Consider the following 57,671-nt stretch of genomic DNA (forward strand, 5'->3'; position numbering starts at 1 on the left):
ATTTCCTAATAGGTATTGTGGCTCAAAACCTGATTCCAAAATATATCCAATATTCATAATTAATAAGACAACAATAACGGACTTCATTCCAGGAATAGTAATATGACGAATTCTTTGCAAACGAGAGGCACCGTCTATTTTGGCAGCTTCATATTGTTCTTGATCTATCATCGAAATTGCTGCCAAGTAAATAATCGCATTCCACCCTACATTCTTCCATGTTTCAGCAGCACCTAAGATTCCCCAAAAGTATTCCCCTACTCCCAGCCATAAAATGTCTTCCTTTATAAGTCCTAAACTAGTTAACAGGTCATTAAAGATTCCATCTATGGATAATACGGAAGATACTAATGCAGCCGCTACAACCCAAGACAAAAAGTGTGGTAAATAACTAATCGTCTGGACCACTCGTTTAAATTTAATATTTGATAATTCGTTTAATAGAATCGCTAAACCAATGGCTGTTACAAACCCGAGTACTAAATTAATAATACTTTGAGCCAATGTGTTACGAAGTACCCCTAGAAATCTATCGTCAGTGAACAAAAACAGAAAATGCTTGAAAGCGACCCATTCCTGTTCGGAAAAACGAAGAGCTGGCTTAAAGTCTTGAAAGGCCATAGTCCAGCCCCAAATCGGTAAATATTTAAATATAATGACCCATATGACAAATGGTATGGTCATTAATAAAAGGGTTTGCTGTTGTTTACATTTACGTAAAAAAGCCTTTAAACCTTTTTCTTTCTTTGGAGTAAGTAGTACATCGGACGTTGTTTCTGATTGCAAGATTAATCCCCCTTTGCATAGCTAATATGTTGGATATGGAAAAAGGAGAAGGCTGCAATAAGTCAGCCCTCCGCTTTCGAAATTATTCGACACTCTCTACAAGCTCTACTTTTCTTTTTACCGAATCAGTAATTACTTTTTCATACTCTTCAGCAGGCAATTGAGAAAATTCTTTCTTATATGTTTCCCACATCGCATCAAAATCACCTGGCTCTGCGAAAATCATTTCAGGGAAAGCTTTCAACATTAAATCATTTGCCTGTTGTTCATAGAGAGCTGCCTGGGAACCAGTTTCTATCGGTGTATCCCATGCTGGGAACCAAGGTCTTGAATCAGGCTCAGAGAAATGCTCTGTGAATGTTTCAATTCCATATGCATTCAAGAATTCTTTGTCTCCTTCATCATAGCTTAAAGTAGCTACTTCCGGCTGACGGCCTGGCTCAACCGCATTTCCATCATCAAATTCACCACTCATTCTTGGCCATCCCCATTCAAAATAAGTAAAGCCAAATTCCTCTCTATAATCTGTTTTTGATGTTTGTTCAATTTGCTCCTCTGTTCGGTAATAGCGCCCATTCTCATCAATCTCATAATGCTCTCCTTCTATTCCCCACATAATCAATTTTTGGGTTTCGATTTTCGCAATATGATCTAAATATTTAATGATTCTTATTTGATCTTCTTCAGGTGTACCGGTAGTAATACCCATTCCAGGGGACGCAACATATGCTACTGGATCCAAATATTGATCTTTTACGCCTTCATCAAATACGATAGGGAATCCCATATAATCATTGTAATAATCTTCATCCTCGCCTAACGCGTTAGTGGATTGACTTACTTGCCAGCCATAATCGAAAAATCCAAGCACTCTTCCAGAGGTTATTTTTGCTAAATATTCATCATAGTTTTGCGTAAAAGCTTCTTGGTCGAACAATCCTTTATTGTTAATTTCATTTAATTTCTTTAGCCATTCCTTTGTCATATCTTTATCGTTATAAACGGTTGCCTCGAGAGAATCCATATCAACCGTTACCCCTCCGTCATTTGGGAAACCAGCTAAATGCATTGGTTGATTCGTTAATGCAAAAAATCGCCAATCATGAGTTAATGCTGTAAATCCGATAGTATCGGCACCATCTATCTTCGGGTGCTTTGCAGCATATTCTTCGATAATACCGAAATAATCCTCTAACGTTTTAGGCTGTGGATAGTCTAATTCCTTTAATACAGAACGTTTAATCCACCAAGCTCCTTGATTCAGATTAGCAGGTTTAGCATAACCGTGAGGAGCACCTGAAGAAATCAAGTAAATATTCCCATCCTCACGCTTCATTAATTCCCAGTATGGCTTATACATTTCATAGAGGTTTGGGGCATGTTCTTTAATAAGATCATTTAATGGCACAAAGCCTCCTGCATCTATAACAGCATCTGTTGACTGCTCTGCATTTAACAATTCTGGATACTCACCACTTGCAATCATTGTTCCTATCTTTTGATTAACGTCACCAACGATGTGCTCGATATCAAAATTGACACTTGTTTCTTCCTCGAACATTTTCCCTAAGGTTGTTTCCGATGTATTAATATCTGTTCCTGGTCCAGAAGCATCAAAAAAGTCATACGTAAATACTTCGCCATCTGAATTTTCATCACCATCATCATTCGTATTACTTGATGGATTATCATTATTACATCCTGCAAGCATAAGCATAGTGACTAATAAAAAAACTATAAAATAAACCCACCTCTTTAACATAACTAATTACCCCTTTCACTTTTTATTTTTCTGTAAGCACTTTCATTTTAGCGTTTTATCAGTTCTTTTATCACCCATAAAAGTTTAGAAAATACTTTGAAAATTATAGATGTCCATCATTGACCTTCCAAAATATGCGTATCCCTTGATTAAAATCAAAGAATACGCATGATGGATTAGAATTACTCTCGATCGGCTTGTCGAAATAAAGGAATCGATAATTTAATTTTGGTTCCATGTTGATAGCTACTTTCCAAGGAGAAATCAAATCGTTCACCATAGTAAAATTTTAAGCGCTGGTAAACATTTTTGATCCCAATGCTGTCACCAGTAATCTCTTCTTCTGTTAATGATTGAATAATTGCTCTGTATTTCCCTTCTTTTATCCCAATTCCAGTATCACTGACCATACACGTTAACAAATCCTTATCAAGGTGAAAAGAAATATCAATCTTCCCTTTTTCCTTTACAGGTTCTATCCCATGAATACTAGCATTTTCCACGAACGGGATGATTATCATATGAGGAATCATCATATTCTCTACTTCCTCCGGTAGATATATCGAATAACTCATCTTATCTCCGAAACGGTATTGTTGAATGTTAAGAAAGGATTCAATTAATTGCACCTCTTCCTTCACTAGCACCCAATCTCTTCCCCAAGTAAACGAATTCCGAAGTAGCTGCGCCAGATTTTGGATGATGGACGCTGTCTCGTTTTCTTCTTTTAGAACACTCCGCATCCGAATTGTTTCCAAAACATTAAACAAAAAGTGGGGATTGATTTGGCTTTGAAGTGCCTTTAATTGTGCTTCTTTTTTTTGTAACTCTACATCCTTCTTTTGAATCGTGACAAGATAGACATCTTGGATTAAGTCCTTGATCTTCAATGCCATTCGATTATATTCCGTTGTCAGGACTCCAATCTCATCTTTATATTCTTCTCCTTTGATAATTTCAAAGTTTTGGTTTTTCATCTGGCGCATTTTTTTCAAGATTTTATTTAGACGAAGATGAATATTTCCCGTCATATATATGATAAACATCGAAGGAATGATGAAATTCCAAATAGCAAGGTAAAGAATAAAGAATCGAGATTCTCGAACCTGGTCGATCAGGTTATTTTCTGATAAGACTCCTACTAATGTCCAGTTATTTAAATATTGAGTGTGGTATTGATTGCGTATGATCGTTGCCCTGTCAGATATCGCTACATCTTCAAAAAGCAAAGATTGATCCTCCCATTCAATGCCCGAATCATTAGAGTATTCAATAATACCATTGTCATTGATTAGATAAAGATTTCCTTCAAATGTCGCATTGTTTAAAATAAGTTCAATAAAGCTCTGATTGAGATGTACCATTATAATATTTTCGTACTGGGAATCCTTTGTGTTTTGATCACGAACGACAGCAAAATGATCTCTTTTTCCTTCTTTCATAATCGTTGTGACAGCAGGATAGTGCTTTCGTTTCTCATTAGTAAAGGTATACCAATAGGATTTTTCCACTGAGGGGTCAATCGCAAATATCCCTCCAGCAGTAATAACAGAGGAATTATCTGTATATAGATGAATAGATCGAATAGTAGAATATACTGGAGAATATTTATTAATATCTCGAAAGTATTTATTATAGGCATGGATAAAACCTATCGGACTCTCATAATCCTGGCTTAACAATTCCGATACGTATGGATCAGAATACAAGATGGATGCAACTCCTGCTGCATCCTCCACTCCTTGTTTAAAGCTATTAAAAATTTGAGTTAATGCTAACTCGTTATCTTGTCTTTTCTGCTCTTTTACGTTCTCTGAAGTAACATAGTAAAAGATAATATTCGTCAGTACAATTGGTAGAAATACAGAAATAAAATAGATCATAAGTAATTTATTGCGTATCTTAATATTATTAAAGTGTAAATCCTTCATTTCATTCCTCTTGTAATAATGAATTTTCTGTATTGTGAAGGTGTTTTTCCGGCCATTTTTTCGAATTGGGTAACAAAATAATCCGAATTATTAAATCCCACTTTTTCTGCAATTTCATACACTCTCATATCTGTCTGTCGCAATAATTTTTTGGCTTCGTCTATTCGAAGCTTTAAAAGAAAGTCTTTAAAATAAACTCCATACGTTTTTTTAAATAATTGCCCCATATACACAGGATTCATATAAAATTTATTAGCAATACTCTTTAATGTGAGCTCCTGATCAAAATGGGTAGAAATATATTTTTTTATTTCATGAATGGTTGCATGAACATTGTTTTGATAACATGAACAGAGGGTTTTCGAGCTCTCTACTAGAAAGTCGGTTACTAAGGATTGTAATTGAATAGCAGTAAGTGGCACACGTTCCCATTCTATTATTTGTTTAACATTAGAAATTCGTTGCTCTTCTCCTAATGAACCGCGAAGTAAGTCAAGTACATCGTGAATGACTCGGTTAATGACATGATGAATCGCATCTGCAGTCATTCGTTTTTTATTAAATAACGCCATCATTTCTTTCACCGCTTCTTTGATTCCATCCATATGATGTTCTTCGATTAATTCACGTAATTTAGTATAGAATGCTGCCTCTAAGTCTTCATTATAGATGGGTAAATGCTGAAGCTTTTGATATAGGAAGATATTGGTATGTAGGTCGATATATTTGTATTGGATCGTCTGATTGACAGATTGAAAGGATTTTTTTATCTCAGATAATTGCTTGATGGTTATGCCTACATAGATAAAAATCCCATCCATATCTAAGAAATGATAAAGATTATCTATAAATGTTTGAAGTTCTATATCATTTCTCGTTAGAAATAGATCTGTTATACAAAGAAAATATTTTCCTGGGCTTAACTCAAACAATGCGGTACTTTCACTATAGGTGTATTGTTCTAAAAATCCATCGGTTTTTGTATAAATGTGATAGGCATCCTTATTTATACCATTCACTTCTATAATAATTGCCGTGAATTGATTAGCATGACAAAACATTAAATGTTGTGAATCAGATGTTAACAAATTATCCTGCTCTTGAAGTAGCCCTTTCACTAATGTAACCGTTAACATTTTTTCTTTATATTTTTTAGTCCTTTTTTCCGTTTCCAGCTTTGTTACGACTTTCTTTAGTGTTTGCTGGATTTCTTCATGATCTATTGGCTTTAGAATAAAATCCTGAACTCCGTAGCGTAATGCTTTTTGTGCATATTTAAAGTCATTGTAACCACTGATCACAATGAAATATGGTGTTGTTGAAAGCTTCTCATTTAAACTTTCTATTAAATCTAATCCATCTATTACAGGCATCCGGATATCTGTTATTACGAGATCTGGTGGTTCGATCATTATTTGCTCTAAAGCATCCTCCCCATTCGCTGCATCCCCACAAATGGAAAATCCATAATATTGCCAATCAACTAATTTCATCATTCCTTTTCGAACGTAATGATCATCATCGACTAAAAATACTTTATACATCTATTTCTCCCCTTTCTTTCATTAAACAAACATTCCAATTAATTGTGAGGAAAGTAAATCTTTCCAACCGTTTAATCGACATGGAAGGCTACCATTCGTAGGAATGAATGACCAAACAAAGGAAAGTATCCTTGATACCATATGTTCTTGCTATAAGAGGAGGTATCATCAACTATTATCGTTCCCTCAAAATATGAACTCCACCTCCCGTAAAAGATTTTTAATTAAATTTCACTTTGTTCATTCATTGAACGTACTTATTATAGTATACTATGAGAAATAGGAAAATAACAAATTAATTTTAGCTTAATAGACCAAATAGAAAAGGAGTTTTCATATGACGAAAAAAGCAGCATTTATCACAGGAAATTATCGCAATCTACTACATGAATATGGGTATTCTCAAAAAGAAATAGACGAAAAATTAAAAAATACGTGGAAGCAATTATTCTCAGCAGATCATCCTGAAACTCAAATCTACTATCCAGTAGGAGAGGATCTTGGTTACATGCTAGATACCGGCAATAATGATGTCCGAACAGAAGGAATGTCTTATGGAATGATGATGGCTGTTCAAATGGATGATAAGGAAATATTTGATCGCTTATGGAAATGGTCCAAAACCTATATGTATATGGATGAAGGAGAAAATACGGGATACTTCGCTTGGTCCTGTGCACCTGATGGTACTAAAAATGCCCTAGGGCCAGCTCCAGATGGGGAAGAATATTTTGCCATGGCGTTATTTTTTGCTTCTAATCGCTGGGGAGATGGCGACTATCCATTTAATTATAATCAACAAGCAAGGGATATCTTACATTCCTGCTTACATAAAGGGGAGAACAATGATGGCTATCCAATGTGGAATCCTGATAATAAATTGATAAAGTTTGTTCCGAGTGTAGAATTTTCAGATCCTTCTTATCATTTACCACACTTTTATGAGTTATTTGCTTTATGGAGTAATGAAGAGGATCGTCCCTTTTGGAAGGGGGCAGCAATAGAAAGCCGCAAGTATATCGCCAAATCTGCTCATCCTATTACAGGTCTGGCTCCTGAATATGCATTTTATGATGGTCAACCCAATCATGTGAGAGGCTTTGGACACTTTTTTAGTGATTCCTATCGAGTTGCTTGTAATATTGCTATTGATTATGAATGGTTTCATGATAACGCATGTCCGATAGTTGTAAATGATAAAATTCAAAGTTTTTTTGCAAATGTAGATCCTGATAATTTCCGGAGGTATAAAGTTGATGGAGAGCCTTTTGAGGAGAAGGCTTTACACCCTATAGGTCTCCTTGCTACAAATGCCATGGCATCCCTTGCAACACACGGGGAAAACGCTAAGAAGTGTGTAGAATTATTCTGGAACACACCAGTTAGAACCGGGAATAGACGATATTATGATAATTGTTTATATTTCTTTAGCTTATTAGCTTTAAGCGGAAATTATAGAATTTGGAAATAAATAGGGAAGGAAGTGAGCAAGACTCCTCACTTCCTTTGATTATTTCCTAAATTCCATTAAATTTTGATTTAATTCTGTAGTCTGTTTGTACACATCACGATATAGCTTAAACAACGATTGATATTTGTCTACATTTTCAGGAATTGGTTGATACGTTTCTGCATCCTCTAAGAACTGATCTGCACACTCCTTTAAAGAAGCGAACCATCCAGAACCATATGCGGCCAGCATTGCAGCACCCATCCCTGGTCCTTGCTCACTCTTTAATTTTACGATTTGGGCATTAAAAATATCTGCCTGCATTTGTAACCAATCTTTATTCTTAGCTCCACCACCAATGGAATAAATCGTATCAATCTGCTTACCATTTTCTCTAAAAATAGCTATAGATTCATTTAAGGAAAAAGTAATCCCCTCTAAGACTGCACGTGTAAAGTCCTTTATCGTATGTGAGCTATCCATTCCAATAAAGCTTGCACGAATTTGGGAATCCGCGTGAGGGGTTCGCTCTCCAACTAGGTAGGGTGTAAACAACAAGCCATTGGATCCAACTGGGACATTGCCGATCCCATCAAGTAATTCATTAAAATCCTGTTCTTTGGCAAAGGTATTTTTAAACCATGTTAAACTATGTCCGGCAGATAGGGTTACCCCCATCGCATAGAAGGCATTTTCCTCTCCATGATTAAAATAATGAACCTTACCTTTATAGTCTTTATCACCTGTAGGTTCATAGGATAGCACGACACCTGATGTACCGATACTAGCAAACGTTTTTCCTTCTGATAAGATACCTGATCCTATTGCGCCACAGGCATTGTCAGCTCCACCTGCAAATACATCGGTAGTATCAGAAAGCCCTGTTTGTTCTGCTATTTCTTTTGTGATTTTTCCAACATTCTCATGTGAGTCGACAAGAGCTGGACAAATCGAAACATTAAGACCTAACAGCTCACAGATTTCTTTACTCCATTCCTTCTGTTCAATGTCTAGGAGGCTAGTTCCTGCAGCATCGGAGTAATCCATATGTAAGGCACCTGTTAAACGATAACGAACATAGTCTTTTGGAAGCACAAAGGTCGAGACATTAGCAAATACTTCTGGTTCATGCTCTTTTACCCATAAAATTTTTGGTAAAGTAAAACCTTCTAAGGCTAGGTTTTTCGTAATCTCGATAAATCTTTCTTTTCCTACCTTTTCGTAAATTTCCTGACATTGCGCTGTTGTTCTAGTATCATTCCAGAGAATTGCGTTACGTAATACTTCCTTTCTATCATTAAGTAAAACAAGTCCATGCATTTGTCCTGAAAAACTAAGTCCTTCAATCGAAGAGGCATCACCATTCCATTCCGTAACAAGCTGCTTTAATCCAGCAACGGTCTGTCTTACCCAGTCTTCTGGATTTTGCTCGGAATAGCCTGTCTTCTCTTGAATCAATGGATAGTCCTTTGACACTTCCTTCACTACTTCACCAGATTTGTTTACTAATAACAGTTTTACAGCACTTGTTCCCAAATCCACACCAATGACATAGCTCATTTTCTCACCTCTTTTTCCATGTATATAGAAGACTTAGCGATCGCCAAGTCTTCTAATTCTTCATCCTTATTTACTTGCAAACTCTGTTAATAAGTATTGATTTATAGTTGCTTTGATCACTTCTAAGCGACCAGATTTATTTTTAATTTCCTTAAGGTTTAATGCATGTTCCTCTAGGGATTTGAAGTCAGCTTTTCCTTCAACAATATCTTTACCGATTCCTTCTTTATAGCTAGCATAACGGTCATCAATAATATTCTCAAAGACTTTATCTTCTACAAGCTTGTTTGCCACTTTATAACCAACAGCAAAATGATCCATACCAGCAATGTGTGCATGGAATAGGTCCTCTTGCTCGAAAGAACCTCGACGTGCTTTGGCATCAAAATTTAAGCCACCTGAGCCTAAACCACCATTTTTAATAATTTCATACATAGCTAGTGTAGTAGAATAAATGTCTGCAGGGAACTCATCCGTGTCCCAACCTAATAGCGGATCCCCTTGGTTAGCATCTACAGATCCTAGTATTCCATTCACTCGTGCGTAGCGAAGCTCATGCTCAAATGTATGCCCTGCTAAAGTGGCATGATTTGCTTCAATGTTTAGTTTAAAGTGGTTTTCTAAGCCATAGTTTAATAGAAATGCATGGGTTGATTGTGAATCGAAATCATATTGATGTGTTGTTGGTTCCTTTGGCTTTGGCTCAATAAGGAATTGTGCATCAAATCCAATTTCTTTGGCATAATCCACTGCCATTTGGAAAAAGCGTGCTAGGTTATCTTGCTCTAATTTGAGATCAGTATTAAGTAGTGTCTCATAACCTTCACGACCACCCCAAAATACATAGTTTTCTCCACCAAGTTCTTTCCCAATTTCTAATTGTTTTTTCACTTTAGCAGCAGCATATGCAAACACATCTGCATTATTAGAAGATGCGGCACCATGTACAAAGCGTGGGTTGGTAAAATTATTAGCAGTATTCCATAAAAGCTTTACATCACTGTCTTTCATATGATCCTTTATTAAAGCTACAATTGTATCGAGATTTTGGTACGTCTCTCGTAAACTATTCCCTTCAGGAGCAATATCGACATCGTGGAAACAGAAATATTTCACACCGAGTTTTTCAAAAAATTCAAAGGCTGCTTCCACTCTTGCTTTTGCACGATCCATTCCATCATATTTGTCCCAGTTACGGATTGCTGATCCTGCACCAAATGGATCTGATAAATCAGCAGTAAACGTATGCCAATAAGCTACACCAAAGCGTAGAAATTCTTCCATTGATTGACCATTTAATTCCTCTTTTGGATTATAAAATTTAAATGCTAAAGGATTCTTAGAATTCGGTCCTTCATATTGGATCTTGTTAACGTTTTCAAACCATACCATTTATTCTACCTCCAAATACTTATTAAGATTGATTGTTTCGATCACATTATATCAATATCCACTAAGTTTGTCTAGCGAATAAACAAAGATTATAGAATTATTTTTTCTAGTATGCTAAAATAGTGTTAAACGTAATCGCTAAGAGAGTGAGTGAATGTATTGAGTCAAACGTGGAATCAACATGTAGTCAAAAAAGAGAATAAATCATTAGTTCTTGAAACAATTAAAGAAAAGGCACCTATCTCTAGGGCTTCGATTGCACAAATAACTGGCCTTAATAAAGGAACCGTCTCCTCTCTCGTCGGGGAGTTAATAGACGAGAAGTTAATAAATGAATCTGGTACTGGTGAGTCTAGTGGTGGAAGAAGACCTGTTATGCTTTTATTAAATGAAACAGCTGGTTTTACCATCGCGGTAGATTTAGGGGTCAAGAGTATGCTTGGGGTACTAACTGACCTACGGGGGCATATTGTAGCAGAGAAGCGTGTCAAGTTCTCCGATAATAAATATGAGGAAGTACTTCCATTATTATATGAATTAATTGATCATCTTAACAATGCCGCCCCACCATCAGAATATGGAGTTGTCGGGATTGGAGTTGGCGTTCCAGGTGTTGTGACAAATGAAGGAGAAATATTACTTGCTCCTAATTTAGGGTGGAAGAAGGTTCCTTTACAACAATTATTACATAATAAATATCAAATACCCATTACCGTAGAAAACGAAGCTAATGCTGGTGCTTATGGTGAAAAAGTTTATGGAATTGGTCAAAAATCTCAAGAAATTGTTTATACCAGTATTAGTATTGGGATTGGAGTCGGCCTCATATTAGACGGTAAACTTTATAAAGGGCTGCGAGGCTTTTCCGGTGAGTTAGGTCATATGACAATCAAAATGGACGAAGATCCATGTAGATGTGGAAATAAAGGCTGCTGGGAATTATATGCCTCTGAACAAGCACTATTAGATCAGGCAGAAGCATTAGGATATAAGAATGTAACTCTCGATCAATTAATGGAAGCTGCCCATAATGGCGAAGAAAAGGCTTTACAGTTATTTGAAGATTTGGGCGACTATTTAGGTGTTGGTATTACTAATATCATACATATCTTTAACCCAGAACAGGTGGTGATTGGAAACACCGTTAGTATAGCAGAACGCTATATTCTTCCAGCAATAGAAAAAAGAATCGAAAGAAATGCGATCGGTTTTAATAAGAATGATGTACAAATCAATGTAGCTAAATTAAAAAAACACTCTACTGTACTTGGAATGGTAGCATTTATCGTGGAAGAATTCTTCCATACAAATGTTCATGAGTTAATCAGTGAGTAAGAAATGGGAGTCGGCTTACCCTACACTTAACTGTTTGGATAAGTTCGTCTCCTTTTGCGTTTATTTTTCGTTACGGTAAAACACCTGTTAGGCTCTTTTTGCATATGTTACATGGGGTGATAACATGGAATTAGAATACAAGCAGTATCTTGAAAGCTTGATAGCATGGGGAAATGATGTAAAGCAGGCCTTAGAGCAAACAAGTATATCAGAAGAAGATCGAACTAAATGGATGGAGCAACTGGACAACTGGCAAAGTAAAATTTATGAACAATTACAATCAGAAAAAGTAGAGCATGATAGGGAGATCACAGCATTAAGAGAGGAAGGACAACAAATTTTACTTGGAATTGAGCAACGAGATGCCTATCGCTATACACAAAATAGTGTTCCTTATGGGCAGCATCAATTACCTCCTCTACCCTATGCATATAACGCCTTAGAGCCTTACATTAGTGAAAGGATCATGCGATTGCATCATACGAAGCATCACCAAGCATATGTTGATGGCTTAAACAAAGCAGAAAAAGCATTATATACTGGCAAAAAAGGAGAGAAACCATTAAAGCATTGGTTAAGGGAGCAAGCATTTCATGGCTCAGGACATTTCTTGCATACCATTTTTTGGTTTAACATGACACCTAATTCAACGAAAAGACCATCAGGGGAAATATTAAACCAAATAGAAAAAGACTTTGGATCATGGCAAGCATTTAAAAAGCTTTTTACCGAAACAGCAAACTCAGTCGAAGGAGATGGCTGGGCTGTTTTACTATGGGAGCCAAGAAGTGGAAGACTTGCTGTCCAATCCTTTGAAAAACATCAATGGTTCCAGTTACCAGACACGATCCCATTATTAGTACTTGATGTTTGGGAGCATGCTTACTATTTACAGTATGAAACAGATAAAGCAGGCTATATTGACAATTGGTGGAATGTCGTTAACTGGGATAATGTGAACGATCGTTTTCAAGAAGCTAGGAAGATAAAATGGGAGCTATTTTAAGACCAGCTCACCTAATGGAGCTGGAATAAAAGTAGTTTTATCGATGCATAACCAGAACCTTATCAGTATCATTTAGATAAGGTTCTGGTTAATGTTTTATCATATTGCGTATCCAAATGCCTCTAATTATTACACACCACTATATGCCATAAAGCCACCATCAACTGGAATGCAAGTGCCTGTTACAAAGCCACTTGCTTCATCATCGACTAACCATAATAATGTACCTAATAAGTCTTCAGGAGCACCTAATCGTTTCATTGGCGTATGATCCACAATCTTCTCCATCCGCGGTGTAGGAGAGCCATCTTCATTTGTTAACAATGGTCGATTTTGATCTGTTAAGAAAAAGCCTGGTGCTATAGCATTAACACGTACATTTGCTTCAGCCATATGTACGGCTAACCATTGTGTAAAATTATTGATCGCTGCCTTTGCTGCACTGTAAGCAGGTACTTTTGTCATTGGACTTGGAGCACTCATCGAGGAAATATTAATAACAGTAGTTTTTCTGTTAACCATTCGTTTCGCAAAGATTTGCGTAGGGATAAGTGAGCCAATAAAATTCAGATTAAATACAGAGGAGAATCCTTCTGTTGTCATATCAAAAAATGTTCGGATTGTTTCATCATCTAAATCTACTGCTTTAAAATTCTCCTTTTCGGTTGTTCCATTCGGATGATTACCGCCCGCTCCATTTATTAAAACATCACAAGCCCCATATGTCTGAAAAATCTTTTCTTCGCAAGCGACAACCGCATCTCTATCTAGTACATCACAAGCAACCGCAAGTGCTTCGCCACCTGCCTGTCTTATCTCAGCTGCAACTTTCTCTGCTTTCTCAGCCGTACGATTTAATATTGCCACCTTCATTCCTTGACGAGCGAGCTCTATAGCCATAGCACCACAAAGTACTCCCCCACCACCTGTTACTACTGCTACCTTACCTTTTAAATTGGAGTGAATTGGTAACATCAACCTCATCCTTTCCTCGTATTTGCTGATATGCATCCCATAATCCCCACAAATACATAATACCTAATGCACGATCATAGAGACCATATCCTGGGCGACAATCCTCATTCCATATATGTCTACCATGATCTGGTCGGACATATCCTGTATAACCAATTTCATGATAAGCCTGAACGATTTGATCAATAGGTAAAGAGCCATCCATTGTTCGATGAGATGTTTCGATAAAATCCCCATTATCAAATAGCTGGACATTCCTTATATGAGCAAAATGAATTCGGTCTCGTAAGTCGTAGATCATTGTTACGATATTATTTTCCTTTAAAACACCTAATGCTCCACTACACAACGTTATCCCATTATAAGGACTATCTACTAGCTGAGTAATCTCTTTCAATTGATGTTGAGTTGTTACAATCCTTGGTAAAGTAAAGATCTCCCAAGGTGGATCATCTGGATGAATGGCTAATTTAATATCATATTCCTCGCAAACAGGAATTACTTTCTCTAAAAAATATTTTAAGTGATGCATTAAGTCCTGATTCGTTACATTTTGATATGCAGTAAATAGTCCCTTCAATGTTTCTAACCGTTCTGGCTCCCAGCCTGGCATCGTATAATCTGGATTAGCGGCAATTTTTTGGACAAGCTCAAGCGGATCCATATCGCGAACCTTATCACTTTCATAAAACAATGCCGTTGATTGATCAGGTAATAATCCAAATAAATCGGTTCTTATCCAATCAAATACAGGCATAAAATTATAACAAATCACCTTAACACCAACTGTAGCAAGGTGTTGAATAGTTTTTATATAATTTTCAATATAATAATCTCTGTCATCGCTACCAAGCTTAATAGATTCATGTATATTGACACTTTCTACTACATCTATATGAAAGCCAAATTGATCCGCCTGACGTTTTATTGCTTGCACACGCTCCAAAGGCCATACCTCACCTGCTGGTAGATCATGTAATGCCCATACTAGTCCTTCCACACCAGGTATTTGTTTAATTTGAGAGAGCTTTACACTATCATTTCCTTCACCAAACCAACGAAACACCATCCTCATGTCTAAATCCCCCTATTATTAGTAAATCGTTCGTTGATGCTGATCCTGGATTCCCGATTTACGGTAAAAGTAAGTGTTAATCTGATCACACCATTCACGGGCATTATCCTCTTGTAAAGCTAGTCTTTCTCGTACATTTTCAAATCTCGCATCATCTATTTCACTTTCTAATGAGTTCCATTTCTTTCTTAACTCTTTCACTTGTTCTAGCCCTTTGAAATGAGTATCATATATATGCTGAATGACTGTTTTACCATTTTTTAACGTATACTTGTATGGTACGTGGTGAAAAAATAAAAGCAAATCATCAGGACATGTAGTAGGTGAATTATAAACCGATTTGTTTGGTTCTGCGTATTGCTCTGTATAACCGGTTCCCGTTTCCTTTGTTCGATCCACACCAATCCCATCACGATCAGCAAAATGATAGGTTCCCCATCTAGAATACTCATAGCCATCAATATTAGGGCCATAATGAATGCCTGGAGTTACCATCCAGCCTACCCCGAGAGGCGCCGTATAATTTTCATAAATTTCCCACGATTCTAACAGCATCTCTAAAATCACGGATTCCAAGTTAGCGTTCTTTCCAAATGTTTGAATAATCCATTCTTTTGCTATTTCTTCAGAGCCTAAAGAGGGATTCCAAGTTAGCCTTCCATAACCATACAGATTTGCCTGAGCTAATGTGTGCCCTGTCCAATTCTGATCATTTCCAATATTAGAAACTGCAGCAATACCACTGTAGCGATATGGATGAATATTCCCAGCAACAATCTTCTCTATCGTTGTTCCTACTCCTTTTATATGTGTATCAAATTCAAGAACTTCCTTCCATTGTGGAATTAAATAACATAGATCTTTTTGTTGGCCTGTATATTCTTGGGCAACTTGAAATTCAATCATTTGATTCGTTTTTTCCATTGCCCCGATTAATGGAGAGACAGGTTCACGAACTTGAAAATCCATAGGTCCATTTTTGATTTGTAATATAACATTCGGATGAAACCTTCCATCTAATGGTTTAAAATGATCATAAGCGGCTCGCGCTCGATCCGTATTACGATCGCGCCAATCCTGGACACAATTATATACGAAACAACGCCAGATTACTTTTCCATCATAAGGTGCAAGTGCCTCTGCAAGCATGTTGGCACCATCGGCATGGTCCCTGTCATAAGTAAATGGCCCAGGTCGGTGCTCCGAATCTGCCTTTACGACAAATCCACCAAAAGTTGGAATATAGTCATAGATCTCCTTTACCTTATTGCTCCACCACTGCATTACTTCTGGCTGTAGCGGATCGGCTGTTTCTAAATGATCAATCGCTATAGGGCTGGCAAAATTAATACTTAAGAAAAGCTGGACCCCATAGGAATGGAATATATCCGAAATTTCCTTTATCTCTGGTAAATATTTTTCGGTGATAAAAAACGTTTCTTCTTCCCATACATTTACATTATTTATAGAAATGGCATTAATACCAATAGACGCCAAAAATCTAGCATAATCCTTCAATCGTGATTTATCTCGTACTATTTTACCAGCTTCATAGAAAATCGAATTCCCTGAATACCCTCTTTCAATACTTCCGTCTAAATTATCCCACTGGTTTAACATTCGAAGCTGATTTGTAGGTTGTTCAGAAATATTAAGTGTGTTTAATGTTCGCCTTAGCTGTATTAATCTAAGTAAATGGAATGTCCCATATAATACAGCTTGATCAGTTTTTCCAACGACATATAGCTGTTCTTCAAAAAAATAAAGGAGATAACCCTCATTGCTCATTGACTCTATCTCTTGCTTCTTTTTATTCTCCAATAACTCGTTTAATTGATTTATGTTACCGATTACAATTTTAGCCTTTTGATTTGTTGTAATCTTTGGTGAGATATGTAACATATTTTTTATCGCAATATTTAATTCCTCTTTTATTACTTCCATAATGGAGGAAGATCCCATTAAGGCTACTTCCTCAAATAATTTTTGATATGCTTGAAGATCTGGACCATCGATAGAGTTATATTGGAGCCACATGTGATACATTTTTTCCTTCATCAATACGCACCTCTTCCTCTATATTTAAGCAAAAAAACTTGGATTTTCTTTCTTTAAAGCATCTTTCTCAATATCAACTAATTGTAAATGAACAGCTGTTGCTTTTTCGGCTAAGTCAGGATTTTGATTGGAGACTGCTTCAAATATTTCTCGATGTTGGGAGACAATGATGTCCCATTCATGATTAACAGCAAGTCTCAATAATCGCAATCGATCAAATTGAATATTCATGCGCTTGACCATTTCCCAGGTTCGATGCTTACCACACCCTTTGTAAAGCAAACGGTGAAATTCATCATCTAACTCAAACAGACGCTGAAACGAGCCTTTCTCTAATGAGAATTCCTGAAGGGTTAAGTTTGTTTCTAATTGTAGTAAGTCCTCCTTCTCTATTTTTAAAGCTGCTTCACGTACAATCGCTTTTTCAATATGCTCTCGAACAAACCTTCCTTCTTCTACTAATTGAAGGTCAATTTTTGTCACAATTGTGCCTATTTGTGGAAATACACCTAGTAGTTCCTCTTGGTTCAACTGCAAAAATGCTTCTCTAACTGGAGTTCGACTGACATTTAATTTATCTGATATTTCTTTTTCAGATAATTTCGTGCCCGGTGCAATCTCTCCATTCATGATTTGTTCTTTGATTACCTGGTACACATAATCACGTGAAGAGCCTCTCGTTCTTTGATTTTGGATTGGCATAACGACACCTCTTTATACTAGTATGGTAGTTATATATTATACTTGTCTTTATAACTGAATTCAACTATGTTGTTTATATTTTCCTTTAGAAATATAATTTTATGCTTAAGTTTACTAATTATAATCCCATAGAATAACCCAATTTTCCTTTTCCTCTGTTATATAGACAGGCTGTTGTATCTCTAAATAACCGTATTTACTTTCATATCCCAGAATAACAGTAAATTGATATACATTGGAAAGACTAGGAGATTGATCACTCATTTTCCATGTATCCAATTTTACCGGTTCTGTATACTCAAATTCAAAGGTATCCACACCAAAATGATTAATGAATACATGAGCACGGTCTTGGATGTATTCACTTTTGTCCCATTTATTTTGCATCTCGGAATGAAATAATTCCCATGAGCTAGCAAACTGTCCATTCTGTTCATACTCATAAAAGCTTTTTAACACATTTTCTGCTTTCCTTTCAGGTGAAAACCACGAACTTATCCATAAATATAGAAAAACAATGCATGCAATCGCGAATATAAGTGCAATAATGGCTTTTATGAGTAATCTGTTACGACGCATGTAATCACTCCTTGATGATAAGAATGAACGCTTTGTATAACATATTCCTTTCACCCCCATTTTATTATTTACATAAATTTCTTTAAAAATAATCCAAAAGACCTATTGTAATCGCTTTCTAAATTTTATATACTGGAAACGGTTACAATAATAGTTGTTGTGTACATATACTGTTTATCCAATCACTTTTGTGTTGGATAACTACATGTACAGTATTTTGATTCAAAATAGATTGTCCCCCTTTGCACCCTTGCTGGTTTAGTAAGGGTGTCTTTTTTTGTGCAAAAAAAAACCTGCATGAAGGTACTGCACCCCTAAAATTAGATTTTTTCACTCTAACTTTAGGGGTGCAGTACCGAACAGAGTTTTTTTTTACTTTAATGTGCTTCTATTACTTCACCTGCTGTTTCTTTTTTATGAAAAAGCTGTTTTTTCATAAATGGGATTACATAGCGATCTAAGCCAAATTTACCTGCATTATAGCCAGCTACTAAAATAAATACGGTTAACAAAACCATTTGAGCATTTGTGCTAACTGTTCCACTAAATAAGAAAGCAAAGTTCATACATATTCCCATTAATGCTGCAAAATTTGTAAATACACCTAGAATTAATGCAATTCCTACTAGAATCTCTCCCCACATAACGAGAAATGTGAATATATCTGCTCCTGGTAATGCAACATGCTCTAGAAAGCTTGCCCACCAGCCTTGAACAGCAGGATGATCACCACTTGACTTTTCAATAGCTCCTTGAATGAATCCTCCAGCATCAAATCCACCTGTTAATTTTCCCCATCCAGCGGTGAGCCATTGGTAACCTAAATAAATACGAATAATAGCTAGTAGACCTGCAACAACTCCATTTTTTCTTAACCATTCTACAAACATATAAATCACTCCTTCAATTTGTTCAACATTTCACATGTTGGTTTTTATTGATTTGATTTATTACACTTATATAATAACATGTATTGGCTATTTTTTGATTATATTGTGAAGTTATTCACAATAATGCCATAAAGTTTTGTCTAACTTGTGACATCAGGCTCAGAAATGTTTCAACTATCATGAAATATAGTGCTAGGATTATACTACTTAAAATGATATATTTAATAATGCTTGTTTAATTTGAAAGTTCGGTTGTTTTTTAGAAACCTTCTATATGGGTCAGCTCTTTTATGGACTGTTTTATATAGCTTAATTAAAGGAAGTGATGTAGAGATGCGTGGATTTTATTATCATTGCTTAAAAAGGATCGGGAAATCTAAAGGAGATGAATGGAAAATGATAACAATAGATGGTGTTGTCGGTGTTGGCAAAAGTACTTTAATGAACATTATGGTAGAAGAAATGGGATATACCCCTTTTCAAGAGCCAGTAGTTAACAATCCAATTTTAGATCGATTTTATTATGATAGAGAACGATACAGTTTTCCTTTACAAGTATTTTTCTTAAATGAACGGTTTAAGCATATTAAAAATGCAAGTAAAATCGAGAAGGCTGTATTAGATCGATCTATTTATGGTGATGTGATCTTTGCCAAAATGCTAAACGATGCTGGAGAAATGTCTAATGAAGAGTTTGGCATTTATAAGGACTTATTTGCTAATATGATTGAACATTGTCAAGCCCCCGCTTTAATGATCTATCTAGAGGCCTCTACAGAGGAAGCCGTTCGCCGCATTACAAACCGTGGCAGAAGCTATGAACTAGACACGGAAATTGCCTATTGGGAAAGATTAAACAAAGAATACCGCCAATATTTCGAGGAATACGAGGCATCCCCTGTCTTAAAAATCAATGTAGATAATCTAGATTTTGAAAATAATCCTGAGGATAAGGAATATGTTTTATCATTGATTAGGGAGGAAATTGCTCGGTTGAAGTTGGATGATGAGAACAAGTGATAATCCTTAAGACGGTAGAAACCCAACTGGTTTCTATCGTCTTCTTATTGATCTGAGCCATTTGATTTTTTATGGTTAGTTTGTTTATTATTTTTAGGTTCTTTTTTAGGATCTTGATCTTCGGGAATTTGAGGGTCTTCGGTTCCTTGGTTTGGATCTTCTGGATTTTCTTGATTTTCTGGATTATCTGGGTTTTCGTTAGGTGATTCTTCGGGCTCTTGCTCGGTGGGATTAGTTGAATCATCTAAATCTTCTGTAGGAATATCTTCTTCCTCTTTATCAGTGCTATCACTCGACGAATTTTCTGGAGATGATTGTACAGTCTTTTCATCAAAGCTATCTGTTGAATTAGATTCCGGATCATTGTCTTTTTCTGATGGGTAGCTATTGTATGATGCTTCTGGTGTTGGTTGATAATTCCATGTTGACTCTTGCTCATTGGTTGGATAGTAATATTGCTCTTCTTCCTCATTTCCAATTTTCTCTTCGAACACTGCAGTTTCATTTTCTAGTTCATCATCTGGTGTTTTCGTTTCTACTTTTTCCTCACTAAATAAGTCATCATTAATTCCCATAGGACTAAGAAAACTACTGCTTGCTATATTGTATGTATGAGAGTTTGATATTTTCTCTTTGATTGTCGAATTATTAAATACCGTTTTCCCATCAAGATAGCTTTTTCCGATCCATCCAACTCCAATTAATAACGTCATACCAACTGCAATGGTTACATACAGTGCAAGGGAATCTTGATTAAATTTCAGCTTTCTCTCCTCCATTTGGTACTTTTTTCTTGTATTTAACCTATCATTATTTTGTCGAAATGTAAACGCATCTAGTTGATATATCACATTTTTGGGCTATATTATTCTAAAAATAACTTCAACACCATCGAGACATAATTATAAATTCTATTTCACGTACCAGCTCCTGCCAAATCGAACTATATCCACCTTATAAACACCATTTCACGACTAAGCTCCTACAATTTGTACTTTATCCTGCTTATAAACACCATTTCACGACTAAGCTCCTACAATTTGTACTTTATCCTCCTTATAAACGCCATTTCACGACTAAGCTCCTACAATTTGTACTTTATCCTCCTTATAAACGCCATTTCACTACCATGCTCCTTCCAATTTGTACTTTATCCTCCCTATAAATCCAACCTGAACAAAAAATTAGAGTGTATCTCTTTTTAGAAATACACTCTGCTAACTCCCATCCTGATCTGCTAAACGTGCTTAGCAAAGCTTTGTTTGACTTCTTGTAATACATCATTTCCATCACGATCCCAAAGCGATTGGTTAATAATTTCCACTTCAATTGGTCCATGATATCCTGCTTCCTCTACTGCTTTTCTCATACGATTGATTTCTATTACACCTTCTCCCATCATGGCACGGCCTTTGAACATATCTGCCATTGGTACCTTCCAATCGGATACATGAAAACCTAGGATTCTACCTTTTGCACGATTGATTTCCTGATACAAATTTGGATCCCACCACACATGGTAAACATCAACAATTACTCCAACTTCATCCGGGTGATACTTCTCTGCTATCGTGGAGGCTTGATCCATTGTGTTAATGACAGAACGATCTGCTGCAAACATTGGATGTAAAGGCTCAATCGCAAGCTTCACCCCATAATCCTTTGCATATGGTACTAATTGGTCAATTCCTTCTTCCACTTGTTTACGTGCTGTGTCAATATCTCGGTCTGCACTTGGTCCACAGACAAGCACTAATGTATCTGTGCCAAGCTCAGCCGCTTCTTCGATGGCTCGTTTATTATCATCTATCCGTTCGGCCCGATCCTTTGCTGTAGCAGCAGGAAACATGCCGCCACGACAAACACTAGAAACATCTAAACCGGCATCTGTGATCAATCTTTTACTTTGCTTCAGGCCGATTTCTTTTATTTTATGGCGCCATACTGATATCCAAGGTACTTCATGACTGAGGCAGCCTTCCACTGCTTCCTGCAGGCTCCATTGGTCTATTGTGATTTGGTTTAAACTAAGACGACTCATTAATTTATCCTCTGCCATTAGCGACCCTCCTGTTCAATACCTGCTAACTCAAGTGTCCATTTCATTCTTATTGTCGCTAAGTCCGGGTCACGTAATAGGCCTGCTTCATCTGCCATGACGAATAAATCAGATAAATGGACAATGGAACGAGCACCTTCCTTACCACCAATCATGCGAAAATGGTCTTGATGTCCATTTAGATAAGCCATAAATACAACACCTGTTTTATAGGAAAATGTCGGTGCCTCGAAAATATGTCTAGATAGCGGAACTGTTTTTTCGAGTAATGCATCATATGTTTTCCAATTATCAGCGTCTATTGCGTGCATGGCTGCCGCTGCAGCTGGTGCGATCGCATCAAATATCCCTAAAAGGGCATGACTATAACCTTGATCATCACCTTTAATTAATTCAGGATAATTAAAGTCATCTCCTGTGTACATCCGTACACTATTCGGTAGTAAACGGCGCATATCGATCTCTTTTTGAGCATCAAGTAATGAAATTTTAATCCCATCCACTTTTGATTCATTATCCTTGATGATCTGCAAGCACACTTCCATTGCTTGGTCGATATCTGTGTGCCCCCAATAGCCTTTTAATGCTGGATCAAACATATCACCAAGCCAGTGTAGGATAACGGGTTCTTTAACATTTTGCAAAATCTTATTATACACTCTCTGATAATCTTCAGGACCCGTGGCACATGCTGCTAATGCGCGACTCGCCATCAATATTATTTTCCCGCCTTCACCTTCTACAAATGACACCTGCTCTTCATAAGCTTTTTCTACATCGTCTAATGTCACGCTAGGTGTTGGTTCTAAATGATCTGTACCAACACCACTAGCAATATTGCCACCTACTGTCTTTGCTTCTTTAATCGAACGTGAAATTAATTCCTTCGCACCGTCCCAGCTTAACCCCATTCCACGCTGAGCTGTATCCATTGCTTCAGCAACAGATAGTCCGAGCGACCATAAGTAATGGCGATATTCCATCGTTTTATCCCAATCTATTTGAGCATTCAAAGTTGGATCGGCAGGCGATAATGGATCTGCTACGACGTGTGCTGCTGAGAAAGCCGTTCTACTTTCAAAAGGTTTATCTTGTGGAATATCAAAAGGTGTATAATTTTTCGCCTCATAGCTGTAAAGCGTTCGATCTGATTTTGGTAAAATTAGCTTTGCCATCCTAGATACCTCCTTAGAGTTTGATTTCTGGCACTTCAATCCAACGACGTTCTTCCCATGATTTCAAACCAAGATCAGATAGTTGAGTACCTTTTGCTCCTTCTAATAAATCCCAAGGAAATGCTTCATCTGCAAATACATGCTTTAAAAATAGCTCCCACTGTACCTTAAAACCGTTATCAAATACATCATTTGTTGGTACTTCCTGCCACTGTGCTTGGAAGTCAAATGGATTTTCAATATCTGGATTCCATGTTGGTTTTGGGGTATTTACACGATGCTGCACTTTACAATCTCTTAATCCAGCTACTGCACTTCCTTCTGTTCCGTCTACTTGTATTGTTAATAAATCATCTCGGTTCACACGAACAGCCCAAGAAGAATTTGCTTGAACGATCACCCCATTATCAAGTTCAAATGTACCGTATGCTGCATCATCTGCAGTTGCTTTGTACGTATTTCCATTTTCATCAACACGTTCAGGAATGTGAGTTGCACCTAGACAAGAAACTGCCTTGATATTTCCAAATAAATTGTCAATCACATAACGCCAGTGTGCAAACATATCGACAATGATTCCACCACCATCTTCTTTACGATAGTTCCATGAAGGTCGCTGTGCCTCCTGCCAGTCGCCTTCAAACACCCAGTACCCAAATTCCATTCTTACAGATAAAATTTTCCCGAAAAAGCCAGAGTCAATGAGACGTTTTAGCTTTAATAAGCCTGGTAAGAACAGTTTATCTTGAACAACACCGTTTTTAACACCGGCATCATTCGCAAGCTTTGCAAGCTCAATAGATCCTTCCAAATTTGTAGCTGTTGGCTTCTCACAATAGATGTGCTTCCCTTTTGCTATCGCCTTTTTAATACTATCTGCTCTTCTGACCGTCGTTTGGGAGTCAAAGTAAATCTCATTGTATTCATCTGCAAGTGCTGCATCTAAATCTGTGGAATATCGATCGATTCCATATGTTTCTGCTAACGCTTTCAATTTCTTTTCATTACGACCTACTAGAATTGGATCAGGCATGAGCGTGTCCTCGTTCTTTAGTTTCACGCCACCTTGTTTTCTTATCGCAACGATGGAACGGATTAAATGCTGATTCGTACCCATTCGCCCTGTTACGCCATTCATAATAATACCAATTTTATGTTGTGCCATTTTCATCCCTACCTTTTTCTTTGATACACCTAGTGTAACGCAATAAAAAAAATTCGTCTTATTAATCTAAGAACGAATTTCTTAAAATCGGAAGTCATCTTTTACAAATGATAATTTTTTTGATTAGTTCGGTATTTATTTGGTGTGATTGAGGTTATATTTTTAAATGTACGATAAAAGGTTGAGATGGATTCGAAGCCCACCTCAAAGCAGATCGAGGCGATATCCTTATCTGTTTCAGCGAGCATTTTTTTTGCTAGTCCTGTTCTCACTTCTGTTAAATACTGTATCGGGGTCATTTGATAGCTTTCTTTAAAAATAGTATTCATATGCCGAGTACTCATCCCTAAGCGTGCTGCCAAGTCCTCTGCGTGAATCCACTCGTAATAATGAGAATCTATGTAATCCTTTAATCTTTCTGCTCTTAATGCATTCGCATCTGACACCTCTGATTTCTTTTCCCCTCTTGCTAATAATAAAAGCAAGTGAGATAAATAGATTTTTAATGCCAATTCCTGTTCCTTCGTTTTATTTGCTTGTTCATACAGCATCGTTCTTAAAATTTGACGAATTTCACTACTTTCAAATGGGTTTAAACCGATAAATTTCGTTTCATTTAACGATTCTTGAAAAAGTTTAGCATTTGCCTGAGCATCATTAATTCGCTGATCAAAGGCAAGAACAAGTACCGTTAATTTTTTGTCCGAAATAATAGCATGACTTGTAAATGGTGTAATAAAGGTAAGGTGGTCCTGTTCAAAGCGATGACGCTTTCCGTTTAATATAATATCTCCCGTTCCTTCTAATGAATAGAGAAGCTGATAGATTTCATGGTGATGGTTTTCAATTCTATCACCTTTATTATGTTTACTTTCATATAATCGAATGCCGAAAGGTTCAAGATTAATTTTTTGTAGCATGAGCTTCCCCCATTTATCAGACATTTCTGTTTAATTTTTTGATTCAATACTGCGAACCAAATGAGTTTATGATATATTGCTATTATACTTCAGAAATTTTTAAAAAAGCAAAAGTGAGGAGAACTCTGTTATGACAAAACAAGTATCTGTTGTTCTCGTAGGTATAGGTGGCTATGGGAACATGTATTTACGGGCCTTATTAGATCCACAAAATGTAAACGCATACGTAAAAGGCGTGGTTGATGTAGTTCCAGAAAATTCGAATTACTATCAAGAAATAATAGAACAAAACATCCCTGTTTTTGAATCATTAGAAGCCTTTTATCAGGAGCATAATGCAGATCTAGCTATTATCTCTACACCTATCCATTTACACAAGCACCAATCATGTATTGCTATGGAAAATGGTAGTCATGTACTTTGCGAAAAACCGGCAACTGCTAATCGAAAACATCTTCAAGAAATGATCGAAACAAGAGATCGTACCGGAAAAAAACTAGCCATTGGATTTAATTGGTCTTTCACGAATACCATCCAGGCATTGAAAGAAGATATTTTAACTGGGGAATTTGGGAAACCAATAAGAATGAAAAGTCTCGTTTTATGGCCTAGAAATGCTGATTATTTCAACCGATCTAGCTGGGCTGGTAAAAAATTCAGTCCTAATGGGGAAATGATTTTTGATAGTGTGGCGAATAATGCTACCGCACATTTTCTTCATCATTTATTTTATTTAACAGGAGATGCAATAGATCGGAGTGCAGAGATTGATCAGCTTTCTGCTGAATTATACAGAGCAAATTCGATCGAAACATTTGATACATGTGCTGTCCATCTATTAACTAAGAACAATGTAGAGGTCATTTATCTTGCTTCCCATGCTATTTCTAATAACCACCGGCCAAAATATTCGATAGAGTTCGAAAATGCCATTATTACTTACCATCCAGAGGGAGAAAGCTCAGACATTGTGGCAACGTTTAAAGATGGTACGAAAAAGACTTATCAAGATCCAGAAAACAATCATCTTGCAAAACTTGGCGTTATGATTGAAGCAATACTAACTAATGATGATAATATACTATGTGGACCAGAAGCAGCGAGTAGTCATGTTCATGCCATTTATGGTATGCATCAATCAGTAAAAGATATACCGACATTTCCGAGTAATTGGATTTCCGTTGATGAAGAGCAAAAGTTGACGATAGTAGACGGTTTAGAGGAAGTATTGACAGAATGTTATGATCAGTTTTGCTTACCGAATGATCTAGGGATCGAATGGAGCAAGCCCGGAAGTATCGTTAAATTGTAAGGAAATGAAGAGAGGCCATAATGAGTTACGCATTATGGCTTCTACTTTATCTCGTATGAAGTAAAGAAGGATGGAAGCTTAACACTGCATCGACCGTTTCCTTTCTCATCATTTCTTTATAGTCATGATAAAATGGAATTTCAGGGTAATGATAGTTTACGACCCTTTTCATCGATTTGTCTTTATCATAGATAGCGATTACCTCTACATTTTCAATAAGTCCATCCTTCAAAAATGAAATATAGGCATTTACCTCTTGATTCCAACCTACTATAGCTACCTTTTGAAAAACCACTTTTGTCATCCTCCATTCATATTCGAAATCGTCGTTTTTTCCTAAATAAAAACAATGCAAATAGCAACCAACTATTTCAATATGGAACTAGAGAAATGATTCGTACTATGATAAATTCTTAAACGTTTTTTTCGGTATTCTTTTGGCGTTATCCCTAGTTTTTCTTTGAAATATCGACTAAAGTGCGACACATTCTCAAAACCGCTCTCATAGGCAATTTGTTGAACTTGCTTCGTTTCCTCTGCTTCTAGTAAATATTTTGCTTGCTGTATGCGACAGGCCATTACGTATTCCATGATGGTGTAGCCTGTCATTTCTTTGAAAACATGCGAAACATATGACTTATTCAAATTCAAGGCTACTGCAATCTCTGAAATAATAACTTTATTTGTAAAATGCTCTTGAATATAAGAAGCAATTTTCTCTGCATGCTCTGTTTTATTACTAGGCTCCTTTTTTGCTTGTAAACAAGTATTTCGATACAAAGAATTAATCTGAACGAGCAACTCCCCAAGCAAAAATTTCATTTCCCACTCTTTCTCTGAATCAATCAATCTCGAAGAATATTCGACTTTGTACATTTTCTCAAAAATAGCTTCTATATCTCGAAGGACCTCTTTATTCGATGTTCGAATTAAATAATGGTGATCAAAGCGAAAAACATCTAATAATTCCTTAGCCTTCATTAATTCTAAAACTGGTTCAATCCAGTCTGGAATAAAGTGAAGATTACTTCTAACATAATCACAATTATCCGGAACATTTGGCCTATGCAATGCTAAACCATCCATCAATAAAATATCACCAGGCTGTAAATCATAGATTTGATTGTTTATCAGGTATCTGCAAATCCCTTTGTGAAACATAAAAATCTCAAAATCCTCATGTGAATGAAATTTAGGTAAATCAGGATTACCTGTAATTCGATAATTGATAGAGAACATTTTTTCCACTTGGATTCTCACCCCACATGAATGTATAGTTATATTTTATTGTATAATGCACCACCTGAAAATAACTAGTAGTGTTAGATTTTATTTTAAAATTTGCTGTGCGTGTTTTCTTATCATAAGACTATTGATTTTTATTCCGTTAACTGCTATTAATGGAGTCAACTTCTGCCATACTAGGTATACAAGAATAATAAAAGGAGGATATACGCTAATTAATTGGAAGCGCTAACTATAAATTATCAATGATGAAGGATGTGTAAATCTATGAAAAGGAAACCAATTCTTTTTTTAATATTATTTTTATTCACGATTACCATTTTTCTTAACCGAACATTAGTTGAGCCTGTAAAAGCAAAAACAGCTACAAGTGTAATTAAGTGGGATAAACATCGTCAATATGTGGACGGATTTGGTGGATCTGGTGCCTTTCAGAAGCCTTCTTATATTATGCAATTACCAGAACCAGAAAAAACGAAAATATTAGATATGATCTTCTCACAGGAAAAGGGAATAGGTTTATCCATTGTTCGAAACCTTGTCGGAGACGGAGTTGCGGCTTCTACTATAGAACCAGAACCTGGTAAATTTGTTTGGGATCAACCTGATTGGTCAAAGAAAAAAACGGCATTTGATAAAGATCAAATTTGGTTTATGAAGGAAGCAAAAAAAAGAGGGGTTTCCACCTTTTTAAGCTCGGTTTGGAGTCCCCCCGCTTGGATGAAAACGAACAATAGTGTACTCGGTACGAATAATGGGAAGCTTAAACAGGAGCATTATCAGGATTTTGCTAACTATTTAGCGGAATATGTATTTGGCTATAAGGAACATTTTGATTTAGATATCTCTTATATTTCTATCGCCAATGAGCCGAATTATGGGCCAGATTACTCTGGAGCGATATGGACACCTGAAGAGCTTCATATTTTTATTCGAGATTATCTCGGGCCTACCTTTGAACGAAGGAATGTTCCTGCTAAAATCGTAATGCCAGAACACATGAATTTTACCGAAGAATATGCCTTACCAGCATTAAATGATCCTATCACTGAAAAATACATAGATGTGGTTGCTGCACACGCCTATGGAATCGGAACAGATGTCCCAACATTCCCTGTATCAAAGGAAAAAGGAAAAACTATTTGGCAAACAGAATATATGAATCAAGGAGATGCCTTACAAACCTATGAATTTAATACGATAAAGGACGGCCTTCGACATGCAAATCTAATCGGAGATATGTTTCATAAAACAGGAATTAGCGCCTATTTTTGGTGGTGGCCAGTTGCCGTGAATAATGCAGATGGATCCGACTTAATTCGTTTAACCACAGACGATGACGGTGAGGTTAATGGCATGTTTAGGGTTTTCAAAAGATATTATACATTCGGAAATTATAGTCGATTTATCCGTCCAGGCTATATTATGATCGAATCCGATAAATCACCTGTTGAGGATGTACAAATTACGGCATATAAAGATCCATCCACAGACAATTTTACTATTGTAGCTGTGAACAACCAACCAACAGAGCAGCAACTAGAATTAAAGCTTGATAATTTTCCAAATACAAAAGAGCTTATTCCCTATCGTACTTCAGGAAATGAAAACTTGAAAAAATTAGATACTGTGAAGGTGAAAGGAAACGGCAAAACTGTAACGATTCAGCTTTCTAGTGAAAGTGTGACGACCTTTATTCCGAAAGAATTTGAATTACCAGCATTTGACGATTTGAAGGATATATTCTCTAGCTATGAAGCAGAAGAAAATGACGGACAATCTCCGGAAATGATAGCGCCTCCTGCTAACCAGAAAAAAGGTTATATAGAGCATGTTAGAAATGGAGATTATATCAAATACACCAATGTAAATTTTGCAGATGGCACAGCTAATGGACAGCCTGGCATGAAGCATATTTTATCAATGGATGTCTTAGTCCATCCGATAAATGGTGGTACGATCGAGGTTAGATTAGATGATCCCTATCATGGCAATTTAGTAGGAGAAATAACTGTTTCAAGAAAAGGCTCTAATGATTGGATAACAACATCGACCATGATTGATACGAATTCAGACACTGGTGCCTATGGAATTCATGATATGTACCTCGTGTTTAAAGGAGAAAACCGTAAAAAGCTCTTTGCGATAGACAAATTGACCTTTAATGATGGAATAGAAAAGCCAATAGAACTTAAAAAACATGTCTTGGATTTTGAGAATGGCACAACAGAAGACTGGACAGGAAGAGCAGGTACTGAAATGGTTGAGGTAACAGATGTTGAGGCTTATTCGGGTAGCTATAGTTTGAAAACATCTAACAGAACTTCTTCCTGGCATGGACCAACTATGGATATTACTAATATGGTTGTAAAAGGTAAGGAATATGAGTTTTCTACCTATTTCCGTTTTGTGCAACCACCAGCAACAGAGAGTAAAATAAAGCTTACATTGGAAGTCACTGATTTTGGAGGAACGAAATATATAGCACTCGACGAATTAGATACCAATCGCAATGATTGGTTCGAATTAAAAGGGAACTATGTCTTAGATCCAGATATAACCACTATTAAGCTCTACGTCGAAACCTCTAATCCAAATGATTCCTTTTATATCGATGATGTAATCATTAATCCAGTACAATAGACGAACAAAAGCGCAAGCGACCGTTTAGAAACGTAGCGACTGGAGCGAACCAACTGAGATAAAGGAATCACGGTGAGGTTACGAACCGATGATGACTTATCGTAGGGCGGTGCGGGAAGTCGCCTAGTTTCTGGGCGCTGGAGCTGGACGTGGCCCAATTCGCTTCCCCTTATCCATAGGATCATATTTTTATACCTTCCTCAGAACAAAAATTTATCCCTCACTGCTCTAGAGATTTCTAGCATAGTGGGGGATATTATAGTTTTATAAATTCATGAAGAATGGTCTATTTTCAGCTTATCCAAACTTACCATAATTTCTTCTACTGTTTTCCCCAGATTTGCTTCCACCGCTGCGATATAAGAGCCTTCTACTAGTGGCACATCCTCCGCTATTTGTAGATTGTTCCTATCGACTAATTCCAGTACCATTTCTGCGTTCATTTTGGCGCTACCTAAATCATAGAGTAGAACAGCTCCATTCTCATTGCCGACTTGGTCGATTGCTGATTGTATCCTTTCCATACTCGTTCCAATTTCGCCATTCTCTGTCCCACATGCAAGAGCGATTGGCACATCTTCAATCACTTGATCAATCAGCTTTTTGATTCCTTCACCTATTTCGAAGCTGTGAGAAATAATAATGATCCCAGCTTTACCAGACATCTTCATCCCTCCAATTCCAATACTTCGACTAAAGCTTCAAAAATATACAGTGATGACATGGAACCAGGATCAACATGTCCTTTAGATCGTTCCTTTAGATAAGAGGCGCGACCTTTTGTTGCTATCATTTCTCTAGTATCCTCAATAGTTGCTTGGCAAACTTCTACCATGCCACCCCAATCGTTTACCTCTTCTTCCTCTAAAAAATCAGCTACTTGTGACCAAACGTCATACATTGTTTTTTCACCAAAATCTGCTTTACCTCGTGAATGAATCCCATCGACTGCTTCTTTAATTGCCTGCTTAAAAACATGCTCGTCCACATCTTTCCCTTGCATCGCAACGGACATTTTTAAAAATGCTGTTCCATAGAGTGGTCCAGATGCACCTCCAACTTTTGCCATCAGTGTCATTGCTGCACTTTTTAATACATCGGAAACCGAATCATAGTTTACATGATGGATCTTGGCAGTTACCTCTGTAAAACCACGAGTCATATTGATTCCATGATCACCATCACCAATTGCTTGATCTAGTACCGTTAATTGCTCTTTGTGCTCATCCATTCGTTTTTGTATTTCTTTCATCCATTCGACTGCTTGATCGACTGTTAAAATGATCATAATATCCTCCTATTAAACGTGAAATGCTATCGTTTTTACTTTTCCTGTTAAGAGATTTTTCAATTCTTGATCTAATTTTAATAAGGTTATCGAAAATCCTGCCATTTCTAAAGATGTCATATATTCTCCTACCCATGTTTGGAAGATTTTAATCTCCTTATTGCCTAAAAGTTCTGAGAGCTTTCGATAGACAATGTGTAGCTCCATTTCTGGTGTAGCTCCCAATCCATTGATCATTACTGCAACCTCGCTTCTTTCATAATCTATATCCGATAAGATTTTGTTGACTAAAATTTCCGTTATTTGATCAGCGGGTTTTAACGGAACGCGTTCAATACCTGGCTCTCCATGTATTCCAATTCCAATTTCCATCTCGTTTTCTGCTAATGTAAAACTTGGTTTACTAGCTGCTGGTACCGTACAAGCTGATAAGGCAACCCCCATAGAGCGAACATTCGCAATTGTTTTTTCCGCAATGCTCTTTACTTCTTCAAGTGAGGCACCATTTTCTGCTAATGCCCCCGCTATCTTGTGAACAAATACAGTTCCAGCTATTCCTCTTCTACCTATAGTAAAGGTACTATCTTCTACAGCTACATCATCATTAACAATGACTTGATCTACTTGGATCCCTTCCATTTCAGCCATTTCTTTGGCCATTTCAAAGTTCATCACATCTCCGGTGTAATTTTTAATAACTAAAAGAACACCTTTCCCACTGTCAACTGCTTTGATCGCTTCTAACACCTGATCTGGAGTTGGAGAGGTAAACACTTCCCCTACTACAGCAGCATCTAACATTCCTTTTCCCACATAACCTGCATGGGCTGGTTCATGCCCACTTCCACCTCCACTTACAATACCAACTTTTCCTTCAGCTGGAGCATCAGTTCGTACAACTACATTTGTATTCGGAAGCCTTTTCAAAAGATTCGGATAAGCTGTTACTAATCCAGTAATCATTTCATCGACAACATGATTTGGATCATTTATTACTTTTTTCAATCCGCTTCACCTCTACTTTCATTTTCTTTCATCGTATCGGAATTTAGATGTTTTTTCCACTTTTAATGTATCTGTTCCTACTTGATAATGATGGACTCAGTCAGAGCTCTGACTGAGTCCAATTCGGGTTATTCATTTGTTGGGTGTACTGCTTCATATAAGAGATTTTCAAGCTCTTTCGTATACACATCCTTTTGCTCATCTGTCCATTTAAAAATATGTTGCATTTCATCTATAACAGCATCTTTTTCCTGCTGAACCCAGTTTATGTCAAAGAAAAGCGCTCCTGTTCTTCGAATAAAGAAATCAACAGGTTTACACGTTAATTCGTGCTCTATACTATACAGAAGCATTGCCTTTGTTACAGGATGAATGTCTGAATCATCCTCTAAAGCTTTCTTATAATAGTCAAATAATTTTGGAACATTAGATCCATAGCGAAGGATAAGAAGTTTTGTCTCTTCCTTTGTTAGCCCTATCTTCATTCCGTCCTTAACCTGTTCTTTAGCATAAGCCACAAAGCCTTTTGAACCACCAACATCTCCACCTGAAATTGGTAAATGCTTCGTATTGCTCGGCTTAAATACCCTTTTTTCTTTTTCAATCATTTTATCAACAATTACTTTTACTACATCCTCTGCCATCTTGCGATATCCAGTTAGTTTTCCTCCAGCTATTGAGATAAGACCAGAGCTTGATTCGAATATTTCATCCTTTCTAGAAATCTCAGAAGGGTCTTTACCTTCTTCATAAATGAGAGGTCTTAGTCCTGCCCAGCTTGATTCCACATCTTGTGAAGAAATATCTAGGTTCGGGAACATAAACTGAATAGCATTTATTACATAGTCACGATCTGATTCGGTCATTGTTGGATGGGCAATATCGCCTTTATATACTGTATCTGTCGTTCCAACATACGTTTTCCCATCTCGTGGTATGGCAAATACCATTCTACCGTCAGGCGTATCAAAATAGATCGCTTGTTGCAATGGAAATTTTGATTGATCAAAAACAAGATGTATTCCTTTTGTCAGCTGAAGTGTCTTTCCTTTTTTCGATTGATCTATTTCTCTAATTGTATCCACCCACGGACCAGAGGCATTGACAATGTACTGCCCATGAATATGATGGGTCTCATCATTTAACTGATCCTTAATCTGAACACCAATAACCTTGCCATCTTCATAGATAAGATCATCTACTTTTGCGTAGTTCAGAGCAAGTGCTCCCTTTTCTACCGCTTTTTTCATTACTTCCATTGTTAATCTTGCGTCATCAGTTTTGTACTCCACATAATAACCGGCACCTTTTAGACCTTCACTCTTTAAAAGTGGTTCACGCTTGAGTGCCTCTTGCTTATTAAACATTTTTCTTCTTTCTGATTTTTTAACCCCTGCTAAAAAATCATACACCCTTAGTCCAATATTAGTGGATAACGGGCCAAATGTACCCTTTTCATAGAATGGAAGCATCATCCATTCTGGTGTGGTAACATGAGGTCCGTTCTCATAGACAATTTCTCTTTCCTTGCCGACCTCTGCAACCATTTTTACTTCAAATTGTTTTAAATACCTAAGTCCTCCATGAACAAGCTTTGTTGATCTACTTGATGTACCCGCAGCAAAATCTTGCATTTCAAAAACGGCTACACGAAGGCCACGTAGAGCAGCATCTAGTGCGATACCTGCTCCAGTTATTCCGCCACCAATAATAATCATATCAAGCGGCGTCTCCTTCATTTGTTGGTAAGTATTTTTGCGATTCAAACTAGAAAAAGTCATAATAGATGTCCCCTTCTTTTTGTTTTTATTTAAATACTCTGGCTGCTTCTACTGCCTTTTTCCATCCTGAGTACAGCTTTTGTCTGTCTTGATCGTTCATTTCACTACTAAATCTTTTGTCCATTTGCCATTGTGCTTGAATTTCCTCGCGATCCTTCCAATAGCCTACAGCTAATCCAGCCAAATAAGCTGCACCCAATGCCGTTGTTTCGATTACCTTTGGTCTTTCTACAGGAAGATCCACTAAGTCACTCTGGAATTGCATTAAGAAATTATTTGCAACAGCACCACCATCTACTCTGAATGATTTTACTTCAAGACCTGCATCATCCTTCATGGCAGCAAGTACATCCTTTGTTTGGTAGGCAATCGATTCAAGTGTTGCACGGATGAAATGTTCTTTTTGTGTACCTCGTGTCAATCCGAAAACTGCTCCACGTACATCACTGTCCCAATATGGTGTACCTAGACCAACGAAAGCAGGAACAACATAAACACCATCTGCTGATTCTACTCTTGTCGCATACTTTTCAGACTGTTTTGCATCTTTAAACATTCTTAATCCATCTCTTAACCATTGAATTGCAGAACCACCTACAAAAATACTTCCTTCTAATGCATACTCCACTTTGCCGTCAACACCACAAGCTAAGGTTGTTAATAATCCGTGGTCAGACTTCACTGGCTCTTCACCTGTATGCATTAACATGAAGCACCCTGTTCCATACGTGTTTTTCACCATTCCTTTTTCGAAGCATGCCTGACCGAATAATGCTGCTTGCTGATCCCCAGCAATTCCTGCAATCGGTACATTTTGACCAAAGAAATGGTAATCTACGGTCTCGCCGTACACCTCTGAGGAGGATTTTACTTCAGGAAGCATGCTAGATGGAACCCCCAGAATATCGAGTAGCTGTTCATCCCATTTCAAATCATAAATGTTATACATTAGTGTTCTAGAAGCATTAGAGTAATCGGTAACATGTACTTTTCCGCCAGTTAGCTTATAAATCAACCATGTGTCAATTGTCCCGAATAATAAATCTCCATTATCGGCCTTTTCTCTTGCGCCTTCCACGTTGTCAAGGATCCATTTCACTTTTGTTCCAGAAAAATAAGCATCGATTAGTAAACCTGTTTTATCACGAAAAAGATCTTGATGTCCTGCTTCTCTTAATCTTCGACATATATCTTCTGTTTGACGTGATTGCCATACAATTGCCTTATAAATTGGCTTTCCAGTATGTCGATCCCAAACAACTGCTGTTTCTCGTTGATTCGTAATTCCAATACCTTCGATTTGGTTTGCCTCAATATCTGATTTTCTCAGAACTTCTGCGATACATGATAAAACAGAGGTCCAAATTTCATTCGCATCATGCTCTACCCATCCCGATTTTGGAAAAAACTGCTCAAATTCTTTTTGTGCAACATCCACAATCGAGCCTTTTTTGTTAAAAATAATTGCTCTTGAACTTGTCGTACCTTGATCAATCGATAAAATGTATTTTTCCATTTTAATTCCTCCTCGTATCTTAAAAATCCTCTATATTAAATGTCTTTATACAACCTTGTCACTGGCTTTTTCTGCTATGTTTGTATTATTTTTTCTTAATTCTTTAGAGACAGCTACTATAACAATTACTAACACAACAGCTGACATGATCCAAAATAATGCTGTTATTTCCCCTAGGAAGAACGCATTATAAAATACGGCGCCATAAACACCACCAATAATCGGACCAAATACTGGTATGGCGGCATAACCCCAATCTGAGGACCCTTTGCCGATAATAGGTAATACTGCATGGGCAATTCGTGGACCTAGATCTCTTGCTGGGTTTATAGCATAGCCAGTTGTTCCACCTAAAGACACTCCGATCGCAACAATTAATAACCCTACGATTGCTGGATTGAGACCGTCTGTAAAATCATTAGCACCAATGAACAAAAGCCCCATAATTAATACAAATGTACCGATCATTTCACTTAATAAATTGGATGGCAGACTTCTTACTGCAGGATCTGTTGAAAAAACAGCTAACTTTGCCCCTTTATCTTCTGTTTTGCCCCAATGAGAAAGATATTGAAGAAATACAATAACTGCACCAATAAAAGCACCTATTAGCTGAGCTGTAATATAAGTCGGCACTTTTGACCAAGGAAATTCACCTATCGCTGCGAACGCTAAGGTCACGGCAGGATTTACATGCGCATCGGAAACATTACCAACAGCGTAAACTGCCATTGCCACAGCTAACCCCCAGCCAATCGTAATCACTACCCATCCAGCACCTTCCGCTTTTGTCTTTTTTAATACTACTCCACCAACTACTCCTCCACCGAAAATAATGAGGATCATAGTTCCAATTAATTCTGCCACAAATTCAGACACTTTACTCACCCCTTATAGTTTAAATTACCCTTAAAATTACAAGTCATAACACGAAATTAGTTAGAGTACAAAAAAAGTCCACACTAACAATATCCATACTTCCCCCAAGGAAGTACTAAATATTGCAGTGTGGACTCCATTTCTCCAACACATTCGTTAACTTGTTGCTTCTAAGCATAACTTATAAATAAAACGCTGTCAATCCTATTTTTTGTTTGAAATGCATCCCTTATTTAGAATTCAAATTCCCACAAAGCATTATTCGAGGTTGTGACAGCAATAGCTCCTGCATTAGAGGCTTGATTGACTTGTTCTTTTGTATTAATTAAGCCACCTGCTATAACCGGAATTCCAGTGTCCACGGCGACTTCTTCTATTACGGAAGGTATAATACCTGGAAGGACTTCGACATAATTCGGTTTGGATTGTTCGACTAATCTTTTACTATTTTGCAAAGCAAGGCTATCCAATGCAAATAACCGTTGAATCGCTATTACTTCATTCTTTTTAGCTAATGCTATTACATTAGCACGTGTAGATATCACACCATCGACTTTTACGACACGAATTAAGTATTCCATTCCGTAACGATCTACTTTTAAACCATTAATCAAATCGGTATGAACTAAAACCTTTTTTCCCCGTTTATGTGCATAATTCACCATTTGATGAATTTGAGCTATTCTCGTTTCAAGTAAAATTAAGATTTCGAAATTACTATGGGCTATTCTTTCAAAATCCTTCATTTTTCTTGCTGCTGGTAAGACTCCAGATAATTTTATCAATGATTACAACTCCAATTCTATCTTCACTTTTTCTTTATTAATTAGGGAAATTTCTGAATATTCCCAATAAAAAATATTTGCGCAACCATTCGTTTTAGCTTAAACTAGTAATGTTCCTGTTTTTCTTTCCCCTTGATTATACATGATTCTTCTAGCTGTGGTAGCGAAAAATTATTCAATTCGACAAATTCATGTTATGATAGTAAAGGTGTCTATTTATATTCATTTCTAAGCCAATTCCTCTATCCAACTCCAACCAATGAAACGTTGTGCGATTTTCGCGCAAGGACGATCAACAATTCGTACTTAATTTTTACGAAATGTTCCATATCATACAACAATATTTTTGAAAGGAAGTGGGATAAATGGGAGTAAAATCTGACGAGAAAACAATTTCCTTACTTAAAGATGTGGAGTACTTAACGAAAATTTTAGATGATGTCTTATTACATGAAGGCGGAGAAGAATTATTAGATAAAATCAAGAAAATCCGTGAACTTTCTACAAATGTTCGTGATACTAGTACCCAGGCAACACAAAAAGAAATTAAGGAAGCAATCCAATCCCTTGATCCTAGTTTACGTCAAAATGTAATTCGAGCGTTTTCTATTCACTTACATTTAATCAATGTTGCGGAACAGAACTACCGGACTCGTCGTCGACGCGAATATCAGGCTCAAGATGCCAACATCATACAGCCTGGTTCACTTGAAGCGGGTGTGAAGCAATTAGTTGATAATAACGTAACCCCTGAACAAATCACTGAATTATTAGATAAGCTTTCTCTTGAATTAATTATGACAGCACACCCAACAGAAGCAACTAGAAGAACGATACTACAAATCCATAAACGGATTGCAAAACTATTAACTGCTTGGGATTATTCTTATACACGATATGAGAAAAAATTGATTAAAGAGAAAATTTATAATGAAATTACCATTCTTTGGCAAACACAAGAAATTAGGCAGAAAAAACCTTCTGTAATGAAGGAAGTATCCAACGGTCTTTATTATTTCTATCATGTCTTATTTGATGTATTACCTAGAATTCACGATGATTTAGAAGATCTTCTTTTTGAAAAATATAATCAACGTTGGAACATTCCATCCTTTCTCCGATTTGGTTCATGGATCGGTGGAGATCGAGACGGAAATCCTTTTGTAAAAGCAACTACTACATTCGAAACCATTAAACGTCATCGTCGATTAGTCCTTAAAAAATATAAAGATTCACTAACCATCTTAAAGGATCGTTTGAGTCATTCTGATACGAAGATTGAAGTGAGTAAGGAGCTTCGTGAATCCATAGAGTTAGATAAAAAAGCTTTAGGAGAAGAAGGATGGCATAAGGAAGACGAAGTGTATCGCGTTAAATTAGCTTATATGCTTAAAAAATTAGCCTATACTGAACAGGATGATGAACGAGGATATTCCGAATCAGAGGAGCTTTTAGCAGATCTTAATCTTATTCGTGATAGTATGAAACTGCATCACCCAAACAAGAATCCGGTTAAATTATTAAGAAAAGTTGCTCGCCAGGTAGATTTATTTGGATTTCATTTAGCATCATTAGATATACGTAACCATAGTGGTGAGCATGAAGCAGCACTGACAGAAATTTTTAATAATGTAAGCATTACAGATAATTATAAAAACCTAAGTGAAGAAGAAAAGGTACAAACTTTAATCAGTGTTTTAGAAAATCCTCGTCCTATGATCTCGATATATGATGAGTTCACACCGGAAACATTAGAGGTAATTGATACCTTCCGTATGATAAAACGGGCTCAGGACACCTTTGGATTACGTGCAATTGAAGTCTATTTAATCAGTATGACAGACAATGTCAGTGACTTATTAGAGGTACTTGTATTAGCAAAAGAAGCAGGACTATATCGCGTGTATCCTGATGGTAAAGTAGTAAGTCGTATACACATTGCCCCACTACTTGAAACCATTGATGATTTAAAGAATGGTCCAGAAATGATTCAAAAGCTATTAGATATTCCTTTATATCGTAAGCATATTGAAGCTCGTGGCAACCATCAAGAGGTCATGCTCGGGTATTCAGATGGTAGTAAAGATGGAGGAAATATTACAGCAAATTGGGAACTTTATAGTGCACAGCAAGAAATTCACGCTATTGCATCTAAATATGGAGTGAAGCTAAAATTCTTCCATGGACGTGGCGGTTCGCTTGGACGTGGTGGTGGTCCACTTTATTCAAGTCTATTATCACAGCCTCCTGTTACACTTGGAGATGGTGTAAAAATAACTGAACAGGGAGAAGTATTATCATCTAGATACCTTTTAGAAGACATTGCTTACCGAAGTCTAGAGCAAGCCACATCTACTTTAATTACAGGTATTCTCGGTATCAATGATGAAAGCTCTACTATGCAACCAACTCCAGAAGAAGAACAAGCAATGGGCATCATTTCAGAATATGCCTTGAAAAAATATCAATCCCTAGTATTTGATGAACCAGGATTTATTAAATACTTTAATCAAGCAACACCATTGCATGAGCTTGGTGATCTAAATATTGGTTCTCGTCCAATGAAACGTAAAGGTAGCGATAATTTGGAAGATCTACGCGCCATTCCTTGGGTATTTGCATGGACTCAATCAAGACAGTTGTTACCTGCCTGGTTCGCGACAGGAACTGGCTTTAAAAAATATCTAGATGAAACTAATAATTTAGAATTTTTACAAAATATGTATAAGCACTGGCCATTCTTTACGGCAACAATAGATAATTTACAAATGGCTCTTACAAAGGCAGATCTTGAAACAGCAAAAGAATATGCTAACATGGTCGAGGATCCTGACATTCGTGACCGAATATTTGGTCAAATTGAAGAGGAATATCATATAACAAAAGATATTATTTTGAAAATTACAGGACAAGAAGAATTGCTTGATAATAAGACAAATATTAAAGAATCAGTACGTGTACGTAATCCATTAATTGATCCGTTAAATCAATTACAGGTTCAATTAATTTCTAAACTACGGAACACAGATGAAAACAGTGAAGAATATCAAGAATTATTGTTGGAAGCTTTATTAACCATCAATGGTGTTGCGGCAGGTCTTCGCAACACTGGCTGATTCACTTTTCAAACCTTTGGGCATAAATTAAATGCTCAAAGGTTTTTTTATTTTCATAGGCGGGTAAAGAATTAGTAAGTTAGAAAATTAAATGTGTCTATTTTTTGAAGGAAAAGTTACAAAATTGTGAACAAGTGTGTTATACTGTAACTGGAAACACTTACAAATAATTAATTTGCCTATGAGGTGATCATGATGGATATATTATTGATATTCTTGTTAATATTTAGCTTTACACCATTTTTACTTTGGGGTGACAACTGGAAAAAAACAGCGTTATTCCAAATTCCATTTATTTTAGGTGCATGGTATACATTTATAAAATTTGTTTCCGTTGGTATCGCACCACATGAAAGTTACCTTTGGATCCTATTCTTTGCTAACCTAGTATATGGACATATTGCCTTTACCATTATGTTATTAGAAATGCGAAAATCATTAAAAGCACGCCAAGGCTTTGTTCAACATAATAATTAAAAATGAGAATTGTACATGTATGATCGAGAAGGTAAATAACACCTTCTCTTTTTATTGTTCAAATATTAGGGTTACTTGTTGTATGTATGCGCTACCTTCAGTATAATTTGAATTAAGTTCGTAATCTGTCCGAGGAGGATTAACATGAATATAATAGTTGCTCCAGATTCTTTTAAAGGAAGTTTATCCGCTACAGAGGTAGCTATGACAATAAAAAATGCTCTAGAGGAAATCGCTGAGGATACTGTTACAATTAAGCCAATGGCTGATGGTGGTGAAGGAACGATTGAGGCTATTCTGTCTTCTACTAATGGAAATGCTGTATCTGTTTCCACATCCGGGCCATTAGGTAATCCCATTGATACCTATTATGCTATCATCGATGAAAACATAGCAGTCATTGAAACCGCATTACATGCAGGAATTATCCAAGTAAAGGAAGAAGATAGAGATCCCAACCTAACCACCACTTATGGCATAGGAGAAGCGATATTAGATGCTTTAGAAAGAGGTTGTTCTTCATTTATTATTGGTTTAGGTGGAAGTGCAACTAATGATGGTGGACTTGGAATGCTACAAGCACTTGGATTAGAGGCATATGATGAAGATGGAAAGAAGCTCGGTCCCTTTGGACAAGACCTGTTAAACATCCACTCCATTAATTTATCAAAGCTTGATCCACGCTTAAAAAATACCCATTTCCAAATTGCTTGTGATGTCGACAATCCTTTATGCGGAGACAATGGAGCATCAGCAATCTATGGACCGCAAAAAGGGGCAACGGATGAGCAAATAACACACTTTGACGATGCATTAGATTACTTTGCCAATCTTATAGAAAAGGAATTCAATATAAACGTGAAAAATACCCCAGGAGCTGGTGCAGCTGGTGGCCTAGGCTTTGCATTTCTAGTCTTAAATGGACAACTAGAATCTGGTGCCTCCCTTGTAGCTAAGGCAATTCAATTAAAAAAGGCGATCACAAATGCAGATCTTGTTATAACTGGAGAAGGCAAAAGCGATGAACAAACCTTATTCGGTAAAGCCCCTAGCCATGTAGCTGATCTCTCTCAGCAATATGGGAAGCCATGTCTATTACTTTCAGGTAGCTTAGGTGAAAATAATGAACGTTTACGCGAAAAATTTGCTGGATGCTTCTCTATCACTAATCGACCACTATCCCTACAGGAATGTATGAAGAATAGTAAAACACTACTATCTGAACAAACAAAGCAAATTCGAACATTAATTAGTTATTTTGGGGTAAGGTAAGAATTCCATCCATGAGGTGCTAACATTCCTCAAGATTCCTCCGAGATAAAGAAGGATAACGAGAGCTTGTGGACAGTTGTGATTTTAGGATGAAATAAAACAACGAATTACTTTTCACCTCGAGCCTTTTGCTTTATGATTAGGTAGTTAGCTTTTTTTAATTACAATAAAATTTTCTATGAATTGTTTTATATTTGAAATTTTCACTAAAGTAGGAGGTTTTTTCCTTGAGCAATACTTATCATAATACTAATTTGAGAGTATTTAGCCTTAATTCGAATACAGAACTCGCAAAAGAAATTGCTGATAATATCGGAATTGAACTAGGCGAATCATCTGTAAAAACATTTAGTGATGGCGAAATACAAATTAATATTGAAGAAAGTATTCGTGGTTGTGATGTCTATGTCATCCAATCAACTTACGATCCTGTAGAGGATCACATAATGGAATTACTAATCATGGTTGATGCATTAAAACGTGCATCTGCTCGATCGATCAATGTAGTAATACCATATTATGGATATGCCCGTCAGGATCGAAAATCACGTGCCCGTGAACCAATAACCGCAAAACTGATTGCTGATTTAATCCAAAAGGCCGGGGCAAACCGAATGATTTCTATTGATTTACACGCTCCTCAAGCCCAAGGATTCTTTAATATACCAGTTGATCCAATCACAGCTGTTCCAATTATTGGCGAATATCTGTCAAAGAAAAAGCTAAAAGACATAGTTGTTGTGGCACCTGACCATAGCAGTGTATCACGAGCCAGACAGCTCGCAGATCAATTAAAAGCACCTATTGCGATAGTCGATCGAAGGGGGCCTAGAGATAATGCATCTACTATTAATGTTGTAGGTGAAGTGAATGGAAAAACCGCTATCATCATTGATGATATAATTGATACAGGTCGTAGAATAACGACAAGTACCATGACATTATACGCACATGGTGCAACAGAGGTTTATGCTTGTACCACACACCCGGTTTTATCCGGTATAGCTGTAGAGAAAATTGCTGCTTCTAATTTAGTAGAGTTAATTGTTACTAATACTATTCCATTAACCGAGCATAAAAAAATCGACAAGCTTACCCAGTTAACCGTAGCACCAATAGTAGCAGAAGCGATTATCCGATTATACGAACAACAATCTGTAAGCTCCTTATATACATAATCATAAACAAATGCACCTCCACCCGGACTTTATCTATATGATAAAAATCCGGGTTTTTTCTTGTTCATTTTCTCATGCACATTATTTGGGCGGTTATCATAATATGACCATATAAGAGAGGAAGAGGTTTATGAAGACAAAATTATCGATTCAACAATTGATCACCATCTCCTCCCCACTCATTTTATTATTACTTTGGGAAATTCTATCCCAAACCAATATTTTAGATGCGAGATTTTTCCCGCCACCAACGGTAATATTACAAACTTTAATCGAATTAGGGGAATCAGGAGAGCTATTTCAGCATGTCTCAGTAAGCCTTGTGCGAATTTTGTTAGGCTTTTTATTAGGGGTGCTTCCAGCAATTTGTATTGGTTTATTAATGGGGATGTATAAACATTTTAAATACTTCTTCTCCCCTATTGTGATGATTTTCATGCCAATACCAACTTTAGCTATGCTACCGATTATCTTAATCTTGTTTGGAATTGGGGAGTTTTCCAAAATAGTAACCATTGCTATCAGTGTATTTTTTCCTGTTGTAATTAATACAGCTGCAGGAGTTGCCAATATTGACCGGATTTACTTAGATGTCGCAAAAAACTATCAAGCAAGTGCGAAGGATTTTTTCTTAAAAATCGCACTACCTGGGGCACTACCTGTCATGCTTGAAGGGATTCAAATGGGTCAGGCAATTGCATTACTGACGATTGTTGCTGCAGAAATGATTGGTGCAACCTCTGGAATTGGGTACTTGATTTGGATGAATTATAAAGCCTTTCTTTTACCAGAAATGTATGTAGGATTAGTACTTATATCGTTTTTTGGTTATTTATTTTCCCTATTACTTAGAGGACTCGAACGAAAATTATTGCCATGGAAATAATGGTTGAAACGGGGGATGATGATGTCAAAAATCCAAATCAAGCAATTATCCAAAAAGTTCAAGAAACGGAATAAATATATTGAGGCTTTGGATCAAATCCATTTGTCGATTCAAGAAGGAGAATTTGTCTGTCTACTAGGACCGAGTGGCTGTGGAAAAACCACTTTACTTCGAATTCTTGCAGGATTAGAAGTACCTACTACAGGAGAAGTTAACATTCAACAAGAGGGATCATCCAAAACCCCTATCCAATCTATGGTATTCCAGGAAAATGGCGTGATCCCCTGGCTTACAGTAGAAGAAAATGTTGCCTTTGGATTAAAAATGCGCCACCTACCTTCCTCGTATATAAAGGAACAAACAGAACATTATTTACGGAAAGTCGGTCTTATAAATTTCAAAAAGCTCTATCCAAAGGAACTATCTGGTGGAATGAAGCAAAGGGTAAGCATTGCAAGAGCTTTTGCGAATGACCCTGAGATTTTATTAATGGATGAACCGTTTGCTGCACTAGATGAGCAGAATAAATTTATATTACAAGAAGAGCTTTTATCTATTTGGCAGGAAACGAAGAAAACGGTACTTTTTATTACACATAGTATCGATGAAGCTTTACTATTAAGTGATCGAATTTTACTGATGAGCGCACAGCCAGGCAAAATCGTTAGGGATATCCCGATTAGGTTGGAAAGACCAAGAACTATTGAACAGGTACGCTCCGATCCTGAAATCACCAATACCTTCTTAGAAATTTGGGAGCATTTACAGAAGGAAGTAAAACAAACAAGATAAGTTTTGGGGGAATGATGATGAAAAAAATCATTGGTTGTCTGCTTATAAGCATTTTGGCTATATTATGTTTAACGAGTTGTCAGCAGGAGGAAAAGCCTAAAGCAGAAAAAGCATCCGATGGAGAGCTTCCACCATTAGAAAAAACAGAGAAAGTTGTGATTGCAGAAGATGGATCAGCTTCTGGTGCAGGCTTTTATATCGCTAAAGATAAAGGTTATTTTGAGAAGTACAATATTGAAGTAGAATTTGCTACATTTGGCAATAGTGATGAAATGCTCCCGGCCGTTGCAGCAGGGGAAGTCGACGTGGCGGGCGGTGTCTCCTCTGCCTCTTTCTTTAATTCCATTGCACAAGGAATCGATGTTCGATTTATTGCAGATAAAGGACACAACAATAAAGGCAATTCGTATTTCACATTTGTTGTTAGAGAGGATTTAAAGGACGAAATTAAAGATTATGAGGATGTCAAAGGGAAACGAATTGCAGTCTCCACGAAAAATGCAGTAGATGATTATATCTATCATAAAATGCTTGAACATGCAGGAGTGTCGCCAAATGAAACAGAATTTGTGTTAATGAGTGATTTTGCTAACATGATGGCAGCGATGAGTAATAAACAGATTGATCTCGCCTTGCAAATAGAGCCATTAATTACTCAGGGTGAAAATAAAGGTATTCATACCCGCTTTGGTGATGCAACGGATTATGCACCTAAAGCACAAATTGCCATGGTATTAGGGTCACCAAAATTTCTGACAGATCGTCGTGATGTTGCTGTACGTTTTATGGCTGCCTATCTAGAAGGTATACGTGATTATCATGATGTTTTTATGAAAGGTACTGGTGATGAAGAAGAGATAATCTCTATTATGGCAAATCATACGGCTTTAAAGGATAAAGAACAATGGGTGCAAGCTGGCGTAACAGGACTCAATCCAAATGGTACGATTTTTGAAGAGGATGTGATTCAACAGTATGAATTTTACAAGGAACAGGGTGCTATTCAAGAAGAGCTAGATTTTGATAAAATTATCGATATGTCATTAGTTGAGGAAGCAATTGAAGTAATTGGTACCTATCAAGAATAAGAGTAACATTTTCCTTCTATTCCAATTGTTTTAGTAGATTTAATGTTTGCTATTTGCTAAAATATAGAAAAAGGAATGAGGAGGAAAAGAAATGGATGTATTAGAGGCGATAAAAAAACGTCGTGAAATCACAAAATTTGAAGATCGATCCATTGAGAAGGAAGTACTGGAAAAGGTCATTGATGCGACCTACTATGCTCCTTCAGGAAACAATCTCCCCTCAAAAGATATTATCGTAATAAAAGATACGGAAAAGCTTAAAGCATTAAAAGATACGACTCCCTTTATGCCATGGATCGCTGAAGCAAAGGCAGCCATTGCGATAACTGGTAGGCCGGATATAAGTAAATATTGGCTCCAAGATACTTCGATTGCATCTGGTTATACATGGTTAGAGGCTGTGAATCAAGGATTAGGTGCAGCCTTTGGTGCGATTTATCATGCAGAGGATGAAGAGGAATCTGTTCGTAGAGAAAATCATGCGCGAAAGATATTGAATATTCCTGAAGATCGTCGTGTTGTTGCCATTATCGGTCTCGGTTATCCAGCCGAAACAAAGCCACCTAAAAAGCTTTCGCCAAAAGTAGAAATGGTTCATTTTAATAGTTTTACAGAGTAAATCCCGGATTCTAGCCCCGGGATTTTACTATATCAAATATTTTCTTTTTACCTGAAGAGTAAATACTATCTCCTTTTTTATAGGGTCTTTTTTGCCATTCTGATAACTCATTAGTCGATGGCTGTCCATAAAAAGCATGGATCAGTAAATGTTCCCCTTCTTGGATCGATGATGTTATCGTCGGAATAACCGTTCGCTTATATAAAAGATTTGTATTGGCATTTGGACGGATAAGGATGGCCTTGTGTTCATCCATTAGGTCAATACAACCGACCATCCCATTGTCATTTACCATACCAATACCTACCCCTTCTTTTACTAGTTGTTCTTCTGAAGTATGATCTATGCCTAATGCAAAGCCACCATCAGCAATGTCTAAAGGTCGTTCTGTCTTGATCTGATGGACACGAACATGCCAAGGTAATCCTGGTAATATCCATGTTTGCACCATCACATCCTTCCATGGACGCCATTTCATATATAGGTGGGTCTCCTTCACTTCCTTTTCCACAACATTACGTTTTACTCGATACAATTCATCTTGCTCACTGAGAGCAAGCATCGAATCAAACGCTCCTTGATCCAAGCCCCACTCCGCGCGTGGTACACTAAAACCAAAATGGGTGGAATATGCGAATTTTTCATATTTTGCAGAAGTATGGGTGTGAGCATTTGAATGCGCATAGCCTGTTTGGAACGCAACGACATGTTTACTATTCTTTTCTCGGTCTAGAATAAACCCTGGTTCATTTTGTATATCTCGCTCCGGTAATGTAGGCAGTGGTTCTTCTGCTACTCGCCAAAAATAATGATGATCAGGTAATGCCAAAATAAGAAATATTTTAAAGGACCAATAAGGGGAGCCTGGTGCATTATAATTTTCTGCCATCAATAAATTAGGGTAATGATAGCCAACAGATAAAGTGCCATCTGGGAGAAAGATGTCTTGGTTCATCCAATGACGTAAATGGCGTAAAATAATTCCTTTTATAATCCCCAGTGAAAATACCTCAACGTCCGCATAAACGATTGCACTCCAAAAGGATGCTTGTGCAAATCGATAGGTTAAGCTCCTTCCGTAGGATAGGCTTCTTCCGTCTTCACTAAACCAATAGATAAACTTCTTGGCAAAAAGGACAGCTCGCTCTTTGTACTTTTTGACACGGATTGGATCATCCTTTTCCATCACTTTTGCATAAAACAACCCGTAATAATGCATGGCAAATGGGGTGTAGTAATCAATATGGGCAATCTCTCCATCCTGATACCAACCATTTCCAATATAAAAGTCCTCTATTCTTGTTAAATTTTGTTCTATTTTCTCTTTACTATATGGGGCACCAATCTGCTTTAAACCAATATTGACGATTACCGCGAAAAACAACCAATTACAATCATGTGCCTTAAATCGATTGATTTGAGACAACCAATTAACAAGGTTTTGTTGTTCTTTTTCTCCTAGTACATGCCAAATCTCATCTGGAGCAATACACAATGCATAACCGAATGCAGCCATCTCGACAATTCTTTGGTCATAATCATGAATATCCCCCCAATACCCTTGATGATTTGGATTTGTTCCATTCATGATTCCTTGTAAGTGTCTTGGCCATAGCTCCGGCTTCTTTTGATGAGCTAACAAGGGGGCAGCTCCCCAAAGAACGCGAGAAAAACACTCCATTCCCGCTACTTCATCAGAGTAAGCTGCTCCGGCACCCTCTGGAAGAATTCTAGAATGAAATGAATCATAATAAGGCTCCAATTTCCCCCATAAATCAATTAATAATTGTTCGACATCGGCTTTTGTTTTCAATGGATTTTGCTTCAAACTATCCTACCTCTTCTCCTTTTAACAAAATTCTAATGTGAATATAACCTCTATTTCTTGCTCCAAATCCACTAACGGAAATTGAACACGGAGAAACCCTTCCTGCTCTCCTTGATGATTAGTAAAAAATTGTTGCTCAATGATCGGAGTAAGCTGAGAATCGAATATAAATTTTAATGATTGCTCCTCCCCTTCGAATAAAATATAATCATCAAATAGTCGATAGCTTCTGTCTTCTAAAATAAAACTTTCGATAATGGAGCTTGGTTGTTTCTTAAACTGAAATACATCCGTTAGGAAAAGTCTTGGTTTAGCTGTTTTCTTCCAATGAAATCGTCTATTGTATGCTAATAGAGTAGGTTCTGGATATGTCTGTTCTAGAGCTAATTGCCATATATCCTCATCCTTCGAAAAATCTGATTTCAGTGGAATAGCTTTATATTCTTTACCATCACGCTGAAATTTTCCATTAATAATCGGAATCGAATGCCCTGCTGCACTTGTACAAATAAAGTCATAGCGTTTATCGTTAAAATAGTCTTTATGGTACTGCCCTGCTCCTAAATCCTTTAGAAAAATTTCATTCCCACCAAGCAAAATAAAGTGGCCGATATCATTATGATTATGTGGTTCTGCATTATGTCCACCTTTTGCGGCAAAAGCATATATGCTTATTCTTGAAAGAAATATCATCGATTCATCAAATAAAACCGTCTTCTCTGGCCAATTATTCCCCGGTAATTTAGAATCGTACCAGCTAAGCTCACGAAAAGCAGGTGCCCATCTTCCACAATGATCAATGATTTGAAATTGACCATGCTCTCGTGCAGGAAGATGAATGTCATTCCATTTATGATATAAATAATGACTGAAACCTAGCATTGGTTTGGCCATCGGTATAGCATCTGAAAAATTCACGACAAAATTGCTTGATAGAAAAATATTTTGTTGAAATTGAGCAATTTTATGTACCTTATCCCTTGATAATAAGCGAGACGTTTCTCCAGTCGCTTGTTCATATAAATCTAGAAAATAGAGAAAATATCCAAACCCGTATTGCCAATAGCTGTATCCCTCTGTACATGCACCATCCTCTTCAAACCCTTGCAAATAGCATTCCATTGTTTGGAAGACTCGTGCTAGGATCGAGCGAAGCACGCTCCTATCTGATACCAAATATAAAGCGGCAGCCCCTATCGATCCTGCACAAACTGCTGCCCAATTATGAGTTGCCTCCTCCCACTCATATGGTCCATTGTCTAAATAGATTGCAATCACTCTTCGATCGATTTCGATTTTGATCTTTTCGATTAAAAATGGATCTAATCTATCTTGAAAAATATGATGAATCTCCGCTAGAGTAAAGGCTGTCTCCGCTGCAAATAAGTCAATGGAATAATGTAACGATTGTGAAATTCGATAGTCTTCATAGGTCTGCCCCTCCCGCTCCATATGTAAATGAGCTGGTAGACACCAGGTAAACTCCTGACAAATTTGCCAAATTTGATTTTCTAACTCCTCTATATAAATAAACTCATTAGGGTGTAAATAGCTAAGTAATCCAAAGGTAGTTAATCTCTTTCTTCGATCAAAATATTCGCTCTCAAAAAGCTGTCGATCACCGTTCTTGTGAAAGTGTCGAAACGATTGAAAGGAGGGCTCCTTCGCTCGATTTGTCAGGAAACATTCCGCTTCTTTTTCTATAAAAGCTAGCATTTCTTTAGGTAATTTACTAGGATTTATCGGTTTTTTTTTCCAGATTCCTTGTTTATTTATTTCCATTATGATTGTAGGACTCCTTGTAAAAGTTTGTTCCGGTATTCTAAGGGAGTGCAACCAGTTTGCTTTTTAAATATCTTAATGAAATAGCTTTGGTTATCATAGCCTAATCGCTCACAAATTTGACCAATGGGATCTGTTGTGAATTCTAATAATTCCTTTGCACGTTGGATTTTTTGTTGTTTAATATATTCCACAAATGTAATATTCATTTCTTTTTTAAATAAGCGACTAAAATAACTTGGGTTTAAGTAAAGGTGATCTGCCACTTCATCCAAAGAAAATTTCGATTCAATATTACTAGAAACATAATAGCATGCACTAAGTACATCCTTGTGATAAGCGCTTTTTAATAAATGCTCTGAAGCGCCAAGACAGTTTATTAAATATTGAAGAACATATTCCTTTAACTCTTCCAAGGAAGCAATCATTAAAATATCCTTTTGGATTGCCTCTGCTTGATAATTGGATGGATAGTAATGAACAGAACTCAACTTCATTTTCAGCTCTAATAACATTCTTAAAAATCCTTCTTTGACTGTTTCAGGATCACAATCTTCCTTTTGACAGTAGAGAGACCAATGATGGATTTGTCTTTCTAATTCGGATCGATCCCGTTGAAAAATAGCCTTCTTCATTCGACTAATGATCTCCTGATAGAATTGTAACATTTCACTTCTATTGTTTTTGCTTGACGCTTTGCTCAGTTTTTGCTTATCTGTAATGCTATTTTGTTTTAAATAGAACAATTGCTTATCACTATTGACTAAGTAATGAATTTCCTTTTTTATTTGGTAAACAGGCTTATTGTCCCCGATTAAAAAAGTGATTTGAATATGCAAAAACTGATTGATTGCTTGTTGGATTTTATTCAACAATACTCGTAAATCATCAAAATAATTCCGCTTAATATTATTAGAATTAGGGTATAAAAGAACCCCCTTGTTCTGTTCATAATGGATAAACAATGCATGTGTTTCCTGCTTGAGAATCATTTCCTCTGCAATATTTTGAATCGCAAATAACAAGGTTTCCTCTGATACATAGTTGTTTTTTACAATATAAAAATGGTTGATAAGAAATAGAACAGGAATATAGTACTTGTCTTGTTGTAGGCGTTCTTGATGAAATCGATTGGATGCACCTTGAATAAATTCTTTTAACAGTCTTTGGTTTTCTAAGTCATGATTTTGATTTACCTGGTGTCGAAGACGCTGCACCTCACCTTTTTGATATTTTTCATTATCTAAACGTTCCTTACATTTACGTAATATATTTTGTAAATCTTCTGGATCAAGTGTTTCTTTCAGCACATAATCTTGAACATTTAATTTTAGTGCTTTTTGCGCATAATTAAATTCATTATGACAAGAGATAATAGCGACCTGTAAATTAGTTTTTAGTTCTTTTAATTTTTGCGTTAATTCGATCCCATCCATTTTAGGCATTCCAATATCTGTGATGAGAATATCTGGCATCTCCTTTTTAGCAGATTCATAGGCACTCATGCCGTTGTCGTGGGTACTAATTAGTTTGAGACCTAATTTGTCCCAATCTACCACCTCTGTCAGAAATTCAATGGTAGGAAAATCGTCATCAACTAACATCACCTTGTACAATACCATCACCCTCCAAAGGAATTTTTATGCTAATCGTTGTGCCTTCTCCAATTTGACTGCGTATTTCCATCGATGGTCTCAGAGGAAATGTCAAATGTAGACGTTCATAGACATTTGCTAAACCAATACTAGAGAGTCCTTTATTGGATTTATACTTTACTTTTGGTTTGATGAAAGACTTCTGAACTTTTTCCAATGTTTCCGGATCCATTCCTATTCCGTTGTCTTGAATCAAAATCTCTAATTCACCCTCTTCAACCCTTGTCTTTAATAGAATCCTTCCATTACTCTGATGAAACCCGTGGATAATCGCATTTTCTATTAGAGGCTGTAGGATAAACCGCGGTATCATCACTTCCGTGCTTGGTTGATCCATTTCTTTTAGCAGGTTCACCTTATGCTTTTGTCTCATATTCATTAAATGAACGTAATCACTAATTAGACTAATTTCATCAGCAACCGTTATCATATCATGGTTATTATCTATCGTTCCTCTTAATAACTTCGACAAAGATTGAATCATGATAGCGCTGTCTTTATCACCGAACTTTAACACTTTCATCCTAATGGAATTTAATACATTAAATAAGAAATGTGGATTAATTTGAGCTTGAAGCATAGCAAGCTCTGCCTGTCTTTTTCTCCTCTGTGTATTTCTCACTTCTTCAATCATTCCATTAATTCGTTCAATCATTTGATTTAAGGACCGGGAAAACTTTCCGATTTCATCATGGCTTTTCACCTCTGCACGTACTGTTAGATCACCAGTTTGCACTTGTTTCACTACTTTATCTAAATGACCTAGTGGTTTTGTAATACGTTTCATTAAAAAGGCTAATAGCACAAAAAATATGGCGAATGAAATAGATAAAAACGAAAAAACCTTTGAAAATACGGCATTGATATTGGATGTCGCTTGCTTATATGGAATGATTGAAACAAGACTCCAACCATTAAAGGAAAGTTTCTTAGTCGTCAATAAATGCTTTTTCTCTTTCCAATCAATAATAGTAGAGGTATCCTTGTTCGTAAGCTGTTCTCTAATCTCCAGTTTTTCTCCAATTTGATCAGCATTTTGTGTAGATAATATCGTCTGATTCTGATCAACTAAAAGGATCTGTTCTTGATTATTTTTGTTTTGTAAAATATTTCTGATTTTCGTTTCAAGTAGTGTAACGACCACATAGCCATATATCTGTTGATTGGTGTCTCTTAGGGTTCTCGCTACAGATAACTGAAATGGGTGATTCAGTTGGTCATAAGCGAATTCAGTTGATTCCACTCCCACCCATAAGGATTGATAGCCTCTAATTTGTTGCAAGTCTTCAAACCAATCCTTCTTGAATATTTCCATTGGATTATATTCCGTAACAGAATAATTCGTATAATACTTTCCATTTGTTAGCAATATCGTAACATAGGATTTCTCCCCCAATTGTGTAATGTTTTCAATCGTTTTTCGAACGAGCCGATCCTCCATATATGCTTCATACGTATGGCTATCTTCTCCACTTCCATCTCTTGCTTTACTTTTTAACACGGCATTGATTTCTGTATCGATCTGAACAAAATTGGAGACATTCATTAAATCCTCTAATATTTTCGTTACATTCTCATTTACTAAATTGATTTCTTTTTTGGCATTCATAATTGCTTGCTCTTCCACCGCATCTCTCGTTAAGTATGTATAAAAGGAAAGACATACGAGGACAGGAATGCCGATACATAAAAAGGATGCAAAAAATACCTTAGAACGAAAAGAAGGAGACGCCAATCTCCGAAAATTCACCATCATTTGTTCACTCCTCTAGGAAAGAAAGGGTGGGGAAAGGTCGGGAGAAAACGTCCCTATACTAATTGTAATCGCTTTTATATTTTATTGCTATCATACTGTTTTTTTTAGATTACTGGTTATTGGCTATTATTTCTTTCGCTTTCTCATGCATTGCCTGTATCGTTTGATCTATATCCTGTTCTTCGTAAATCAGTTTTTCGTATTCATCATTCACCATTTGGTAGATTTCTGCTTGATACGAAACTGGTGCAATAAGCTTGGATGACTTGGCATTTTTTAATACCGTAATTAATGCTTCTTTATCGACTTTTTCTGGATTATTCGTATCTGCTAAAATCGTGTCAACAATCCCTTCTAGTTCACTATCTTCCACACCATTCCATGATGGAATATTCTTCCCTTGTACTAATTGACCTTCTGTTGTGTACCAACGGATAAATTGATAGGCTGCTTCTTTGTGCTCCGAGCTTGATGCTACAGCCATATAATCTGTTGTGACAGGAGTATACCCACCTTCTGAATTTTCGTCATTTTTCGGATATGGCGCAACTCCAACATTAAATTCTAATGGAAATTGATCGGTACCACCTAATTCTGTATTCATCCAACTCCCAATTAATACTAGGCTGGAATCTTGATTAAAGAATTGATCCCTATAATGCAATTTCTGTGACATAATATCCGTATATGGTGTCGCTGATTGATCTTCTTTTTCCATTTGCCAACGCAATTCTAGTGTTTTACGAAAAAGTGGATGTTCAAAATTAGAAGAACCATCTTCCTTAATAAAACCTGTTTCCTCTTCTTCACTTGCTAAAGCGAGCTTCATATATTCCATCCAACCACCATTTTGAGGCCCATGGAAAAATGTTCCGTAGTGATCGTCTGTCGTTAATTTCTTCGCATAATCGGCAAACTCATCCCAAGTCCAATCTGTCGGCATCTCTAATCCAGCTTCTTCTAAATGATCTTTATTCACTAATACATACCATGGATTAAACTTTCCTGGTAAAGCATAATAGCTTTCATTCAGTTTTGTGTTCACTTTATATTCCTCGCTTACTTCAAATCCTTCTTCCTCAATAAATTCATCAATCGGAGCTACCATACCTAAATCTACTCTTTCTGCATAGGATGCTGGATCACTGAACATCAGAACATCTAGCTGTTCACCAGAGGATGCGGCTAAATCTAATTTTTGCAATGCTTCATTTGTATCCCCTTTTTCACTGAGCACAACTAGTTCCACATTAATATTTGGATAAGCCTCTTCAAATGCTGGAATGGTTTCTGACCAGTTGTAGCTTGCTTCGTTTCCATGTGTATGGAACTTGATCGTTACCTCCCCATCTTCTTCATTTGATTGATTACCATTGGCTGAATCGTTTGAATCGGTTTCCTCTGTATTACAGCCAACCAACATACCGATAAGTATAAACATACTAAATAAGACCCACAAAACTTTTTTTTGCATCATTCTACCCCCTCTATTTTTTGAAAACCCTTTCATGCTATTAGCTTAACAAAATTCAATTTTATCGACATACTCATTTTTTTACCTATGACAGCACTATTTTGACATTCAATGAATACTTGTGAAAATACTTAACCTTTTACACCCCCTAATGCAATTCCATCGATAACATGTTTTTGACCTAATATGAAGACAATCAATAACGGTAATATTGCAGATACAGCTGCTGCCATAATTAGTGTATAGAAGCTTCCATTAATCGTGGTAAACTTCTGCATAGCTAATTGGATCGTATATAATGCATCTGTTCTTAAGAATATCAGTGGATTTTGGTAATCATTCCATGTCCAAATAAACCGCAAAATAGCATATGTGGCAACAGCTGGTCTAACAATTGGCAAAGCTATCTTCCAAAATATTCGCCAGTGTCCTGCCCCATCTATCTTCGCTGCATCAATAAAGTCTTGATGGATTCCCATAAAGAACTGCCTAAGCATAAATGTACCTAAAACACTAAAGCTTCCGAGTAGGATTAAGCCTAGGTGACTATCAAATAATCCAATAAAACGATATAAAATGAATTGTGGTACTAAACTTGCTTGTGGTGGTACCATATAAGTTGCTAATACGATAATAAATAGCCATCCACCAGCCGGGAAGCGAACCTTCGAGAAGCCATAGGCAGCTAGTGAAGAAACAACAACTGATAAAGCAGTTGTGAGAACAGCTACTTTAATCGAATTCCAATAATAAAGATAAAATGGATGCTCTCCAAACCATACTTCTTTATAATTCTCTACCGCATTCCATCTTGAAGGAATCCATTCTATTGGAAATTTAAACACATCTGCCTCTATCTTCAAAGAGGTAGAGAGCATCCAAATAAAGGGTAATAAAAATGCTATACTACAAAACAATAAGACAATCGTACTTACTAATTTTTTTATGTTTAACGTCATTCTACACACCTACCTTTAATAATTCACCCATTTTTTCTGCCCCAACCATTGTAAGATCGTAATTGTGAATACAAAAATAAATAAAACAACTGCAATTGCGGAGGCATAACCAATTTCTAAGTTAAGAAATGCCATCTCATATAGATGCCAGACGAGCATCGTAGTAGAATTTAATGGTCCACCTTGTGTAAGGACAGCTATTAAATCAAATACCTTAAATGTTGCAATAATCCCTGTTATTAATAGAAAGAACGACGTTGGTGAGATTAAAGGAAAAGTAATATTACGAAACTTGTACCATGTATTTGCCCCATCGATATCTGCAGCTTCATATAGTTCTTTGGGTATAGATTGGAGCCCAGCTATATAAACTATCAAATTAAACCCAATTGAAATCCAAATATGGATAATCATTACGGAAATAAGGGCAAAATTCGGATCCGAAATCCATGTTGGTGGATTTTCAATACCGAATGACATTAATACTTGATTAATTGGACCTTGTGACGGATGAAACAACACTTGCCATACAACGGCAATAGCCACAACACTTGAAATATATGGCATGAAAAACGCTACCTTAAAATAGCTTTTTAAATAAACATGCTTGTCAATAATGATAGCCAAACATAATGCAACAAGCATCGTAATAGGTACGGTAAAAATAAAAATAGCATTATTAACAACAGATTGAATAAATTTCTTGTCCCCGAGTAGTTCAGAAAAGTTCTCTAAACCTACCCATTGTAAATTTTCAATGCCTTGAACAAATTTCCAATCTGCAAATGCTAATATAAATGTTGCAATAATAGGAAATAAAACGATAATCGAAACCCCTATTAACATTGGGGAAACAAATAGAAAACCTGCTAGATTTTCACTTTTTTCTATTTTACTTTTCTTTTTACGCTGTGTAGATTGGGAAGTCCAATTTACTTCACTTGCCATGTA

The 57,671-nt window shown here is 36.7% G+C and carries 48 protein-coding genes (2 of these 48 running past the window's edge); 14 read left to right on the plus strand and 34 right to left on the minus strand.

Annotated elements, in window-relative coordinates; all coding sequences use genetic code 11:
* The 4 genes from DLJ74_RS05160 to DLJ74_RS05175 all read right to left on the minus strand — a co-directional run.
* Positions 1-786, minus strand: the 5' portion of a protein-coding gene (locus DLJ74_RS05160; RefSeq protein WP_245902261.1) for an ABC transporter permease. The gene continues 177 nt to the left of window position 1, outside the view; the window shows 786 of its 963 coding nt (coding positions 1-786); its start codon is at positions 784-786; its stop codon lies beyond the left edge, outside the window.
* An 82-nt stretch (positions 787-868) separates the two neighbouring features.
* On the minus strand, positions 869-2,548 hold the full coding sequence (locus tag DLJ74_RS05165; RefSeq protein ID WP_109983617.1) for an ABC transporter substrate-binding protein: 1,680 nt from the start codon (positions 2,546-2,548) through the stop codon (positions 869-871).
* A 182-nt stretch (positions 2,549-2,730) separates the two neighbouring features.
* Positions 2,731-4,479 (minus strand): sensor histidine kinase, encoded by a 1,749-nt coding sequence (locus DLJ74_RS05170; protein WP_109983618.1) that lies wholly within the window; start codon positions 4,477-4,479, stop codon positions 2,731-2,733.
* Positions 4,476-6,023 carry a response regulator transcription factor gene (locus DLJ74_RS05175; protein WP_109983619.1) on the minus strand — a complete coding sequence of 516 codons (1,548 nt, stop codon included), beginning with the start codon at positions 6,021-6,023 and terminating at the stop codon, positions 4,476-4,478. Before DLJ74_RS05175 ends, DLJ74_RS05170 begins: the two co-directional genes overlap by 4 nt.
* Before the next feature lie 337 nt (positions 6,024-6,360).
* Here DLJ74_RS05175 and DLJ74_RS05180 point away from each other — a divergent pair, with 337 nt between their 5' ends.
* Entirely contained in the window at positions 6,361-7,494 is a 1,134-nt protein-coding gene (locus tag DLJ74_RS05180; protein WP_109983620.1) for a family 8 glycosyl hydrolase, read from the plus strand.
* Positions 7,495-7,533: 39 nt separating this feature from the next.
* Here the strand turns inward: DLJ74_RS05180 and xylB are convergent, their stop codons facing one another.
* On the minus strand, positions 7,534-9,033 hold the full coding sequence (gene xylB / locus DLJ74_RS05185; protein ID WP_109983621.1) for a xylulokinase: 1,500 nt from the start codon (positions 9,031-9,033) through the stop codon (positions 7,534-7,536).
* A gap of 66 nt (positions 9,034-9,099) precedes the next feature.
* The gene (xylA, locus tag DLJ74_RS05190) at positions 9,100-10,425 is read right to left on the minus strand and encodes a xylose isomerase (protein WP_109983622.1); all 1,326 of its coding nucleotides are present in this window, start codon (positions 10,423-10,425) and stop codon (positions 9,100-9,102) included.
* Positions 10,426-10,575: 150 nt separating this feature from the next.
* Here xylA and DLJ74_RS05195 point away from each other — a divergent pair, with 150 nt between their 5' ends.
* Positions 10,576-11,760, plus strand: coding sequence for an ROK family transcriptional regulator (locus DLJ74_RS05195; RefSeq protein ID WP_342767719.1), 1,185 nt, complete (start codon positions 10,576-10,578; stop codon positions 11,758-11,760).
* A 124-nt stretch (positions 11,761-11,884) separates the two neighbouring features.
* Positions 11,885-12,766 (plus strand): superoxide dismutase, encoded by an 882-nt coding sequence (locus DLJ74_RS05200; protein WP_109983623.1) that lies wholly within the window; start codon positions 11,885-11,887, stop codon positions 12,764-12,766.
* 129 nt (positions 12,767-12,895) lie between these two features.
* On the opposite strand, the gene DLJ74_RS05205 is transcribed toward DLJ74_RS05200, so the two are convergent.
* The 6 genes from DLJ74_RS05205 to DLJ74_RS05230 form a co-directional block, all read right to left on the minus strand.
* Complete coding sequence (locus DLJ74_RS05205) at positions 12,896-13,741, minus strand: SDR family oxidoreductase (protein ID WP_109983624.1); 846 nt, start codon at positions 13,739-13,741, stop codon at positions 12,896-12,898.
* Positions 13,710-14,816, minus strand: a complete 1,107-nt coding sequence (gene uxuA / locus DLJ74_RS05210) for a mannonate dehydratase (RefSeq protein WP_109983625.1) — start codon at positions 14,814-14,816, stop codon at positions 13,710-13,712. Before uxuA ends, DLJ74_RS05205 begins: the two co-directional genes overlap by 32 nt.
* A gap of 18 nt (positions 14,817-14,834) precedes the next feature.
* Positions 14,835-16,874 carry an alpha-glucuronidase family glycosyl hydrolase gene (locus DLJ74_RS05215; protein ID WP_109983626.1) on the minus strand — a complete coding sequence of 680 codons (2,040 nt, stop codon included), beginning with the start codon at positions 16,872-16,874 and terminating at the stop codon, positions 14,835-14,837.
* A gap of 24 nt (positions 16,875-16,898) precedes the next feature.
* Complete coding sequence (locus DLJ74_RS05220) at positions 16,899-17,576, minus strand: GntR family transcriptional regulator (RefSeq protein ID WP_054859828.1); 678 nt, start codon at positions 17,574-17,576, stop codon at positions 16,899-16,901.
* 114 nt (positions 17,577-17,690) lie between these two features.
* Complete coding sequence (locus DLJ74_RS05225) at positions 17,691-18,155, minus strand: hypothetical protein (RefSeq protein WP_109983627.1); 465 nt, start codon at positions 18,153-18,155, stop codon at positions 17,691-17,693.
* Positions 18,156-18,532: 377 nt separating this feature from the next.
* The gene (locus DLJ74_RS05230) at positions 18,533-19,045 is read right to left on the minus strand and encodes a DoxX family protein (RefSeq protein ID WP_109983628.1); all 513 of its coding nucleotides are present in this window, start codon (positions 19,043-19,045) and stop codon (positions 18,533-18,535) included.
* Between the two features lie 396 nt (positions 19,046-19,441).
* Here DLJ74_RS05230 and DLJ74_RS05235 point away from each other — a divergent pair, with 396 nt between their 5' ends.
* On the plus strand, positions 19,442-20,065 hold the full coding sequence (locus DLJ74_RS05235; RefSeq protein ID WP_109983854.1) for a deoxynucleoside kinase: 624 nt from the start codon (positions 19,442-19,444) through the stop codon (positions 20,063-20,065).
* Between the two features lie 44 nt (positions 20,066-20,109).
* Here the strand turns inward: DLJ74_RS05235 and DLJ74_RS05240 are convergent, their stop codons facing one another.
* From DLJ74_RS05240 to DLJ74_RS05260, 5 genes are all read right to left on the minus strand, one after another.
* Entirely contained in the window at positions 20,110-20,844 is a 735-nt protein-coding gene (locus tag DLJ74_RS05240; RefSeq protein WP_146202424.1) for a hypothetical protein, read from the minus strand.
* Positions 20,845-21,302: 458 nt separating this feature from the next.
* Positions 21,303-22,124, minus strand: a complete 822-nt coding sequence (locus DLJ74_RS05245) for a sugar phosphate isomerase/epimerase family protein (protein WP_109983630.1) — start codon at positions 22,122-22,124, stop codon at positions 21,303-21,305.
* Positions 22,124-23,299 carry a dihydrodipicolinate synthase family protein gene (locus DLJ74_RS05250; protein WP_109983631.1) on the minus strand — a complete coding sequence of 392 codons (1,176 nt, stop codon included), beginning with the start codon at positions 23,297-23,299 and terminating at the stop codon, positions 22,124-22,126. The genes DLJ74_RS05245 and DLJ74_RS05250 overlap by 1 nt, the downstream gene beginning before the upstream one ends.
* Positions 23,300-23,312: 13 nt before the next feature.
* Positions 23,313-24,464, minus strand: coding sequence for a Gfo/Idh/MocA family protein (locus DLJ74_RS05255; RefSeq protein ID WP_054787146.1), 1,152 nt, complete (start codon positions 24,462-24,464; stop codon positions 23,313-23,315).
* Positions 24,465-24,565: 101 nt separating this feature from the next.
* Positions 24,566-25,384, minus strand: a complete 819-nt coding sequence (locus DLJ74_RS05260) for an AraC family transcriptional regulator (RefSeq protein WP_109983632.1) — start codon at positions 25,382-25,384, stop codon at positions 24,566-24,568.
* Positions 25,385-25,514: 130 nt separating this feature from the next.
* Here DLJ74_RS05260 and DLJ74_RS05265 point away from each other — a divergent pair, with 130 nt between their 5' ends.
* On the plus strand, positions 25,515-26,696 hold the full coding sequence (locus DLJ74_RS05265; protein ID WP_109983633.1) for a Gfo/Idh/MocA family protein: 1,182 nt from the start codon (positions 25,515-25,517) through the stop codon (positions 26,694-26,696).
* 46 nt (positions 26,697-26,742) lie between these two features.
* On the opposite strand, the gene DLJ74_RS05270 is transcribed toward DLJ74_RS05265, so the two are convergent.
* Positions 26,743-26,991, minus strand: a complete 249-nt coding sequence (locus DLJ74_RS05270; RefSeq protein ID WP_109983634.1) for a Gfo/Idh/MocA family oxidoreductase — start codon at positions 26,989-26,991, stop codon at positions 26,743-26,745.
* A 71-nt stretch (positions 26,992-27,062) separates the two neighbouring features.
* The gene (locus DLJ74_RS05275) at positions 27,063-27,935 is read right to left on the minus strand and encodes an AraC family transcriptional regulator (protein WP_245902282.1); all 873 of its coding nucleotides are present in this window, start codon (positions 27,933-27,935) and stop codon (positions 27,063-27,065) included.
* Positions 27,936-28,208: 273 nt separating this feature from the next.
* Here DLJ74_RS05275 and DLJ74_RS05280 point away from each other — a divergent pair, with 273 nt between their 5' ends.
* Positions 28,209-30,584 (plus strand): carbohydrate binding domain-containing protein, encoded by a 2,376-nt coding sequence (locus DLJ74_RS05280; RefSeq protein ID WP_109983636.1) that lies wholly within the window; start codon positions 28,209-28,211, stop codon positions 30,582-30,584.
* 272 nt (positions 30,585-30,856) lie between these two features.
* Here the strand turns inward: DLJ74_RS05280 and dhaM are convergent, their stop codons facing one another.
* The 7 genes from dhaM to DLJ74_RS05315 form a co-directional block, all read right to left on the minus strand.
* Positions 30,857-31,249: a dihydroxyacetone kinase phosphoryl donor subunit DhaM gene (gene dhaM, locus DLJ74_RS05285; RefSeq protein WP_109983637.1), complete on the minus strand. Its 393-nt coding sequence runs from the start codon at positions 31,247-31,249 to the stop codon at positions 30,857-30,859.
* A gap of 2 nt (positions 31,250-31,251) precedes the next feature.
* On the minus strand, positions 31,252-31,872 hold the full coding sequence (dhaL, locus tag DLJ74_RS05290; RefSeq protein ID WP_054787151.1) for a dihydroxyacetone kinase subunit DhaL: 621 nt from the start codon (positions 31,870-31,872) through the stop codon (positions 31,252-31,254).
* A gap of 12 nt (positions 31,873-31,884) precedes the next feature.
* Complete coding sequence (gene dhaK, locus DLJ74_RS05295) at positions 31,885-32,877, minus strand: dihydroxyacetone kinase subunit DhaK (RefSeq protein ID WP_109983638.1); 993 nt, start codon at positions 32,875-32,877, stop codon at positions 31,885-31,887.
* Positions 32,878-33,005: 128 nt separating this feature from the next.
* Entirely contained in the window at positions 33,006-34,658 is a 1,653-nt protein-coding gene (locus DLJ74_RS05300) for a glycerol-3-phosphate dehydrogenase/oxidase (RefSeq protein ID WP_109983639.1), read from the minus strand.
* 25 nt (positions 34,659-34,683) lie between these two features.
* Complete coding sequence (gene glpK / locus DLJ74_RS05305; RefSeq protein WP_109983640.1) at positions 34,684-36,174, minus strand: glycerol kinase GlpK; 1,491 nt, start codon at positions 36,172-36,174, stop codon at positions 34,684-34,686.
* 45 nt (positions 36,175-36,219) lie between these two features.
* Complete coding sequence (locus DLJ74_RS05310) at positions 36,220-37,053, minus strand: MIP/aquaporin family protein (RefSeq protein ID WP_109983641.1); 834 nt, start codon at positions 37,051-37,053, stop codon at positions 36,220-36,222.
* A gap of 233 nt (positions 37,054-37,286) precedes the next feature.
* Positions 37,287-37,838, minus strand: coding sequence for a glycerol-3-phosphate responsive antiterminator (locus DLJ74_RS05315; protein ID WP_109983642.1), 552 nt, complete (start codon positions 37,836-37,838; stop codon positions 37,287-37,289).
* A 365-nt stretch (positions 37,839-38,203) separates the two neighbouring features.
* Here DLJ74_RS05315 and ppc point away from each other — a divergent pair, with 365 nt between their 5' ends.
* The 8 genes from ppc (at position 38,204) to DLJ74_RS05355 (ending at position 47,266) form a co-directional block, all read left to right on the plus strand.
* Positions 38,204-40,954: a phosphoenolpyruvate carboxylase gene (gene ppc, locus DLJ74_RS05320; RefSeq protein WP_109983643.1), complete on the plus strand. Its 2,751-nt coding sequence runs from the start codon at positions 38,204-38,206 to the stop codon at positions 40,952-40,954.
* A 195-nt stretch (positions 40,955-41,149) separates the two neighbouring features.
* A complete protein-coding gene (locus DLJ74_RS05325) occupies positions 41,150-41,431 on the plus strand; it encodes a spore morphogenesis/germination protein YwcE (RefSeq protein ID WP_054859816.1) in 282 nt (93 codons plus the stop codon).
* 144 nt (positions 41,432-41,575) lie between these two features.
* Positions 41,576-42,703, plus strand: coding sequence for a glycerate kinase (locus DLJ74_RS05330; RefSeq protein WP_109983644.1), 1,128 nt, complete (start codon positions 41,576-41,578; stop codon positions 42,701-42,703).
* 227 nt (positions 42,704-42,930) lie between these two features.
* On the plus strand, positions 42,931-43,881 hold the full coding sequence (locus DLJ74_RS05335; RefSeq protein ID WP_109983645.1) for a ribose-phosphate diphosphokinase: 951 nt from the start codon (positions 42,931-42,933) through the stop codon (positions 43,879-43,881).
* Positions 43,882-44,011: 130 nt separating this feature from the next.
* Positions 44,012-44,767, plus strand: a complete 756-nt coding sequence (locus DLJ74_RS05340; protein ID WP_109983646.1) for an ABC transporter permease — start codon at positions 44,012-44,014, stop codon at positions 44,765-44,767.
* 21 nt (positions 44,768-44,788) lie between these two features.
* Positions 44,789-45,559 (plus strand): ABC transporter ATP-binding protein, encoded by a 771-nt coding sequence (locus DLJ74_RS05345; RefSeq protein ID WP_054787260.1) that lies wholly within the window; start codon positions 44,789-44,791, stop codon positions 45,557-45,559.
* A 17-nt stretch (positions 45,560-45,576) separates the two neighbouring features.
* Positions 45,577-46,647: an ABC transporter substrate-binding protein gene (locus DLJ74_RS05350; protein WP_109983647.1), complete on the plus strand. Its 1,071-nt coding sequence runs from the start codon at positions 45,577-45,579 to the stop codon at positions 46,645-46,647.
* 91 nt (positions 46,648-46,738) lie between these two features.
* Positions 46,739-47,266 carry a nitroreductase family protein gene (locus DLJ74_RS05355; protein ID WP_109983648.1) on the plus strand — a complete coding sequence of 176 codons (528 nt, stop codon included), beginning with the start codon at positions 46,739-46,741 and terminating at the stop codon, positions 47,264-47,266.
* A 10-nt stretch (positions 47,267-47,276) separates the two neighbouring features.
* On the opposite strand, the gene DLJ74_RS05360 is transcribed toward DLJ74_RS05355, so the two are convergent.
* From DLJ74_RS05360 to DLJ74_RS05395, 8 genes are all read right to left on the minus strand, one after another.
* Positions 47,277-49,094, minus strand: a complete 1,818-nt coding sequence (locus DLJ74_RS05360) for a DUF2264 domain-containing protein (RefSeq protein ID WP_109983649.1) — start codon at positions 49,092-49,094, stop codon at positions 47,277-47,279.
* 21 nt (positions 49,095-49,115) lie between these two features.
* Positions 49,116-50,876: a heparinase II/III family protein gene (locus tag DLJ74_RS05365; protein ID WP_245902262.1), complete on the minus strand. Its 1,761-nt coding sequence runs from the start codon at positions 50,874-50,876 to the stop codon at positions 49,116-49,118.
* Entirely contained in the window at positions 50,876-52,483 is a 1,608-nt protein-coding gene (locus DLJ74_RS05370) for a response regulator transcription factor (protein ID WP_245902283.1), read from the minus strand. Before DLJ74_RS05370 ends, DLJ74_RS05365 begins: the two co-directional genes overlap by 1 nt.
* Positions 52,470-54,284, minus strand: a complete 1,815-nt coding sequence (locus tag DLJ74_RS05375) for a sensor histidine kinase (RefSeq protein ID WP_245902263.1) — start codon at positions 54,282-54,284, stop codon at positions 52,470-52,472. The genes DLJ74_RS05370 and DLJ74_RS05375 overlap by 14 nt, the downstream gene beginning before the upstream one ends.
* A gap of 112 nt (positions 54,285-54,396) precedes the next feature.
* Positions 54,397-55,764: an ABC transporter substrate-binding protein gene (locus DLJ74_RS05380; RefSeq protein ID WP_109983651.1), complete on the minus strand. Its 1,368-nt coding sequence runs from the start codon at positions 55,762-55,764 to the stop codon at positions 54,397-54,399.
* Between the two features lie 128 nt (positions 55,765-55,892).
* Positions 55,893-56,720, minus strand: coding sequence for a carbohydrate ABC transporter permease (locus DLJ74_RS05385; protein WP_109983652.1), 828 nt, complete (start codon positions 56,718-56,720; stop codon positions 55,893-55,895).
* A gap of 15 nt (positions 56,721-56,735) precedes the next feature.
* Entirely contained in the window at positions 56,736-57,668 is a 933-nt protein-coding gene (locus DLJ74_RS05390) for a carbohydrate ABC transporter permease (RefSeq protein ID WP_109983653.1), read from the minus strand.
* Positions 57,658-57,671: the end of a YesL family protein gene (locus DLJ74_RS05395; RefSeq protein WP_109983654.1), read on the minus strand. 658 nt of this gene lie beyond the right edge of the window; only the last 14 of its 672 coding nucleotides appear in the window; its start codon lies beyond the right edge, outside the window — the gene reads right to left on this strand; its stop codon occupies positions 57,658-57,660. The genes DLJ74_RS05390 and DLJ74_RS05395 overlap by 11 nt, the downstream gene beginning before the upstream one ends.

The sequence above is a fragment of the Gracilibacillus dipsosauri genome (assembly GCF_003176895.1).
Lineage (GTDB): Bacteria > Bacillota > Bacilli > Bacillales > Amphibacillaceae > Gracilibacillus > Gracilibacillus dipsosauri.

Excerpts from the sequence above, each read along its gene's own strand:
- uxuA (WP_109983625.1), bottom strand. The coding sequence starts at position 14,816 with ATGAGGATGGTGTTTCGTTGGTTTGGTGAAGGAAATGATAGTGTAAAG.
- DLJ74_RS05390 (WP_109983653.1), bottom strand. The coding sequence starts at position 57,668 with ATGGCAAGTGAAGTAAATTGGACTTCCCAATCTACACAGCGTAAAAAG.
- DLJ74_RS05340 (WP_109983646.1), top strand. The coding sequence starts at position 44,012 with ATGAAGACAAAATTATCGATTCAACAATTGATCACCATCTCCTCCCCA.
- DLJ74_RS05365 (WP_245902262.1), bottom strand. The coding sequence starts at position 50,876 with ATGGAAATAAATAAACAAGGAATCTGGAAAAAAAAACCGATAAATCCT.
- DLJ74_RS05200 (WP_109983623.1), top strand. The coding sequence starts at position 11,885 with ATGGAATTAGAATACAAGCAGTATCTTGAAAGCTTGATAGCATGGGGA.
- dhaL (WP_054787151.1), bottom strand. The coding sequence starts at position 31,872 with ATGATCATTTTAACAGTCGATCAAGCAGTCGAATGGATGAAAGAAATA.
- DLJ74_RS05380 (WP_109983651.1), bottom strand. The coding sequence starts at position 55,764 with ATGATGCAAAAAAAAGTTTTGTGGGTCTTATTTAGTATGTTTATACTT.
- DLJ74_RS05345 (WP_054787260.1), top strand. The coding sequence starts at position 44,789 with ATGTCAAAAATCCAAATCAAGCAATTATCCAAAAAGTTCAAGAAACGG.
- DLJ74_RS05245 (WP_109983630.1), bottom strand. The coding sequence starts at position 22,124 with ATGGCAGAGGATAAATTAATGAGTCGTCTTAGTTTAAACCAAATCACA.
- xylB (WP_109983621.1), bottom strand. The coding sequence starts at position 9,033 with ATGAGCTATGTCATTGGTGTGGATTTGGGAACAAGTGCTGTAAAACTG.
- dhaM (WP_109983637.1), bottom strand. The coding sequence starts at position 31,249 with ATGTCTGGTAAAGCTGGGATCATTATTATTTCTCACAGCTTCGAAATA.
- ppc (WP_109983643.1), top strand. The coding sequence starts at position 38,204 with ATGGGAGTAAAATCTGACGAGAAAACAATTTCCTTACTTAAAGATGTG.
- DLJ74_RS05265 (WP_109983633.1), top strand. The coding sequence starts at position 25,515 with ATGACAAAACAAGTATCTGTTGTTCTCGTAGGTATAGGTGGCTATGGG.
- DLJ74_RS05355 (WP_109983648.1), top strand. The coding sequence starts at position 46,739 with ATGGATGTATTAGAGGCGATAAAAAAACGTCGTGAAATCACAAAATTT.
- DLJ74_RS05325 (WP_054859816.1), top strand. The coding sequence starts at position 41,150 with ATGGATATATTATTGATATTCTTGTTAATATTTAGCTTTACACCATTT.
- DLJ74_RS05170 (WP_109983618.1), bottom strand. The coding sequence starts at position 4,479 with ATGAAGGATTTACACTTTAATAATATTAAGATACGCAATAAATTACTT.
- DLJ74_RS05280 (WP_109983636.1), top strand. The coding sequence starts at position 28,209 with ATGAAAAGGAAACCAATTCTTTTTTTAATATTATTTTTATTCACGATT.
- DLJ74_RS05165 (WP_109983617.1), bottom strand. The coding sequence starts at position 2,548 with ATGTTAAAGAGGTGGGTTTATTTTATAGTTTTTTTATTAGTCACTATG.
- glpK (WP_109983640.1), bottom strand. The coding sequence starts at position 36,174 with ATGGAAAAATACATTTTATCGATTGATCAAGGTACGACAAGTTCAAGA.
- DLJ74_RS05235 (WP_109983854.1), top strand. The coding sequence starts at position 19,442 with ATGATAACAATAGATGGTGTTGTCGGTGTTGGCAAAAGTACTTTAATG.
- DLJ74_RS05240 (WP_146202424.1), bottom strand. The coding sequence starts at position 20,844 with ATGGAGGAGAGAAAGCTGAAATTTAATCAAGATTCCCTTGCACTGTAT.
- DLJ74_RS05220 (WP_054859828.1), bottom strand. The coding sequence starts at position 17,576 with ATGCCAATCCAAAATCAAAGAACGAGAGGCTCTTCACGTGATTATGTG.
- DLJ74_RS05205 (WP_109983624.1), bottom strand. The coding sequence starts at position 13,741 with ATGTTACCAATTCACTCCAATTTAAAAGGTAAGGTAGCAGTAGTAACA.
- DLJ74_RS05180 (WP_109983620.1), top strand. The coding sequence starts at position 6,361 with ATGACGAAAAAAGCAGCATTTATCACAGGAAATTATCGCAATCTACTA.
- DLJ74_RS05255 (WP_054787146.1), bottom strand. The coding sequence starts at position 24,464 with ATGGCACAACATAAAATTGGTATTATTATGAATGGCGTAACAGGGCGA.
- DLJ74_RS05225 (WP_109983627.1), bottom strand. The coding sequence starts at position 18,155 with ATGCGTCGTAACAGATTACTCATAAAAGCCATTATTGCACTTATATTC.
- DLJ74_RS05330 (WP_109983644.1), top strand. The coding sequence starts at position 41,576 with ATGAATATAATAGTTGCTCCAGATTCTTTTAAAGGAAGTTTATCCGCT.
- DLJ74_RS05230 (WP_109983628.1), bottom strand. The coding sequence starts at position 19,045 with ATGTTTGTAGAATGGTTAAGAAAAAATGGAGTTGTTGCAGGTCTACTA.
- DLJ74_RS05375 (WP_245902263.1), bottom strand. The coding sequence starts at position 54,284 with ATGGTGAATTTTCGGAGATTGGCGTCTCCTTCTTTTCGTTCTAAGGTA.
- DLJ74_RS05175 (WP_109983619.1), bottom strand. The coding sequence starts at position 6,023 with ATGTATAAAGTATTTTTAGTCGATGATGATCATTACGTTCGAAAAGGA.
- DLJ74_RS05215 (WP_109983626.1), bottom strand. The coding sequence starts at position 16,874 with ATGAAGGAAAAAATGTATCACATGTGGCTCCAATATAACTCTATCGAT.
- DLJ74_RS05275 (WP_245902282.1), bottom strand. The coding sequence starts at position 27,935 with ATGTTCTCTATCAATTATCGAATTACAGGTAATCCTGATTTACCTAAA.
- xylA (WP_109983622.1), bottom strand. The coding sequence starts at position 10,425 with ATGGTATGGTTTGAAAACGTTAACAAGATCCAATATGAAGGACCGAAT.
- DLJ74_RS05260 (WP_109983632.1), bottom strand. The coding sequence starts at position 25,384 with ATGCTACAAAAAATTAATCTTGAACCTTTCGGCATTCGATTATATGAA.
- DLJ74_RS05385 (WP_109983652.1), bottom strand. The coding sequence starts at position 56,720 with ATGACGTTAAACATAAAAAAATTAGTAAGTACGATTGTCTTATTGTTT.
- DLJ74_RS05250 (WP_109983631.1), bottom strand. The coding sequence starts at position 23,299 with ATGGCAAAGCTAATTTTACCAAAATCAGATCGAACGCTTTACAGCTAT.
- DLJ74_RS05300 (WP_109983639.1), bottom strand. The coding sequence starts at position 34,658 with ATGACTTTTTCTAGTTTGAATCGCAAAAATACTTACCAACAAATGAAG.
- DLJ74_RS05350 (WP_109983647.1), top strand. The coding sequence starts at position 45,577 with ATGAAAAAAATCATTGGTTGTCTGCTTATAAGCATTTTGGCTATATTA.